Origin of the sequence: Edaphobacter bradus (genome assembly GCF_025685645.1) — a bacterium.
Lineage (GTDB): Bacteria > Acidobacteriota > Terriglobia > Terriglobales > Acidobacteriaceae > Edaphobacter > Edaphobacter bradus.
The window spans coordinates 687,840-744,722 of record NZ_JAGSYF010000001.1 but is presented as its reverse complement, the minus strand read 5'-3'; the positions used below and the strand labels follow the sequence as shown (position 1 = coordinate 744,722).

Here is a 56,883-nt window from a genome sequence, read left to right as displayed (position 1 = left end):
CTGACGCTTGCCCATCCCGAGGTCCCAGCGCTGATTCTCGACTCCCCCTGCGCTGACCTGCTCAAGGTCGCCCGCTACGATCCACGTTCCGTGTTCATCCCCGTGCGGCTCCTCTTTCACGAGCGTTTTCCTCTCGCTGAACCGCTCTCCACGCTCCGCGCGCCGAAGCTTCTCATCACGACCGGCAAGTCATCTGCCGAGGCATTCCGCACCGCCTCAGATCCAAAGATCAGCGTCGAACTTCCTGCCGCGAATGGCGCTCTCTACGGTCAGGCCATCACTCGCTTTCTCGACCAATACCTGCCTCAAGCTCCCGACCAGATCGTGCCTAGCGCGGCACCCTTGCCAACAAACTCCCGCTGAAGCCGCTTCCCTCAGCTAGGCTCTGGATAGTTAAAACAAAACGAGGAGAAGTTCCGTGTCCAAATCGCTCGACAACCTGCAGCCCTGGGGCGCTTTCTTCATGCGCCTTGTTCTCGGACTCGCAATGACCTATCACGGTTTCAGCAAGGTGATCCCGGCTGGTGGCTTCCACGGCGGCAATGCCTTTTCCGCCATCGACCACTTCGGACACCACGTTACATCACTCGGACTTCCCTACTGGCTCGGCTGCATCGCGGCGCTTACTGAGTTCCTGGGAGGAATTCTCATCCTGCTCGGTCTGCTTACACGCTTTGCCGCGTTCATGATCGCCTGCGACATGGCCGTCGCTCTGGTAATGGTCAATCGTCACCACGGGTATTCCGGCTCGGAGTATGGTCTGGCCCTTTTGGTCGTCGCGCTGATGCTTTTCTTTTATGGGGCGGGGACCTGCGCTCTTGACCGCAAGCTCGGCCTCGCCTGAGGGCGGGGAGAGATTGGCGCCAGAAGGAGTGAAGGCCCCCTATACACCGGGGGCCTTACGTATTTGGTGGGGAGTGGTGTTGCAGCTAGGGGAAATCGAGACTGTGGGAACGGCTAGCCTCGACGATTGCTTGTTACATTCAATAAGACGCGGCTCCCGACAAAAAGTTGTCCAGATTTTTCACTTTTTTGGAGAACCGCTCATTCATTCTTCCAAAATACAGATACTTGGTTAATAGGCTGTTACGCCTCACGCTAACGCCGCACTTAGAGGAACTCGAGAAACTGCTTAGGGTTGATCTGGGCCCCTGGAAAGACGATATCCATGTTCTTCGATCCGAGGGTCTTGTAAGCAGCTTCGCCAAAGACCCGTCTAAAGTCAGTTGTTACAGTAAGATCACGGCCTTCATTCAACTGTTCGTTTGCCAGCCCTGGCCACTTGCCGTAGACCTTGCCACCTTTGACCTGTCCGCCAAGGACGAACATGACATTGGCGTGACCGTGGTCCGTTCCGCCCGTGCCGTTCTGACGGGCTGTCCGGCCAAACTCCGACATCGTCACCAGGGTAATGTTTTCGGCGTCCTGTCCCATATCCTTCCAGAAAGCGGAGATAGTTTCGGAGAATTCCTTCAGCCGGTTCGCGAGCTGCCCATTCACGTTTCCCTGGTTCTGGTGCGTATCCCAGCCTCCGATATCTGAGAACGCAGCCTCGACTCCCAGGTTCGCCTTCATCAACTGGGCGACCTGCTTCAGGCTGTTGCCGAATGGCGTATTCGGATAGGCGACTCCATCAGCGGGCTGATACTTCGACGGATCAGCCGCCTTCAACATCCGCACGGCCTCGAAGGTCTCCTGCCCTGTTCCGTGGAGCACCGCGTCCGTACTCTCGTCGTACATCGCCTGAAAGGCGTTGCTGATGGGCGAAGTCTGGGGTCCGCGACCAGCGACAGAAAAGTCCGCCAGGTTGTTGATCGCAATGGCCGGAACCTTCCCCTGCAGCGTCCGGGGCACCTGCGTGCCGAGTGCAACTGCCCTGAAGGCCGATGGCTTCCCTTTGAGGGCCTCTGCCTGGAGCGCGCGGTTCAGCCAGCCGTCTTCGGTGACCTTAACGCCCGGCGTTCCGCTCTCCATGTAGTCTTGTGCATCAAAGTGCGACCGCGTCATGTCCGGCGAGCCGGCAGCATGGATGATCGCCAAATGTCCCGCATCGTAAAGAGGCTTGAACGAGGCCAGCGCAGGGTGCAACCCGAAGAACCCGTCCAGATCCAGGACCTCGTTCTGCTTGATGGCAATGGAAGAGCGCATGGCGTAGTAGTTCTTCTCGCGATAGGGCACAACGATATTCAACCCGTCGGCCGCACCACGCTGGAAGAGCACCACGAGCTTCTTATTGTTCGTCGCTGCCGTCGTCATCTCGGCCAGGACGCTTCGCTTCAAGAAGGCTGGGATCACCGACGTTCCCACCAGCGTCAGGGCACCGCCCTTCATAAATCCGCGCCGGCTAGCCCCTCGCGTCGCGAGGTCGCGTCCGTGCATATCGCAGCCCCAGTCGCTCGAGTCGGTCAAACCATTCCTTGGGTTTCCCATCGTTGTAGCCTCCTGCCGGTCGCCAAGCCCCAAACTCCTTGACCACTCTAACTAACTCCGTCTGCCGAAAGAAGTTTCGCTGCTCTGGGGCACGGCAAACGGGCTATCTCCTCTGGAATTCGGGCGATCCCATAAGCAGTCCGGCAATCGCCGCTGCCTGCGGGTCCATCTGCGCACGCGGCGGCTGCACTGGTGTCCCCGCATTCAATACTGAGCAACTGCATCTTTACCTTGTCATCTTGTAACGTCAAAACGCCGCTAACTCTGCCATCGCATGGTACAGGTCTTCCGGTTGAGGCAGAATCACATCCTCTAGCAAGGGCTGGTATGCGACAAAGACGTCCATCGCCGCCACACGCCGCACAGGCGCGTCGAGGTCATGGAAGAGCTCATCGCCGATTCGTGCAGCAATCTCTGCCCCATATCCCCAACTCTGCATGTCTTCGTGAGCGACGATCACGCGGTTCGTCTTGCGGACGCTCTCCGCGATCGCCTCCCAGTCGTAAGGCGTGAGCGTACGAAGGTCGATCAGCTCGACATCGACACCTTTCTCACGCTGGATCTTCTCTGCCGCCTGCAAGGCACGCGGAACCACGGCTCCGTAAGTGATTACCGTCAAGTCCTTACCCGGCCGCACTACCTTCGCCTTGCCGAACGGAATGCAGTAATCCGGGCCCGGATAGACTGCTCTTCCGTACGTCTCTCGATAGAGCCGCTTGTGCTCCAGAAACAGCACCGGATCGTCGCAGCGGATCGCTGTCCGCAGCAGCCCCAGCGCATCCAGAGCATTCGACGGCATGACAATCCGCACGCCTGGCGTATGCGTGAAGATGCTCTCGCCGCTCTGCGAGTGGTAGATCGACCCGCCGGTCAGGTAGCCGCCGATGGGAACCCGGACCACGAGCGGGCAGCTGAAGCCACCGTTCGACCTCCAGCGGACCAGGGCCAGTTCATTGCGCAGCTGATGCATCGCGGGCCAGATGTAGTCGAAGAACTGAATCTCGACGACCGGCTTCAAACCGCGCACAGCCATACCAATCGCGCGGCCGACGATGTTCGCCTCAGCCAGCGGCGAGTTCCACACGCGGTCGTTGCCAAACTCCATCTGAAGCCCTGAGGTCAGCTTGAAGACTCCGCCCTTGCCCTTAATCACACCTGCCCGCAGCGGCTCATCACGGCTCGCATCGGCTACGTCTTCGCCGAAGACCACGATGCGGTCATCGCGCCGCATCTCGTCTTTCAGACAGCAGTTGATCAGGTCGGCCATCGTACGCTCAGTCTGGTCCGCGGTCACGGCTGGCTGAGTGTTGAAACGCGCATCCGTGGGCTTCAAGTCCTCGGAGTACAGATTCACCAGGATCGACTCAGGAGCCGGAAGCTTCGCCATCACCGCTCTGTCCGCCGCCCTCTGAACCTCTTCATCCACCTGGTGCTCGAGCCTGTTGATTGCATCAGCGTCGAGGATTCCCTCGCGCAGCAGCCACATCTGCATCCGCGAGATAGGATCGCGCAGCGCGTCGGCCTCAAGTTCGCTCACCGGGCGATAGAGTCGCTCGTCATCGCTGAGCGAGTGCGAGTATGGCCGAATCACATGCCCGTGCACCAGCGCGGGACCCTTCCCTGCGCGGCAGTAGGCAACCGCCTCGACCATCGCCTTGTAGCTGGCAATCGGGTCGGTTCCATCAATCTCGGCAAAGTGGAAGTTCGGGAAGTTCGCGATCAGCCGCGAGATGTTTCCTCCCGGGGTATTGGCCTCAACCGGCGTCGAGATGGCGTATCCGTTGTCCTCGACGACATACAGCACCGGCAGCTTGCCATTGCTCGCCGTATTCAATGACTCCCAGAACTCACCCTGGCTCGTCGAGCCCTCTCCGATCGAGACGTAAACCACCTCGTCGCCATGAAACTTCACGTCCTTGAACTCGCGGTAGTCTCCCTCATGCTTCGCCGCAGCCTCAGGATGCCCTGAGATATACCTTCCCGCCTCGGCGCATCCCACCGCGTGCAGGCACTGTGTCGCCGTCGATGACGACGGGCTCACAATGTTCAGCTTTCGGCTCGACCAGTGGGAGGGCATCTGGCGGCCGCCGCTTGCCGTATCATCCGCGGCTCCCACGGCCTGCAGCAACTGCTCTTCGACCGTGTTGCCCAATGCAAGACAGATCGCACGATCGCGGTAGTAGGGGAAGAACCAGTCGTACCCCGGGCGCAACGCCATGCCCGCGGCCACCAGCAACGCCTCGTGTCCGGCGCATGAGATCTGGAAGAATATCTTCTGCTGACGCTTCAGGACGATCTCTCGGTCATCCGTGCGGCGTGAGAGGTACATCAGGCGATAGAACTCCACCATCTGCTCGCGCGTCAGCGGGCCCTCAGCGACGGCCTCGCTCTTTTTCTTGTTCTCAACTACACCTGTTCCAGCCTGACGCGCCATGCACCTATCCTCAACTTCTAGGAAGCGGCAACCCTCATGGGTACGCCCTCTTCCGAACAAGATTGTACCGGGAGCGGGCCAAATTTGGCTCGTCCGAATTCTCCTGTGCATCTGCTTCAAAGATGTCCGACCAATGAGCGTACAGGCATGGCAGCCAACAGCATCGACCGAGTTCCCAGCGATGATCAAGGGAACTCGCAAAGGCATGCCCGATGAGCAAAAAGAGAGAGGCGGTCAGAGAACCGCCTCTCTTTACATTATCGTGTCTTTTTACGACTAAACAAACAACGGAGCCAGCACTAGCGTAATTGTCGCGAGCAGTTTGATTAGCACGTGAAGACTCGGTCCAGCTGTGTCCTTGAAGGGATCGCCGACTGTATCGCCTACAACAGCGGCCTTGTGGGCCTCGCTCTTCTTGCCGCCGTACTGGCCGCTTTCGATGAACTTCTTCGCGTTGTCCCAGGCGCCGCCACCGTTGTTCATCAGCATCGCCAGTAACACGCCGCTAATCGTGCCAACCATCAGAAGGCCAGCCACGGCCTCGGCACCGGCGAGGTTCACCGCTTGTCCGGCTATCGCAGGAACGGGCAGGACGGCCCCCGGAGCGTAGATCGCCGAGCTCGCCAGATAGCTCGAGCTGAAGTGCCGGAAGACCAACCCCACCACAACCGGCAGGCCAACCACGAGCACTCCCGGAACCACCATCTCCTTGAGAGCTGCACCGGTCACGATATGAACACACCGTCCGTAATCGGGCTTTGCCGTGCCCTCCATAATTCCAGGGTTCTCTCGAAACTGGGCGCGAACGTCCTGCACAACCATCTGCGCAGTGCGTCCAACGGCCTTGATTGCCAGCGAGCTGAACAGATAGGTCAGCATCCCGCCCAGCAGCGCGCCCACAAACACGGGCACCTGGGCGAGGTTAATGTTCGTGAAGCTCCAGCCCATCGGCATATATCCACCGGCATGAGCAACCTTGTCGGTGACGATCGTCTTGATCTCTTCAAGATAGGCCGAGAACAGCAGAAACGCCGCCAGTGACGCCGAACCGATTGCGTACCCCTTGGTCAGAGCCTTGGTGGTATTGCCCGCGGAATCGAGCTTGTCGGTCCGCTCACGAATCTCGTGCGGCTGGTGCGACATCTCGATGATGCCGCCGGCGTTGTCTGTAATCGGGCCGAAAGTGTCCATCGCCAAAATGTAAGCAGCGCAGCTCAGCATGCCCATGGTGGCGATTGCCGTCCCATAGATACCCTTCGCGTAGTCGCTCACGCCCGACACGCCAGCTAGTCCCTGCACACCGAAGTAGTAGCTCATCAACAATGCAGCGGAGATAACAACCACCGGCATCGCTGGCGTCTCCATCCCGACGGCGAGGCCGCTGATGATATTCGTCGCCGGCCCGGTGAGAGATGCTTCGGCGATCGATTTCACCGGGCGGTAGATCGACTCTGTGTAGTACTCCGTAATCCACACGAACAGAAACGCCGTCGCAAGACCGATGACGCCGCAGCCCAGCAGCCACAGCGGCTGCACAAGCGGACCGTTCAGCATCCCGTACACGGCGCCCGCAAAGCCCAGCAGTGCGAGTGCGCTCGTCACATAGAAGCCCTTATTCAGCGCGTGCATTGGGTCTTCGTCCTCGCGTGTCTTCACCACAAAGACGCCCACAGTACTAGCAACCAGATTGATCGCGTGCACCACCAGGGGAAACAGGATTCCTCTGACGCCAAACACGGGATAAAGCGCCGCGCCCAGAATCATTGCACCGACGTTCTCCGCCGCAGTCGACTCGAACAGGTCAGCGCCGCGACCGGCGCAGTCGCCCACGTTGTCTCCAACTAGATCGGCAATCACGGCAGGATTTCGCGGATCATCCTCCGGGATTCCAGCTTCGACCTTCCCCACCAGATCCGCGCCGACGTCTGCTGCCTTCGTGTAGATGCCGCCGCCGAGCTGTGCAAACAGCGCCACCAGCGAAGCACCAAAGCCGAACCCGACCAACTGGTACGGCACCGCCTGCGGATTCTCGAGCCCGCCAAAGAACAGGAACAGCACGGCGATACCAAGCAGCGCAAGGGCCACAACGACCAGGCCCGTTACCGCTCCTCCATGCAGGGCCATCCGCAGCGCCTGGTTCAGGCTCGTGCGGGCGGCAGACGCAGTCCGGATGTTTGCCCTGATCGAACAGTACATCCCCGTGTATCCGGCCAGTGCCGAGCACAGCGCTCCCACCAGGAAGCTCACAACCGTTTTCGCCGCATACGGCGAGGTCCGGGCCGAGAGGTGGTAGCCCACGAACAGAAGGATCGCCAGCACCACCGCAATCGAGCCGATCGTTCTGTATTGCCTCCTGAGGAATGCCTCAGCACCCTCGCGGATTGCATCCGAGATTGCCTGCATGTCGGGCGTCCCCGTATCCGCTGCGACGACAGCACGGACCAGCATCATGGCCGCCACCAGTGCCAGCACTCCCACACCCATCGCGATCCACAACCACATCCCATCACTTCCATTCACGGACGCTGGGGTAAAAGGCGGTTCCTGTACGGCCATAGCCAAGAGGCTTACAACGTGCATGCAAACGTCTCCTTTAGAACAACAGACTTCAATTTGTTTCAGAAAGGCGAAATTAGAGCATGTGAAATCCCACAGGGTCAATGCACCCTCTGGTTCACCCTCATACTGAGGGCACGACAACACAGACCAAAGTAATAGCACACCCCTTCAGATTTGCTAATCCAATTCCTGATCAGGCCGATGGAGCCTTCAGCGTGATTTCAAGCGAGGTACAGCCGTGTCCGTGCTCCCCTGTCTACGTGCCCTGATGTTCCGTCTTGCTTTGCCGTCTCTCACGGTTGCGATAATCGCACCGCCTCTCATTGCGCAAACGGAAGCCGAGGCCATCGTGCCCTACCGATATCTGGTCATCTATCGCGATGCTGTGGTTCCAGGCGATGCCGAGGTCCGTGCATCCTCCGCAGGAGTCCGTATTCTGCAGCGCCACGATCGCTTCGGCATCGTTACGGTTCAGGCATCAAGCAGCCTCTCCGCGACGCGCCCTCGAACTCTCGGCCAACTGGACCAGGATGATGCCTCGATGATGCGCCGCTTAGCCGGTCAGCCGAACGTCGAGTACGTTGTCCACGACCTTATCGTCAAGGCGCACCGCATCGTCCTTCGCCCGGTTTCCCTTGACCCGACCTTCAAGGTGGTCACGAGCCCGTCCTCCACTCCAAAGCCACCCTACGACGCCTATTACAACTCACCACAGGGGTGGGCCGTGCGTCAGGTTGGAGGCTATGGAGCCAACACTCCAGGAGGGCCGGCCGTCGGTCCTTGGGACACCACTACGGGTAAGGGTGTTCGCATCGCCATCCTCGACAGCGGGGTTGATCAGAGTCACCCGGATATTGCTCCCAACCTCACGCTCAACCTTAGCGAGATCAACCAGAATGGTCTCCCCAGCTCCTGCGACGACGGCTCCCCTCAGGACCAGACGGGCCACGGCACATGGGCTGCCTCGCTGGCTGCGGCCGCCATGGGGCCGGGTACCGGCCAGGTCATCGGCGTAGCCCCATCGGCAGCGTTGCTCAACATTAAAGTGCTCGAACGGATGCCTATATCCACCAGTGGAGCGGCGGCCACAGCCAGCGAGTGCGCCTCCGGCGAAGCGAGCGGCCTGCTCAGCTGGGTCATCCATGGGATTCAGGATGCCATCACGAACCAGGCCGACGTAATATCGATGTCCCTCGGCACCACCATTGACCTCAGCACAGGCGAAGGAGCAGGTCTCAAGGCTGCCTTCGACCGTGTCGCCGATGCCGCCACCCAGGCCGGAATTGTTCTGGTCGCCGCCGCTGGAAACGAGGGCTATGACCTGTCCAACACCCGCTATATTGAGCTTCCAGCCCAGGCACGCGGCGTCCTCGCACTAGTTGCGTCCACCAATCCCACATGTGCCGAGAACACGGCAGCCGGTGCATCCTGCTCTTCGGGTCCGGTTACCCTCGCCTACTACAGCAACCACGGAGACGCCCTTAACGCTCTCGCCGCCCCGGGCGGCAGCTACCCCCAGGGCAACGGCGACCTCGCCGTCAGCGGATGGATCCGTGGGGCATGCAGTTCCGGCCTACCCAACACCGTCGACGGCATGCCCGCCGATTCGCAGCACAGCTTCGGCTGCTTCCATTTCGGCCACACCCCTTATGTCGAGGCAATCGGAACCAGCGCCTCCGCGCCTCTGGCCGCAGGCGCAGCTGCCCTGCTCCGAGCTGCACATCCGACCTGGGACGCAGTCACCATCGTTGATGCGTTGCGCTCATCGGCCGTCCCGGCTTCCAGCCTGCCGGTTCCCCAACTCTCGGCCGCCACCGCGCTTCAACTTCGCTAAGCCTTGTCGGACTAGCCCTTCATCCTGTCCTTAACACTCTTGGCCAACTTCTCAATCTCCTCCGCCTTCTTTCCGAGATCTGCCGGGCGTGGAGGTTCGCTCTGCTGTTCTACTTGTTCTTTGAGTTGCCTCGTTAGCTCCACCAATTTGTCGGTGTCTGAAACCAGCCTCTTCTGTCGATCGCTGTTCCGAGACCGTATCTGTTGCTCTTCCATCCGGGCAGACAGTGGATCAACTGTATTTGTGTCAGATCTATCCAGGGGCGAAATGCCGGTTCCCATCCGCGATCCGGTTGACGGCGGCGGATTGGGGTTCTGCCGGGTCTGTCCGAGGACGTCCGCACCATACATGAATGCCATCACCACCATCCCAGCTAGCATGGTCCGTAGTGCCGTCATACAGCCCCCTCCTCGCGATGGTTGCATCTTAGTTCCAAGCTAAAGCATGCTGTTCCTAAGCACTCCCGAAAGCGAGACGCAATCATCATGCTCCTTCTCACATCGTCCCCGCAAGATGAGCGTATCTCGCACATTCTTGCGACTGACTGGCACGACGACGTCATTGTGTTCCTCCGTGAGAAGCTCCCCAAACTCGTCGTCGTGTTCATTGTCATCTTTGTCCTGCAGCGAATCGTCCTCTTCTTTGTCCACCGGCTGCGAAAACAGGCCGATCGGCAGGTCGGCAACTTCCACCGCGCAGGGCAGCCCCGGACCATGGCCTCCATTCTGCGCGCGACGACCTATGGAGTTCTCGGTTTCATCGCCTTTCTTCAGGTCCTCAACATCTTCGACATACCCTATCAACCGCTTCTGGCCTCTGCCGGCATCCTCGGCGTCGGCATCGGACTCGGGGCCTAGCCGATCTTCAAGGACATGCTAAACGGTATCTTCATCGTCTTCGAAGACCAGTACAACGTCGGTGAGGTGACCCTGATTGCGGGACTCAAGGGAACGGTGGAGGACCTCTCGCTGCGTCGCACGACCCTTCGCGACAGTGACGGCACCCTCTATGTCGTCCCCAACAGCCAGATCGCGACTGTCTCCAACCTCTCCCGCGACTACTCCATCGCCACTCTTCCAGTCAGTGTCGATGCAAGCGCTAACCCTGACAAGGTTATGGAAGTGCTCAAACATCTAGCCGCCGAGGTCCGTAGCGACCCCGCCTTCAAGCAGGTCGCGGTCGCAGACCCCGATATCCTCGGAATCAACGACATCCGTGGCCGGGAGGTCATCTACCAGGTCAATCTCCGCGTGCGGGCCAATCAACGCGATGGCGTTCTGCGCGAGCTTCGCCGCCGCATTATCCTCGCCTTTGAAAAGGACGGGATTCCCCTCGGCATCTCGTCCAACATGCTCATCATGCAGCGAGACTCCACGGCGCCACCTTCCCCGCCCTCCATCGGAGCCTGACGTCTGTCGTTCTAGAGCGACTGATTCATCGCGGCGATCAGATCGTCCACGGTCCGCACCGGAGGCAGGCACCCTCTTCCGTTGCAAACCACAGCAAAGCTGCCCTTCGCAGCATCCTGTAGATCCGGCAGATGCGGCAGGGTCTCGGCCAACGTCGGTGGCAGCTCTCCAATCTGATCGCGCCGGAACCTGATGACGCACTTGTTAACCGCATAACGCGCCAGCGCCACCGCCTCCAGACGTCGAGCTTCGGCATCCTCGCCGATCACGCACACCTGCACCGCGCGTTGCACCATCCGCTGCAGCGCCAGACCATAACTTGCGGCATAGAGGCCGAAGTGTTCCACGATTCCCGCAAAGGTCTCCAGCGTCTCCATTGCCTTAACGGAGTAGTCCTCGCGCCCATTCAGTCCCTCAAGCCGCAGGAGCAGTGCGGCCGCCATCGGATTTCCGGCAGGCGTGGGCGAATCCTGCAACGGCTTCCGTCTTGTCACCAGAGCTCCAAGCCGCTGCTCTCCGTCGGCCAAAAGTTCCGTATCGAAGAACCCGCTTCCAACTGCGTCGTAAAACCGCTTCAACAACGCCTCCGCGATAGCTTGAGCGGCCGTGTAGTACCTGATCTCGCCGGTCACCTCCCACGCATCCAGCGCGGCGTGCCCCAGGAACACATAGTCGTCAAGTATCCCCCCAACCCTCGTTCCGGCATCTCCAGTCTCGCCGTAAGACACGACGTGAGACATGCTGCCTGTCGTCTCATCCCACGCATCTTTCAGCACGCGATCCAGCGACTTCAGCGCGAATGCCCGCACCTCTGGCATGTCCAGTACACGCCCTGTCTCCAGATACGCCGAGATGCACATCCCGTTCCAACCGACATACACCGTCCTGTCGATATAGGGCGTTGGCCGCTTCAGTCGAGCGGCATAGAGCTTTTGCTTTGCGGAGGCCAGCAACTCCCTGGCAGCTTCTACCGTCAGCCCGTTGTACTTCGCGACACCGTCGATCGAGCCTCGCACGTGAAGCACATTCTTCGCCGGATTGTGGTGCATGTCGCCGATTTCGCCGATGTCGTAGTAGGCGCCTGCGACCCCCAGCTCCTCGGCGGTCAAAACCTCTGCCGCCTCGTCCTGTGTCCAGGTGAAGTAATCGCCGTCATCGTCCAGGGAGAAGTCCGCGTCCTGCGACGCATAGAAGCCGCCACGTTCACGATCGCTCAGGCATTCATCCATCCAGTGGACGATCTCCTTCGCAACTCGCGCGCACTCAGGATCGACGTATGTCTGAAAGCCATGCACATAGTTCTTCAGCAGTTCGCTGTTGTCATAGGCCATCTTTTCAAAGTGCGGAACGACCCACTGCTCATCGACGGAGTAGCGATGAAAGCCTCCCGCCAGATGGTCATAGATGCCACCGCGGGCCATCTTCTGCAGCGTAACCATTGCGGCGTTCTTCGCCTGCTCTCCGAGCGGCATGCCTGCGCCAACCGACACCCGCGAGGCGGCGTCAAGGAGCAAATCAATCGCTCCGGAGTGCGGAAACTTCGGCTGCGATCCAAAGCCTCCCGACCTCGCATCAAACTGCTTCAGCGTCGCGGAGACGAGCTTAGCCACCAGTTCCGGCCCGGGATTCCCCGCCCTGCCCATGAACGACTCGTTGTGCTCAATCGCGGCGATCACGCTCCCAGCCGAATCATTCACCTCATCACGGCGTTCTGCGAAGGCATCTGCCATCGTCATCAGGACGCGCCGAAAGCTGGGCCGCCCATGCCTGTCCTCCGGGGGAAAGTACGTCCCGCCAAAATATGGCTTGCCGTCCGGAGTTAGAAACGCAGTCAGTGGCCAACCACCTTGCCCGCTTATTGCCGAGACCGCCGCCTGATATCGAGCGTCCACATCCGGCCGCTCATCGCGATCAACCTTCACCGGAATGAAGCTTCGGTTGATCACCGCGGCTGTAGCCGGGTCTTCGTACGACTCCCTGTCCATCACATGACACCAGTGACACCACACCGCTCCGATGTCCAGCAGAATGGGCTTGTCCTCCGCCTGGGCGGTCGCAAACGCCTCCTCGCCCCATTCCTTCCACTCCACCGGTTGATGCATCGCAGACCGCAGATATGCAGAAGCCGCTTTTGCCAAAGAATTCAACTGCTTCGTTTCCTGTCCGTGATTCATAGTCACAAGTGTATTGCAGCAGAGGGGCCTTCGTTTGCAAGGTTACTTCTGTCACCTTTACCCCAAGAAAAAGTCCGGGCTCAGAGCCCGGACCCTGGATCAGATTGTGGTTCCTTACTGTGGAGGTAGAGGCGCAGGTGTGGTAGTTAGCGGCTTTGGAGGCTCCGGCGCTTTAGGCGCCGTCAATCCCGGAACAGCCAGCGGCTTCGTGATCGTGCCCGTTGCCGCTTCCTCGATGCGGATCCCGTATTTATCCAGAACGTTCGAGAGCAACTGGCCTAATCCCACGCGGTCCCTGGCGTAAGCCGCAGTCGCCGAGATCAGGTTGTTTTCCGCTGTCGCCAGATTGCGCTCTTGTTGCAGCACGTTCGCCGTTGTGGATGCTCCCAGTTTGTACTTCTTCTGTTCTGCGTCCAGGCTCTGCGCCGCATAGTCCCGAGCTGCCTGGGCCGCCAATACCTGAGCCCGATCGTTGGTCAACGCGTACACGCCGTTAATCACCTGAATTCGAATCTGCGTGTACAGCTGCTGCAGCCGCATCTGCGACTGCCGGAACTCCATCTGCGAACGCGCCTGGTCCGCCTGCGCGATCCGGTTCCGCAGTGGAATATTGATGCTCACGCCCACTCCCTTGTCCGGGAACGAGTCATTGAAGGCGTTCTGAAGCACTGAGCCATATCCTCTCTGCGTCACAAATCCCGGTGGACACGGAACAAATGCCGTACCCGTCGAGTTTGAGCACTGAAGCGCAGGATTCTGGGAGCCTCCAAGGCCCGAGCCCCCGTAGAACCCATAGGCATCGACCGTCGGCAGCAAACCATTGCGGAATGCTTTGATCGTAATCTCGTTGTTCTTCATGTTCAGAACGGCCTGTTCAATCTGAGGGTTATTGATATAGGCCTGCCTCACAAGCTCTTCCGTAGGAGTATCCTCTTCCGGCAGCCGGTCCAGACCCACACGATCCGTGGGGATCACCGGAGCAGCGGAGAGCTGCGGATCATTCAGGTTCCGCGCAATCGCCTGCTTCATTAGAAGCTGCTGATACTCGAGGTTCGTCTGCGAGGCCACCAGTGCCTGCTTGTCGCTCGCTACCGCGCTGTCCGAGTTGACCACATCCAGCGGGGCCAGCGTTCCGATCTCAAGTTGCTTCCGGTTATCCGAAGCCAGCTGTGTTGACTGGGCAAGCGCTCTCTCCTTGGCCTGTTCGTCTTCGTACGCGCTCACCAGCCCAATGTAGATGTCCTCCACCTGAGTAATGCTATACAGAAGCTGCTGTCGGAACGCCGCGTCCGTGATCCGCCGGTCATTCTTCGCCTGCAGGATGAACCGTCCATTCAGCCAGGGTCCAAACCCCTGCAGCAGATGCTGCGTCACCTTCGCCTGGAAGAGTGAGTTCAATTGTGGGCTGTAGCTCGAACGAATGTTGTTCGTCGTCGACCGCGAGTTGTCGAAGGTGAAGTTAAACTGGGTTCCTGTCAGAAATCCCTGTTGATACCCGAAATTATAAGTGCCCGTGTTCTGGGTCAGGGAGTTGGTACCGGTAATAAAGGTGGTGCTCTGCGGCGTATTGGACCACTCGTACTGGATTGTGCCTGTAAGCAACGGATCCAGCTGCTCCGGTACAGGGCCGCCGCCGTTGGTGCTCAACACAATGCCTGTCGCGCCTGTTGCTCCACCTCCCACACCGCTCGAGGTGCCGCCTGGCCCGCCGCCGCCCTGGATCGTCGAGGTCGTCCCGCCCAGCGTATTGGTCACCAACCCGGTCGAAACACCACGCAAAAGCCCGCCGGCTTTCGTCCGCAGAATATCCGTATCGGCGATATCAAGATTGATTCGTGCAATCTCAATGTCGTAATTGTTCTCAAGCGCCAGCGTCACCGCGTCCGACACGCTCAGATAGATCTTTCCATCGCGCAACAACTGGTCCAGCCGCGGAGCATTAATTTGCCGCCTTGCAGGAACGTTCGTCGCCGTATAGGGCGCAAACGGGTTCCAGAAGTGGCTCTTCGGCTTCGTATAGTCTATGCTCGTGTCTTTCAGGTAGAGCGGTTCGGTCTGCTTTGGCTCAGGCGCCTGAGGCAAAGCTGCCTGCGCCGTACTGCTGCTCGCCGCAGCTTGTCCAGTCGATGGTGCCGTGGCGGTAGGACTCGTCTGCTGCGCGGTTAACGGCTGCGTGCTCACGCTCATCAACAGCAAGGCGATGCTTGCTGTTGCCTGCATATCCCTTAATCTCACGATGCGTTCTCCAACTCTTTTCCTGTTTCTCCAACTAAAAATCCATCACCCCTGATGCAGGCACAGGGTTCAACTCTCACTACTTCAACCCCTGCACAACTTCGCAGGCCAAAAGAGCACACAGATACCGCTGACTCCTCTAAGACGCGCGACACATATCCGAGGACTCACAAAGATGTATGACTGCCTGGGAACGTCCCATGCGATCCCGGGAGCTTTACGGCTGGGCACAGATACGCACCCACGAGACACTTCGTTCCCGTCATCCTGTCATTTTTTTGATTTCAACTGGCTCAGTATAGCAACCCCTAGGTGCTTCTTATTCAGGGGCTTCACGCGCCAATACGTACCACCTGAGGTAACCGTCTGCACTCAACAGCGACCCTCGATTCCATAGCGAGACACGAAAGTTCCATCCCGCATCGCGGATTGGATATCAGAGATCACTCACTCAGTTGAACGCATATGCGCGGCAGATCGAAGCGAGCCTCTAATTCAGTGTTGGAGCCACCCATCGCGCGATCAACAGCACGCCAACAACTCAATACGCTGGTTGATATATTTCATGCATCTAATTGTGCGGTATAAGTTTATAGATCAACTAGAACAGTTCGACCGCAGGGCTCATCTGCCCTACACTCATGCTCTTGAGCCGACACAAAACACATAGTCCACCATATCTTCCTCGCTCACTGGAAGGCTCCCTACTCCACTCATCACGCCATTTTCGAGCCACAGCCGCAGCCAATAATATTGATGTAGTCTCACCAGTCTTGCATTCACAGGCTGTCTCTGCTCGACCACGGCAGTGATCCTCGATGCAAGTGCATCGGTGTCCGTCACCGACTCCTGTTTCACGGCAATCCCTTTCGCCGCGAGTAGAGCGTCCTTTGCGGACCGAAGATCCTCTCCGCTGACAAGACCACTCTCCACCTTGAGCCCTGTCATCTGCTCCAGCGCCAGCGCAAGCGATGCATTCAGCCGCTGCTCGAACCCAAGGTATAGAATCCGTGATCCAGCCGTTCGCAACGGCAGTGCGCCAAACTCCTGCACAAGTAGCTTCGGCATAATGAGCGCCATCTCGCGCGCGCGAAATCCGCCGGTCGTCAGCACAGGACAGTTCCACTGGACGCTCAACCCTCGTGTAATCTGCTCAGGCTCCAACCCGCATTCGGAGATCAGCCACTCGCCAATGCGTCCGCCCTTCGAGCGCTGGGCTTCGAGCGCGAGCTGAAGCTGCGGATGCGTAATCCACCCCTGCGCCAACAGCACGAGACCAAGCGGAACTCTGTGCCGGTGCGAAACCTCTCCCACCGACGCCAACCCCTCCCCGTACTCTCGCCGCACGGCCGCCCGCACCATCGCAATAACGCATCGCCCGCTGCAGGCCCATTGCCCTTCGAAGACCGGTCTGCGCCGGCTTCGCCACGGCATAGCGCGAGTTCCTTCGCACTCGGGGCTCCCGCATAGCCTCTTGTCGCTCGTAATTACTGCCTTGGCGCGATCGCTCCCATGCCCTGTGTCCAGTAAGCCCGAGGGCCGATAGACATCGTCCTCCCACAGTTGAGAAACACTCCGGGCGGCCGTTCCATCAAGCGCAAGCTGGGTTGCCCCGACGTTGCTGAACTTTCTTCCTAGAAAAGGCATCGTATGCTCTCCAGCCGCAACTGCGGCGTTGCGACTTCAGTAATTCGCAGCGCAAAATTCCCACTCACCACCACCACCTCGCCCCGAGCCACAATGCGATCCCCTACCACGAGATCCACTGGCTCGGAGATATGCCGGTCGAGTTCTACCACTGCTCCCGGCCCTAGCTCCAGCACCTCGCGCAATGCCATCTCGCGTGAGCCGAACTGGAGAGTTGCGTCCAGCTCGATATCGGACAGCAGGCCTATCCTTGACTCTGTTCCCGTCGTCTGTTGCGAGTCGTTTTCCTTTTCCACCTTCAGCCCCTCTCAGTTCAGACTCATCGATCCATTGCTACGCGCTCCCTCAAGCTGTGCGCCGCGATGTTCGCCCGTTCTTACCGGATAGGCCCGTGCAAAGTGCAGCCCCCCCACACGGAGCTCCGCCGCATTGTGCCTGGGCAGAGGCAATCGAAGGAGTGTCCCTGGCTCCAGCGCCGTCAAGTCACTGGCGCGCATGCGAACTGGAGGAAACTGCAACACCGTACCGAACTTTGCCTCGCTCATCAGCTCGCGGATCCGCATCTCAGCTTCCTTCGAGCGGCGCCTCGGCCGGTCTCCCTCTGCGATCAACCGCCGCAGAATTGCATTCAGCACTACGGCAGGCAGGCAGAGGTTCAGCACTCCCTGAACCTCTGGCATCCGCACCTCGAAGCTGACGCACAATGTCTTCTCGCCCAGCGTTAGCATTCGCGCCGCCTGCGCCTCAGTCTCCCGCTTCTCAAAGACAAACTCCAGCCCAACCGGCTGCCAGGCGAGGTTTAGCTCCTGCACCACGACCTCGACCACCGCCACCAGGATTGCCTCCTCAATATCCGTCAGTTCCCGCGATGTCCCTGCGCTTCCGACACCTCCGAGCAAGATATCGATAATTGGGGCAGCAAGAGCCATATCCACCTCCAGCAGGCCCACGGCGCCCAACGGCTCCAGCCGCACCGAGCAGATAAACGACATCGGCGAAAGCCGCTCGATAAACTCGCTGAACGGCAACTGCTCGCCGGAGACCAGCTTGACCTTGAACGTAGTTCTCAGCCAGCCGCCCAGAGTGTGCATCAGGTTGCGCGCGAACAGATCGTTCACAGTGCTGATGGCCCTCATCTGATCGTTGCTGATCTCTCCGGCCCGGCTGAAGTTGTATCGTTCGGGTTCAAGCACGCTGGACTGTTGCCTGGCGCGTGAGGACGCATTTGCCGCGGCAAATAACGCATCAATATCTTCCTGTCCTAAGTTCTTTTCCATGCAGTTCCTTTCTCATGTGCCGTGTGAGCCTGCCCCGTCAACGTCTGGCCTTCCGCTTCTCCGGTGCCCCGTTGCCCAGATTCGCGCGATCACGATTGCGCATGTCGGCCAGCATAGTACGAAGGCGCAAAACAGCCGAGGAATGAATCTGCGACACACGCGACTCCACCACGCCCAGCGTCAATCCAATCTCCTTCATCGTCAGCTCTTCGTAGTAGTAGAGCGTCAGAACCATGCGCTCCTTCTCCGGAAGCTCATCGATCGCGTCAACCAGCCGCTGCTTCATCTCGCCCCTCAGACAACGGAAGAGCGGGTCCTCTTCCGCCGGCCCGGGGACATACGCAAGTTCCTCATCGCCCGAGTCCTCTGAGCGCTCCAGATGCAGACTGCCAATCTCAAGCCCCTTGAGGTCGCCTAGCAACTGCTGATACTCCCCGAGGCTCAGCCCCATCTCTTCGGCAATCTCCTGCTCTGACGGCGCGCGCCCCACCCGCTGCGTCACCGCGCGAATCGCCTCCTCGACGGCCCTTCCCTTTCTTCGCAGCTCTCGCGGGCTCCAGTCCAGCATCCGCAGCGAATCGAGAATCGCCCCGCGAATCCTGAACTGCGCATAGCTCTTGAACTGCACTTTCTTGGTGTGGTCGAACTTTGAGAAGGCATCGATCAACCCGACCACTCCAGCTGAGACCAGATCATCCAGATCGACATGCTGCGGCAGACGCTCATGGATCCGGCGCGCGATATAGCGCACCGTAGGCAGGTGCTCCATCAGCAGCACGTCACGCTCCGAAGCCACGCTGCTCTCAAAAGCCGTGCTCTCTCCTGTATACGCAGGAAAAGGGCTGTCCAATATGTCGGCTGACCTGGCAGTGCCAGTCAGCGTCATCTCTTCGCCGAAGAACGGGGTCTTCGACACCCCACGCAACATCTGCACTGGAACTGAATTCCCCATCTCTCTCCTCCGTACCCTCGTGTTCCTTAGAACCCTCTTATCTGCCAGCAGCTATCCGACCGTCCCAACGCTGCGTACTCGAATCTCCGGCGGAATCTCTGCCGGTGCAAGGACCGCAACCTTGGGAACGAACGGCTCCAGCCAGCGCCGCACGTGATAGCGCGCTGGACTCGGACATAAGAGCACGGGAAGTGCCGATGTTGGGGCCCCTCCGGTTAGGCGTTTCAAAGATTCCACTAAGCGACGCAGAAAGTCCGCTGGAGCAGCCGCGGCGTAAGCTCCATCGCCCAGCAGACGTGCCGCTCCCTGCGGATCGAAGGTGTTCACCAGGTCTGTCTCCAGCGCCTGTTCCAGCATCAGAACCCGTAGGCCGCCATCATCATCCAGCAATGGACGAATCAACCCGCGCCCCAGAGACTGCCTTACGCTCTCCACAAGGTGAACCAGGTTCTTCGACTGCTGTGCTGACTCGACCAGTACCTCGAGGATGGCCCCCAGGTCACGGATCGAAACCTGCTCGCGCAGAAGCTGCTGCAGTACGCGCTGCACCTCACCCAGCGACATCAGTTTCGGGACCAGCTCTTCCACCAGCTTGGGATGGCTCTCATTCATGCTGTCCAGTAGCCGCTTTACCTCCTGCCGTCCAAGAAGCTCATGCGCGTGCCGCCGTATGAGTTCTCCGAGATGCGTTCCGATCACAGTCGTCTGGTCCACCACCGAATACCCGGCCGCCAGCGCCTGCTCCTCAAGCCCGGGCTGAATCCATCGCGCCATCACGCCGAACGCCGGCTCCCTCGTCTCCACACCTGGGAGCGCCCGCGCTTTAGGATCTGCGTTCACTGCAAGCAGGAAGTTCTGCTCTGTCTGCCAGCGGGCAATCTCCACGCTGCGCAGGCTCACGACGTACTCCCGCGGTTTCAACCGGAGATTGTCCGTGATGTGAACCGGCGGCACGATGAATCCCAGCTCTGTCGCCAGATGCCGCCGCAGTGCACGAACCCGGTTCAGCATCTGGCCACCCTGCTTCTCGTCCACAAGCGAGATCAGCTGGAACCCGATTTCGAGCGTCAGATCGTCAACCTTCAGCAGCGACGCCAGATTCTCACCCTTGGCCGTCTCCGCGGCCACCCCTTTGCCTGTGGAGACTGCAGCGTCCTCCAGCGTTGCCGCAGCCTGACCCTTCGACTCTGGCAGTTGTTTTGCAATCAGCGCGACACCAGCCGCAATCAACACAAACGACAGCTTCGGCAGTCCCGGAATCAATGCCAGTGCAAGCAATACGCCGCAAGCGATCCATAGCGTATTCCTGCCTCGGAAGAGTTGCGCCCCCAGCTCATCTCCGAGAGCCCCCGACGACGACGCCCGCGTCAGAACAATTCCCCCGGCAATCGAGACCAGCAAGCTCGGGATCATCGTCACCAGCCCATCGCCCACAGTCAGGATCGTGTAAGTCTTCACCGCTGTGGCCAGATCGGCTCCCTGCTGCACCACCCCAATCAGCAGCCCGGCAACAATATTGATTACCGTGATCAGGATCGTCGCCATGGAATCACGCTGATTGAACCGCGCCGCGCCATCCATCGCGCCGTAGAACTCCGCCTCACGCGCAATCGCCTGCCGTCTCTTTCTCGCCTCCTGCTCATCGATCAACCCGGCATTCATGTCCGCATCGATCGCCATCTGCTTGCCAGGAAGAGCATCAAGCGTGAACCGCGCCGTCACCTCCGCTGTCCGCACTGCTCCATGACTCACCACGAGAAACTGAATCGCAATCAACGCAAGAAACAGCACAAACCCGACGACATAGTTGCCCCCCACGACAAACTGACCAAACGCATCGATCACAGCGCCGGCTGCCTGTGTACCCTCGTGCCCATGCAGCAGAATCCTTCTGCTCGAGGCCAGATTGAGCGACAACCGGAACAGTGTGAGCAACAAAAGCAGCGTAGGAAATACCGAGAAATCCACTGCGCGCCGAATCTGGACTGCCGTCAAAAAGACGATCACCGAAGCCGTAATCGAAATCGCCAGCAGCAGATCGAGAACGAAGCTCGGGATCGGAATCAGCATGACGAACACCATGCTGATCGCCGTCACCGGCAACAGAACGGTTTGAATCTGTGCCAGCCACCACACCCCCGTCTTTCCTGCCTTGCTCACATCCCACCTCCAAAGTTCCGCATCCCTGCAGTCCCAGCCATCCCCTGATACCCTCGATCCGGCTTCCCCTGCCGCTCCTGCCTCATCCGCTCCTCGACCTTCTGCCGGTAGAGATAAGCCAGAATTCCCGCCACCGCCGAATACAACTCAAACGGAATCGACTGACCAGGCTCGACCAGCCGATACAAGCTCCGCGCCAGTGGCGGATTCTCGATGATCGGCACGCCCGCCCACTGCGCCTCTTTCCGGATCTCTGCTGCCTGCAGATCCCGCCCCTTCGCCAGCACCGTCGGGGCCTGCATCGTCTCGAGGCTGAACTCGAGGGCCACCGCATAGTGCGTCGGGTTTGTAATCACAACGCTGGCTCGCGAGATGTCCGCCTTCACCTTGCGCTTCCGCATCGCCCGCTGGATCTGCCGCACCCTGCCCTTGATCTGCGGATTCCCCATCGAATCCCTCATCTCTTCGCGCAGTTCCTGCTTGCTCATCTTCAGGCGGTCATTCCAGCTCCTCCATTCCATCGCATAGTCCAGCCCCGCCCATGCCAGCATCATCCACGCCGCGTCCAGCACCAGCCCATAAGCCGTTGAAAACGCGGAAGACAGACGTATCAGACTCATCACAGGCATCGGTAGCATCAGTGCCTTCAGGGCGCTCCAGCTAAGCACCAGCAATGCGCTCACCGGCACAAGTGATTTAGCAACTCGCGTCACCGCTCTCAGGCTGAAGATGTTCTTGAGATTCGCCGCCGGATTCAGCCTTGTAAACTTCGGCTCAAGTGCACTGGGATGGAACTGTACGCCGCCGCTCTGAGCGATTCCCGCCATCAGAGCGCATCCAAAGCTTACGGCCATAATCAGACCAACCGGGAATAACGCCGGCGCCAGCATCTGATGCACAAAAGCAATCCAGCCCTGCTCTCCGTCCACCTCGCGCACTGCCGCAGATCGCAGGCTCTCGACATACACTCGCCCCCAGCTCGCACTGAACTGACGCGCCGTCGATCCCAGCATCATGATGCCGCCCAGCATCGCAACCGCTGTTAGAAGCTCGCGGCTCCGTACCCCATCGCCTTTCTCACGCGCCTTCTTCTTGCGCTGTGGAGTTGCCTGTTCTGTCCCCTTCTCACTCACCGCGCACTCCTCACGCTTCCGTCACTAACTTCTGCGCGGCGTCCAGCAATGCGGTAAAGTGCCGTTCAATCCAGCCCGGCCACACAGCAAGGCTGGCGATAAGCACCGTGTAAGAGACCATCGTCTTCAGGGGCACCCCCACGATCATCGCCGGCAGCTGCGGCGACATTCTCGACACCAGCGCGACCGTCACCTCTACCACAGTTGCCGCACCAACCACCGGAGCTGCGAGTTGCAGTCCGGCAAGAAAGATTCCTCCAGCCATTCCCGCGAGAGCCGAGCCCGTCTTTAGCTGCACCATAGCGTGGCCAATGGGGACGGAGCAAAAGCTACGCACCAGCGCGGCCAGAAGACTGCGGTCGAGCCCTGCGCCAATCAGGGCCAGCAGGTTAAGCCACCCAAGCAGCTGTCCCAGCACAGGTGTCTCAATCATGGAATTTGGATCCATCAGATTCACAAGCGAAAAACTGAATTCGATCCCCAGCAGCGCCGCAGCAAACAAAATCGACTCGCTCAACAGCATCAGAGAAAGCCCGAACACAAGCCCCACACCAAGTTCACCAAGAATCGTGCCCGCACTCAGAGTTGCGCTCGCATTTGGAATAGCCGCTACGGCTGGAGTCAACAGCACCGTCATCGCGATCACAAAGCCGGCCTTAATCCGTGGCGCGATCGCTGCCGAAGAGAACAGTGGAGCGAAGACCATCAGGCCGCTCAGACGCAGCATCACCAAAACGGCCGCCTGCAGATAGTTTGACCAGTTATCGATCACAGTTGCCCTTTGCACTACCCGAGATATCTGTGAAAACTGCTGAAGAGCTGCAGCGTAAAGTTGACCAGCCGGTGCACCATCCAGGGGAGCGCCACCATCGTCACTCCAAACACCACAACCAACCGCGGAACCGCGGTCAGCGTCTGCTCCTGCACACCAGTCAGAGTCTGAACAAGGCTTACAACCAGGCTCACCGTGCACGTAACGACAAGCAAAGGCGCGCTCACGATCATCGCCTCGATCAGCACCCTTCGCATCAGCTCAACTGTCTGATCCGGTCCCATCGCCTCTCCTCAAGCACCAACGTCAAAAGCTCTTGATCAAGTGGTCAGCCAGCAGATTCCAGCCATCCACCATGACAAACAACAAAATCTTCAACGGCGTAGAGATCACCACCGGAGGAAGCTGCATCATGCCAATCGAAGTCGTTACGCTGGCGACCGCCAGATCCACCAGCAGAAACGGAAGAAATAACACTGCACCGATCTGAAACCCTGCCTTCAACTCGCTGAGAATGTAGGCCGGCACCACAACCTGAACCGGAAGTTCCTCCCGCGTCTTCGGCCTTGCCGACATTCCCGCCGCGGCAAACACACTTAGATCTTTCTCCCGGGCGTACCGCAGCATGTATTGCTTCACAGGCTGCATGCCACGTTCGATCGCATCCTCGCCCGAGATCGTACCGGCGCGATAGGGTGTCACCGCCTGCTGCTCTACCTGCATGAGCACCGGCTGCATCAGAAACCACGTCATCATCAGTGCGAGCCCCATAAGTACCTGATTGGACGGAGCAGTCTGCGTCCCAAGAGCCTGCCTGAGAAAGTGAAAGACAACTAGCAATCGGACCAGCGGCGTCATCGACAGCAACAAGGCCGGCAACAAGGTCAGCAGAGTAAGCCCCAGAACGATTGACCACGGGGTGCTCCGGGTTGCCTCAATCGCGCTTGTAATCGACTGGCTGGCCTGCTTGTTCTCCAGATCATTGTTGCTTTGTGAAACTCCTCGCAAGCCCGGCTTCGCACCGGTATGGGGGACCTGCCGAGCCGCATTATTTGCGGTCACCAATCTCGCAGCTCCGTGCGGATACACCCAGAATGACTTGTCGGCTCGCTGAGCCTGCAACTCGTGGCAAGTCATCACGACTGCAACAACCGCTCCAACTCGTAGTACCCGGCGCAATCGCGTCATAGAGCGTCATGCTCCCAAGCATCTTTAACTCTTTCTCCTTTGACCTGGACAATCGCCTGTACACCATCCGCGTCCGCCCCGACAAGAAAGCGCTGTCCCGCGCAGGCCACCAGCATCAATTGCCGTCTTCCCCCCAGCGAAATTGTCTCAACAAGCTCCATCTCTCGGTGCCGCTTCGCAACTGAAAGACGGCTACTCAAGTGGCGCTGAAGCCATCCTGCGACTCCGTGCAACCCGACATCCTTGCTCGCCGCACTCGTCTCAGATCGTCTTTGTAGATCTCGCATCCCTATCTCTCTCCTATGCCTGTCCGCACGCCTACGCCAGTCGTGTCAATCGAACGACGAGTTGATGATCTGCGACCTCAAACTCGCTCCACGCCAGTTGCACTTTGCCCGCCATCAAAGGAACATCCTCCGACTCCGGCCACGCCGTCTCAAACACCTGGCCCTGCTGCAAGCCCAGCAGGTCGCACACACGAAATTGCTTCAACGCGATCTCGGCTGAAATCCTCACTGCCTGTTTGGCCAGCACAGGCCACGCAGGATGCTCCTCAATTCGTGTTATCCATGGTGCTTTCCGAGGAAACGTTATCGAAGCGAGCGCTGCTTCTTCCATTCGCTGTCCTTTGTCCGTTGTCACTAACTCGGTGTTTGCCATAGAGTCCACTTGATTTCCCTCCTGATCCTCTGGTTAGCGCTGGACAAGAAAATCCGTGAAATAGAGATTCACCACTTTGATCTCCGGGTTATGAGCGTCGAAGGCCTGCTTCAACTCACTCTTCAGGCGCTCCTTGCCATCCGGAGCCAACAGTTCGGCGGACGTTTGACTTCCAAGAACGGCCAGCGCTGTATCCCGCAGAGACGCCTCAGGTCCCTTGTCCTGCTTTCCACTGTCGCCTTTGCCTTCTTTTGCCTTTGCCGACTGTCCCGCCACATCTGCCACGCTCAGGCTGATCCCGATCCGAAGGTAAGCAGCCCCACCTTCATCAGCCAGATTGACCAGGAGAGGCTCAAGCACCGTCGCATGTGTCTCCACCGGCGCGTTCGGCTCAACTCTCGCCGCAGCACCTCCTGGCAATGGGAGCCGGCCAGAGCGAACAAAATAGTAAAGCGCCCCCACGACCGCGACCGCCGAGAGTGTTGTTCCCAGAACAACAGCGATCAGCACCGCGACGAGCGGCACTTTTCCCGATTCGGACTTCGGTTGAGTAATTTGAGCAGTAGCCATGACTCTGAGGAATTAGCACGAACATGGCCACTCTTATTTACCAGGGGATTAGCGACTTCTTATTCAGAGCACCAAAGCGTTCAGGCGCCGGAAAGCCGAAGAACAAGAGCCCCACGCTGCTGCTCTTCGGCCCATCAAAGAGAGCGGAATCGATTACCGGATCATGCCGATCGTCGCCTGCGTTACCGAGTCGAAGGCTGTAATCGTCTTCGAGTTCGCCTCAAACGCTCGTTGTGCCACAATCAGGTTCGAAAACTCCGTCGAGATATCCACATTAGATTGTTCCAATGCAGAGTCCTCAATCGTAGCGCGTCCTCCTGCGCCTGCGACACCTATACTCGCAGCCCCGGAAGCCGCTGTCGTCACATAGTTGTTATTCCCGGTCATTGCCAGTCCCTGGGTGTTGGCAACTCTTGCCACGGCGACTTGTCCGATCGTCATGGTGTGGTCGTTGCTGAAAGTCGCCGTTATCACTCCATTTGAGTCCACCGAAAAGCTCTGATACGTACCGCTGGCAAACCCATCCTGATTGCTGGCCGTGTTTGTTGAAGCTGAGGTCGATTGCGAAATCGTCGGACTGCCTCCGCTATAAAGATTCCAGTTGAGGCTCATGTTGCTTGCGCCATCTGTCAGGCCGGTAAACTGAATCCCGGCCACGTTCCCTGCAGGCGAGATGAGCTGGCCATTCGCGTCAAAGGTCAACGTGCCCCCATTGTTTACTGCACCGGCCGCATCGCCGGCAGGCATCGTAACTGAGTAGCCCCAGGTATTTGCTCCTGTCTTGGTGTAGGTCACTGTCACATCATGGCTGGCGCCGAGTGAGTCATACATGGTCAGTGGCGTCGTGAACTGCGTGCCTACACTGGATGCAGCGTTCAGGTTCGCAGTAACGGAGAAGTTCTGTGTCCCCTGCGCGGCCTCGGTTGTTCCCACCGGAATCACGAGCGGCACTAAACCACCATTCAGATTCACAGCTCCATTGCTGGTGCCGTAACCCATCACCTGTTGCCCATCCACCGTCTGTAGGCTCCCGCTCTGGCTCAACTGGAAGTTGCCTGCCCGCGTCAGCGACTCTACCCCTCCCCGCTGAACGACAAAGAATCCATCTCCGCTCAAGGCCATATCCTTCGAACTCCCAGTCGGCAGAAGGGTTCCTTGCAAAAAGCTTGTCGGAGTCCCCGAGACCCTCGTTCCCACTCCAACCTGCAGTGGATTGTTCGAGCCCGAGGTTCCGATCTGCTGATGAAACAGATCCTCAAAGGTAGTCCCCTGCTCCTTGAAGGCTGTCGTGTTGAGGTTTGCAAGATTGTTGCCGATCGTATTCAGTGCGACCGTATCGGCCTGCAACCCGCTTAGTGCAATTGAAAATGATCCCATCTCTGTCTCCTTGCTTTAAGTTCGTGCTTCCCGTTCGTTCAGTTTCCGCAGCAAGACTCGCTCCGCCTCGGCTCGCACGAGTCTACTGATTGGTAGGAGTCGTGCTCGTCGCAATCCCGCTCGTCAGCGTACTGATTCCCTGATTGATCGAAATCAACTGCTGCAGGCTATTCACTCCCACCAGCTGCTGAATATACGAGGCTGGATCTGTCGGCTGGGTCGGGTCCTGGTTCTTCAGTTCGCTCACAAGCAGAGTCAGAAAATCGTTTGAGGTAATAGTCGAGTTACCCGAGGACGAACTCGTGCTGCTGGTTCCACTGCTCTGCGCGGCATCCTTTGCACGTGCCGGCCCGAGTGAGGATGCCACTCTTGCCGCTGCGGCCGAGTTCCCGCTCGTTATTGAATTCACATCCATATTTTCCTCCTGAATTAGCTGCAGTTCTCTTTCGCTCTTTACGCCATGACACTCAGCCAGCCGCCGCTATTGCTGTGCGCAGCCGACAGAATCCATTCATCGCCCGGGGCCGCGTTCCATTCCTCTCCGCGGGATGCCTGCGGCCCCTTTACCGTGCCCATAGGACTTGAAGGCTGCCTATCATCTCCCTGCGCGCTGCCCTTGTGCTGCCCCAGGTCGCCACTGTTCTCCGACCCTCGTGAAGCCACACTTTGGTCTGTCAAAGGTGTTCCTAGATGAACACTCAGAGAGCCGACCTTCACACTCTCGCTCTGCAAAAACGCTGTAAGAGATGGCAGCTCTCTGTGAAGCATCTGCTGTCCCGACTGCGAACCCGATGCTAACGACGCGCTGATCGTTCCATCTCCGCTTATCTCAGCCCGGACTTTCAGCCAGCCGTGAGCGCCGCCGGGGATCCCAATCTCCAGCGTCGTCGGCGTCGCCTTGAATGGCATCGTCTCCGCGGAGACAGGCTCAATCTCTTGAGGCGGCGCCGAGGTTCTCTGTCCGGAAACCTGATGAACGCCCGAAGTTTGATGTCCGCCCATGCGTGCCACAGTCGGTGTCACTTGCATTTGCATCTGACCTGCGGGAACGTCCTCGAACCCAGCGCGTGTTGCGACCGCACTAAAGGCATGAGTGCTCTTTGATGCCTCGGTCGGCTGTGGCGCAACGTTCGCGTGTTCGTTGCCTTGCACCTCACTCCGTGTTGAGCGCACTTCCTTGTGTGTCGATGCTCCAGCCGCAGAACTTCCTCCAGATACGCTAGCGCGCAAGAACGCTTCGCTCCCGGTTTCAACGTTTCGTGTGGCGACTCTTGTACTCGCTACGGCTGGTCTATTGGAGATCGCTGGAAGCGCGTCCGTCCGATCGGCGTTCGCAGCCAACTCCGGCCGCCCGACGGCAGCAACGCTATCACTCTGTTTAGCCTGGGAATTTTCCGGTTGAACCGAGACAGCTGGCTTCGCCACTTCGCCTTTAGAAGAGATTCCCGTCTCACGCGTCTTCTTATGAGTACGGGTCTTCTCCGTGGTATCCCCTGTGCGAGTTCCGCCGACAGCTGCGCCGTCACCTCTCTCCGAGCCGCCAGGTGCGGTCGGCTCCTTGACACGCTCATCGACAGGCTCATCGGAACGAAGCTGCAACTCCGACAAGCCACTGGACGAAGCGCTCACCTTCACTCCAGCCTGGGCAACCGGCTGGTCTTCCAGACCCGTTGCAGGAGGCTCTGCCTGCTTCTGTAAGGACCGGAGCGGCTGACGGACAACAGTTCCTCCGTGTTCAATCTGCTTCTCACTCTCAGCCTCTTCAATCCCGGCCGGGATCTCCTTGCCTACAGTCTGTGGCAACGAATTCTTCGAAGCGCTCAATGGAGCCTTCGCTTTCGCCGAATCGCCCACGCCCGCAGTCAGCCCCGAAGACATCCTGCTGGGGTTCAACTCCGCAGCTCGCTCGCCGAAACTCGCAGCAAATGATGGAAGCCCGCCCTTCATTCCTGATTGCCGCATCACAGGCGTCGTCTCAGGCCTCGCCAGCAATGAAGTCTTCACGATCATGCTGCATCTCCCATCACACCTTCTGGAGATGCACTCGACGTACCAAAGCCTGCAAGTCGACAATTAGGATTCGTTCATCGATCAGCTTCCGAACGTTTGCGCTTCTGCTTCTCAGACCATTGCCTGCGCGACAGGAAGCGGTCGTCCGTTGCCTTTTGCTGTCTCCGCTCCTCTTCATTCCTCAGTTGCAGACGCATTGCCTCAAGCAGCCGTTGCATCTGGTCGTTTCTGAGACGGCTACTCGCATGACGCTCCTTTGCCTCGTTGCACCGTTCATCGAGTTCAACCTGGATTCGTTTCAGGCCTTCGATCTTCCCACCTGCGATCTCCTTCTGCGCCGTAGCCTGTAACCAGTCCAGAGGATCACCACTCATCATCGCCTGCCTTCCGTCAAATATTGCAGAGCGGATAAGAGCGCTTTGGCGATTAACTGCCTGCGCAATCTCCGTTACCGCGGCCATGGTTTTTTGTAATTCGACGGCATCGCGGTGTTCAACGAGTTGATAAACGCTTGCCAGGCGTTGCAGCGGCTTCATTCCAGTGCGCATCTACAACTCCATCGCCGCAAGTTGGGCCACGGTTTCGGCCATCGTCACACGCTCAGTACTTCCTTGCTCAAGAAAGCGCCGTAACCCAGGCATCGCAGACAGTGCGCGGTCCAGTTCCTCATCTGTGCCCGCTTTATATGCGCCAATGCGAATCAGGTCCTCAGACCGTGCATGTGCAGCAAGCAACCTCCGCGCCTTCATCGCCTTCGTACGATGCTCGTTCGTCGTGACAGCAGGCATCAGCCTGCTCAGCGAGTCAAGCACGTCCACCGGCGGATACCATCCCGCGCTGGCCATGCGCCGCGACAGCACGACATGCCCATCGAGAAACGATCGAACTGCATCCACAATTGGATCCTGTTGATCATCACCCTCCATCAGCACGGTATAAAAAGCCGTCACGCTTCCTTTTTCAAAGTTGCCCGCGCGCTCTACGAGCTTTGCAAGCCGCGTGAAGACGCTCGGAGTGTACCCTTTGCTCGCCGGGGGCTCTCCTGCCGCCAGCCCTATCTCGCGAGCCGCCATCGCATACCGTGTCAGCGAATCCAGAACCAGCAGCACATGTTTCCCCTGCGCCGCGTAGAACTCTGCCACTGAAGTCGCCGCCATCGCTGCGCGCATTCGCAGCAACGGGCTCTGGTCCGACGTCGACACTACGACCACCGAACGCCTCCGCCCATCCTCACCAAGCGAATCCTCAATGAAGTCGCGGACTTCACGTCCACGTTCCCCCACCAGCCCAACGACAGTAAGGTCCGCCTCCGTGTTCCGAGTCATCATTCCAATCAGCGTGCTCTTGCCGACTCCAGAACCACCAAAGATGCCTATCCTCTGCCCGCGTCCTACAGTCAGCATGCCGTCGAGTACCTTTACACCGGTCTGCAACGGCTCGGTAATTGTGACTCGTTTCATCGGATGCGGCACCGCTCCATCCAAACGCCACATTCTTTCGGCTGCGATCGAGCCAATCTCATCCAAAGGGCTCCCTATCGCATCCAACACTCTTCCTGCCATTCGCTCGCTTACTGCGATACCCGGCGTTTGGCTTGTAGCCAGAATCGCGTCACCGTACCGGATTCCCTGTGTCGCTCTAAGGGGCATAGCGAGCACCCGCTTGCCGCGAAAGCCAATCACCTCGGCCTGATGCCGCACACCCTCGCGGTCGACGATCTCGCAGCACTCTCCGACCGAGCACACCGGCCCGTCCGATTCGATCGTCTGTCCGTTTGCCTCCACCACGCGGCCGCACCATCGCCACGCCGGCCTATCACACAGCCGCGCAAAATACGGAGCCAGGCTGGCTCGCCCGATCCGCTCGATGTCCTCGGCTCCAACGGTCACGCCGGCCTCTTCTCCAGCAAGTCAAAGAAGCCTCTCTCAATCTCATCCAGTTGTGCGCCTACTCCCAGTTCCACATTGCCGACCTCTGACTCCAGCACACACTCTCCGTTGCGTAACCGATCATCACCCGCGACCTGCACCGCGACATCCTTCCTTGCGGCAAACGCCTCTCGCCACGTCTCCTGCTCTGCAGCAGGAACACGCAACACTGCCGTACTCGAGTCACTGATGTTCTCAAGGGCCACTCTCACGACTCCCGCCAGCAACAGAGGATCGAGCCTGACCTCACGATGCAGTACTCGTGCCGCAATCGCCAACGCCAGCCTCACCACCTCTGCTTCCACGCCGGCAAAGTACCGCGCACGCTCTCGTTCAAACTGGGCGCAGAACTTAGCGACTCTTTCCCGCTCCACTGCAACGCTCTGCTCCAATTCCGCCTGCCATTCTGTACGAGCGTTCATGTTCTCCGTGCGCGCAGCCTCGATGCGCTCTCGGAGCTGCTCTGCCTCTGACTCGAGCCGCTGATTCAACGCTGTCAGTCTTGCTACCGTCCGCACCGCATCGTCCTCAGCAGGTGTGATCTGAGCAGCCTCCATGCCCGCCTGTTCCGTCTCAGCATCGGCCGACCGAAACTCAAGCCGCATAACTTCACATGCATGATGCGGCTCTCCAGCCAGCAGCCTCGTTGGCACAATATCTTCCAGCATCCTGTCAGACTGCGATGTCATCATCCATCTCCATCTTCAGCATCATCCTGCCCTCGCTCTCTAGTTGCCGTGCCATGGCAAGAAGCTCCTGCTGAGCCAGGCTTACATCCTTCATCCGTACCGGCCCCATCGCCTCCATGTCTTCTTTCAGCATCTCTACCGCGCGCGAACTCATCGCTTTGAAGAGATGGGCTCTCAGGTTCTCGCGTCCGCCTTTCAGAGCGGTCGCGAGCACCCTCTTATCCGCCGCCGCAACAAACTCGCGAATGCTCTCCGCGGGAACCGTCAGCAGATCTTCAAACGTAAACATCAGGTTCCGGATTCCGATCGCAAGCTGGGGCTGCTGCTGCTCGATCTCCTCGAGAATTCCCTTACTTGACGCCTCATCTACCCGGTTCAGCAGCTCCGCCACAGCCTTGCACCCCGAGTACGATTTCCGCGCTCCATTTCCCATCCCCTCCATGCGACGATGCAGCACCAGCGCGACCTTCTGTGCCATCTCTGGGGAGAACTGCCTCATCTCCGCCAGCCGCCGCACTACATCGACTCGCATCGGTACCGGTAGCTCCATCAGCACCGTCGATCCACGCTTCGCGTCCAGATGCGCAAGCACCAGAGCGATGGTCTGCGGATGCTCCGTCTCAAGAAACTTGCTCAACTGCTGCGGTTCCATCTTTTGCAGCATTGCCATATCGCCGGTCGTGCGCTCGCGAATCTTCTTTACCTGCGACAGCAACGCCTCAGCCCGGATCGCCCCGAAGGCTTCCGTCAGGACCTTGATCGCAAACTCCGGGCCGCCGCGCACCATATACTGCTGCGTCTCCAGCAACCCGTAATACTCGGTCAACACCTGCGTCAAAAGATTCGCGGGAATCTCTCCCAGCCGCGTAATCTCCTCTGTCACGCGATGAATGTCCGTCTCTGTAAGGCTCTGAAACAGAGTCTTCGCCAATTCGTCTCCCAGAGCCACCATCAGGATCGCCGCCTTGCGCAGCCCCGGCAGCTCTGCCGGCTCAAACCCTGATTCCTCCGGCAGCAGCAGTGAATTGCGCTGCATACCTGCCGCCATCTGCATAGCCGTTCCCATTAATCCGTCTCCTCATTCGACCCAATCCACGCCTCCAGCAGTCGCGTACTTTGCACAGGTTCACGCCGAATGTGTTCTGCAACCTGTTCATAGACTCCCTGCCGATGCAGCGAAGCCTGCGCCTGCATGGTCGACTGCAATGGCCGGAACGCCTCAGCTTTTTCCAGAACCTTCTGCTCAATCTGCGGATCAGACATCGGTCTGGGCTCCTCGGCCTCTGACCCCGCGCCCAACAGGACCGGCTCGCGGAGCGTCGCTGTCATCTGGCGTGCCACAGGACGCAGCACAAAGAGAACCAGCAACACACCGCAAAGCCCCGCAACTGCCGTGCGAGCCAACCCAGGCTGCGTGTGGAGCAGGCCACGCGTCTCATCCATCATCTTCTCCATCACTGGTGGCTTCACTTCAGGTGCGTTGGAGCTGAAGCTCACATTCTCCACAACAACCTGATCGCCGCGCCTGGCATCGAACCCCACGGCCGCCTGCGCCAACTCCTCCAGCCTCCGCATCTCATCCGCATTCCTCGGCCTCCAGACCACATGCGCCGCCTTACCTGTGCCTTCAGCCGCGCTGCGATCATTCACAACCACAGCAGCCGTCACTCGCCGCACTCGGCCGGGCCCTTCTTCCAGGTGGACAAGGTGCTTCGTCACACCATACGTTCCGCTCTCTTGATGGAGACTCTGCCCGGCACCCGCTCCCTGCTGCGGATACACCGGCAGCGCCTCCTTCTGCAACAGCGGCGGAGTCCCAGGAGCAGCCGCTGCCTGCGATCCCTGCACCGCGCCAACCGGCGCCCCCGCTGGCGAGTTGCTCGCCGTTCCCGGCACCCCCGATGCCCGCCCCGGCTGCACCGAGGTCTGCTCGCTCTTCTGCATCGTCAGCGTCGCCGTCTGGTTCGGGTCGTAGACTTCGTCGGTTCGCTCTTCATTGCCCTCGTCGTAGCTCACATTCACCGTGGCACGCACATTGTCGCGGCCCGCCAGCGGCTCCAGCATCGCCACCAGCTTCGACTCCATCTGCTGCTCCACATCTGCCTCTGCACCGTCCTTCGATCTCGGCTTCATGTTCGCGCGGCCATCCGCATCGACCAGAGTCACATTGTCGACGCTCAGGTTGTCCACCGCTCCCGCTACCAGGCTGCGGATCGAATCCGCCTGCTCCCGCTCCAGCGACGCTCGCTTCAGCTTCAAAACGACAGAGGCCTTCGCCGCTCTCTCTTCGGAAGCAAATAGCGACTGCTGCGGCAACACAAGGTGCACCCGCGCTGATCGTACGACTCCTAGCGTCTCGATCGTGTGCTCCAGTTCGCCTTCCAGTGCTCTCTGGTAGTTCACCTTCTCATCAAACTCGCTGCCTACCCAGTTCGGTTTGTCGAATATCTCGAACCCCAGCCTCCCCGTCTGCGGCATCCCCTTCGCCGCGACCTCCATCCGCGCCTTGTCCAGCATCTCAGCGGGAACCTGTACGCCCGCATTGTCCGCCGTCGTCTGATACGGGACTCCTGCCGCAGACAGCTCCTGCGCCACCTGCTGCACGTCCTTGCCGTCGAGGCCGCTGAACAGCACCCTCCAATCCGTGCGTCCCGCATACCACATCATCACGCCGCACATCGCGGCAAGAAACGCCGCCGACGCCAGCAGCCACGCTCTCTTCCCCGGCGGCAGCGCAATCACCCTCTGGCGCAGCGCCGATACCATCTCAAGCGCCTTTGCTGCGGGCGGCACAACTCCCTTCGCCGCCCCTCCAGCGCTCTGCCCCACCCGCTGCAACCCCGATGTCGTCTGATCTGTCTCTGCCATCTCGCTTAGAGCCTTCTAAAACTGCATCCCCATCATCTGCTGGTACGCGGCCACAGCCTTATTCCTCACCTGCAGCGCCAGTTCAAACGCCATGTCTGCCTTTTGCGTCGCAATCATTGCGTCGTGAATCTCCACTCCCTGCCCACTTAGCAACCCCGTCACAGCCTGCGACGCCTGCTGATCGAGGGCGCTCGTCTGCTCCACCATCGAACGAAAGAAGCCCGCAAACGGAACTCCCCCCGAAGCCTCCCGACTAGTTCCGGCCGATGCCACACTATGACCAGCGCTCGCCGGACTGCTGCTCAAATTTCCTGTGATCCCTGCGCTCATAGCACCTCGCGGACCTCTCTCTCTACTTCAAAATGTCCAGCGACGACGAAACCATATTCTTCTCCGCCTGGACCGCCGAAGTGTTCATCCCATACGACCGCGTCGCTCCCATCAGGTCCACCATCTCCGTCAGCGGATTGATGTCCGGATACGCCACATACCCATCCGGCCCAGCGTCCGGATGCTGCGGGTCATACCTGCGCAGCGGTGCGCTCGCATCGCTGATTACGCCCGTCACCGCAACGCCGCCCGAGACTGCATTCGCAGCAGTCACGCTCCCGCCCAGCCCATTCAATCCCAAATTCGTCCCCAGATGACTCACGAACGAGCTCTGAAAGCTGCTGTCACCCTCCGCCTCAAAGACCACATGCCGCCGCTGATAAGGCCCGCCCTCGGCAGTTCGAGTCGTCTCAGCGTTTGCCATATTGGAAGCAACCACCTCAGCCCGCACTCTCTCTGCCTTCAATGCCGAGGCGCTCACATCCATCACGCCGAAGAGATTCATCGCTATTTGGCCTCCGCGTGGATCGCGCTCATCACGCCCGAATACTCATGCTTTAAAAGCTCCACCCCAAGCCGAAACTGCAACTGCGTCTTCGCCAGTTGCATCGACTCCCGGTCCATCGAGACGTTGTTTCCATCCGGGCGCGACACCAGGCCATCGACATCCTGCACCTGCGCAACGTTTGCATCGCCCGAAAGCACCGTGCTCTGCATCTGCCGCGCAAACTCCGCTTCAAAATCGAAACCCTGAGTCTTGTATCCAGGCGTATCGACGTTGGCCATATTGCTGGCCGTGACCTTCATCTGCTCGCTCGTCAGATCGAGGTACCGTTCCAGCGCATCGCTCAACGAAGTCGAAACCTGCATCGAAGCCTCCACCCTGCTTCAATGCACTTAAGTGCCCAAACAAATGCGCCCTCATCTAAGAGGGCGCTAAGAAAATCAGGGAATGGAAACCTCAACTCATACCGTCACAATTCGCCGGGAAAGACTCGAGCAACACAAGACCGATCAGCTCCGAACTCGACGCCATCGGATCTCCTCCGCTCCAATCTCCATCCGCTCCTCAGCCAGAATTGCACCGCGCTCCAGCACATGCATCAGCTCACGCACATTACCGGGCCACCGGTGTTCACACAGCTTTGCCAGAGCCTCGGCGTTGAGCCGTTTCCGCGGCATCTCTCGTCCCATTCGTTCCAGAAAGTACTCCGCAAGCAGCCCGAGATCCTCCATCCGATCACGCAGCGCGGGAACCTCAATCGGAAACACGGCGAGCCGATGATAGAGATCGAGCCGGAAGCTTCCCTCTTCCGACCTCTGTTCCAGTGGCTGATGCGTCGCCGCGATCACCCTCACATCCACCCGCACCGTCTCGTTGTCTCCTACGCGTTGCAACTCCCCGCACTCCAGAAAGCGGAGCATCTTCGCCTGCAGCGCCAGCGGCATCTCTCCAATCTCATCCAGAAACAGCGTCCCTCCATGCGCCGCTTCAATTCGCCCGGTCCTCGACTGCACAGCCCCCGTAAAGGCTCCCCGAGTATGTCCAAATAACTCAGCCTCTAGTAACGTCTCAGGAATCGCTGCGCAATTCAACACAACAAACGGCTTATTGGCACGCTGGCTCAGCCGATGCAGCGCCTTCGCCACAACTTCCTTTCCCGTTCCCGTCTCGCCCTCAATCAGCACAGTCGTCGACCGCGGGGCCACCAGCCGAATCAACCTCGCCAGCCCGCACATAGGCTCGCTCGAGCCAACCAGTTCCGGCAACGCCTCCCGCACGTACGCCTCGTCCCCACGTTCAGCCCCCTCCCCCGCAATCCGCACAGCCATCGCCTGCGGCACAGCCACAGGAGCTGTTATCCAAGCTGCCGTATCGGTCGCCGGCGCACTCTGCGCCTCGCGCAGCGCATGCAGCAGCTCATGCCGCCGAGGATTCCGCGAAGCCTGTCCTTCCACTGCGCCATCCATCCGCATCAGTTCCACCGCCGGATACATCACCCGCAGTTGCCCGGCGAACTCGCTCACCTCCAGGTCCGGCAGCCAACTATCTACTAACAATGTTTCCGGGCGCGAGTCCTCAATCTGCGCAATCGCCTCGGCTCCTCCCCCAGCTTCCAGAACACGCCACCGCAGCCCAGTCAACGAAGCGCGCAGCCGCTGCCGCAGCCCCGCATCTGCGCTCGCAACCACGACCGTCCGTGCCGCGACTGCGTGAAGCGCACTGCCATCCGTCCACTCGTCTCTCCCTGCAACTGCTCCGTTCAGCATCTCTAGCTCTCCTCAATCCTGATCGTCTGCAGCAACAAGTCGCGCATCGACTGCACGGCAGCATTCAGCCGCGCACACTCCGCAAGCGCTGCTCCAATCGCATCCCGCATCGCCAGGGGTTCGCTGCTCATCTCCCCCAGCGCCAGCCTGCACTGCAACACCGTCAATGGTTGGCACAACCCATGTAGGCCGCGGTCGATCCGCTCCACCAGATTCTCTTCAGCATTGCTCGCTGCCACCGCTATGCCCCCGCCAAAACTGCGCCAACACCATAGCTGCTCTCGGCAATCGGCAGCTTCTTTATGCCACCCATGCGATACCCTTCACCGCGAACGGTCTCGATCACAGCGAAGACGGCGTCACTCTCCGCTCCCACCGCTCCCAGTTTCTTCCGCAAGTAGTTGATATACACATCCACCACATTCGTTCCTGCGTCCGGGGACATCTGCCACACCTCGCGCAGCAACTCCGCCCGGCTGCAGCAGCGTCCGCTCCGCTGCATCAGATACTCCAGCAGGCTGAACTCCTTCACGGTCAACTCCACCGCGTGGCCCATCCTGGTCACACGCCGTTCCATTCGGTTCAGCGCCACATCACCATGCCGCAGCATCGGATCGGCAAACCGCTCCTTCCGGCGCAGCAGAGCTCTGCATCGTGCCGTCAGCTCATGAAAGCTGAACGGCTTCAGCAGGCAGTCATCTGCGCCCAGGTTGAGGCACTTTACCCGCTCCTCGACCATGCTCCTGCCGGTCAGAACCAGGACAGCCATGCCGTCGTACCGCCCGCGCAGATCTTCTAAGACTTCCGTACCGTCCTTGCGCGGAAGGCTCAGATCCAGCACCATCAGGTCCGGTCGAAAGCTTTCGACCCGCTCCAGCGCAGCCTCTCCATCTCCCACCCACGCAACCTCATGTCCTTCCAGCTTCAAACCTTTCTGCAGAAACAACCCCAAGGCAGCATCATCTTCCACAATCAAGACCCGCATTCCTTCTCACCTCGTCGACAGCAAACCCGCAGTACCCGAACACTCGTTACAAACGTCTGCGGTGTTTTATTACCTTGGTGTATCGGCTCGGTTCTTTCAATCCCTTTGCCAGATTTTCTGCCTGACTGAATTTCAAAACGGGAATAATGTCCTCCAACCTTGCCTCGGCCCACTCCACAGGAGGCATCAAAAGAATCCTCGCCGCAAAAGCAGTTACGATAAAAGCAATGTCTTCTTCGATAGCCACGACCCAGATTGTTCGTCCTGCGCGCACACTGCAGGGTTCCGTTACGATTCCCGGCGACAAGTCGATCTCGCACCGCTATGCGATACTTGCCGGGTTTGCCGAGGGGACGACGCGCCTCACTAACTTTTCGACCGGAGCCGACCCGCACTCCACGCTTGCCTGCATGGAGGCGTTGGGGGCGACGGTAGTGAAGAAGGACGCGACGACGATCGCGGTGACTGGCGCGGCAGGGTCGTTCCGACAGCCGGCAGGGCCGCTTGATTGCGGCAACTCGGGTAGCACAATGCGGATGCTGGCAGGATTGATCGCGGCGCAGCCCCATGTGTTCACGATGATCGGCGACCACTCGCTGACACTGCGGCCGATGGAACGGATTCGCAAGCCGCTGTCGCAGATGGGCGCGCGGATCGATCTGGTCGACGGACACGCTCCTATGACAATTTATGGCGGGCCGCTGAAGGCCATCAACTTCGAGACGCCCATCCCCTCGGCGCAGGTAAAGTCCGCAGTGCTGTTTGCTGGATTGCAGGCCGAAGGAACCACGAGTCTTTCGGAGGCGGTGAGGACTCGCGACCACTCCGAGCACGCGCTGCGCGCGTTTGGAGCGACGCTTGATCGCGCGGGAGACCGGTTGAGCATCGCAGGAGGGCAGCAGCTGAAGGCCATTGAGGCTACGGTGCCTGGAGATCTTTCGTCGGCGGCGTTCTTTCTGTGCGCGGCGCTTCTCTTCCCCGATTCAAACCTGGTGCTCGATTCGCTGGGGATGAATCCGACGCGCGCGGCGCTGCTGGACGTGATTACGGTACTCGGCGGAAAGATCAAGGTGCTGACCGTCGAGGAGCATCATGGCGAGTTGATCGGCACGATTCAGGTGAACCGCTCGCCGGAGGGACTGAAGGGTGTGGAGATCTCCGGAGCACTCTCGGCGCAGCTGATCGACGAGCTGCCGGTGCTGGCGGCGATCGCTCCCTACACGCGGGATGGCATTACGTTTCGCGATGCGAAAGAGCTGCGCGTGAAGGAGTCCGACCGGATCGCCCTGGTCGCGAAGAACCTGAAGTCCATGGGGGCCGAGTTCACCGAGTACGAGGATGGGCTCGCGATTCCGGGTGGCCAGACGCTGCACGGCGCGACGATCGACTCGGGAACAGACCACCGGATCGCGATGGCGTTTTCAATCGCGGCACTGCGAGCCACGGGCGACACTGAGATTCGGGGCGCGGAGGCGGCGGCAATCTCCTTTCCGGAGTTCTTCAGCTATCTCGATTTGCTCTGCAAGCGCTGATTCACTGCCAGCGAGCGTGGATATCGCGCGAGAAGTTCCGCAAGAGCTGACGTGACATCATCGACGCTTACCTCGTCGATGGTGTAGTCCTGGGGCGCTGATGGCATATCGGCATTCTTCAGAATGCGAAACTTGTCATTACCCAGAGGCAGCCACTCGATGGGTGGAGACCAAGCCGGAGCAATGATGACCATTGGAAGGCCCGCGGCGCGGCCGACATGCATCGGGCCAGTGTCGAGTGCGACGCCTACGTTGCAGAGGCTCATCAATGCAGCCAGTTGCGGCAGGGTGGTCTTGCCGGCAACGCTGGTGGTGCGAAACGGCAGACCGAGTCGCAGTTGATCAATGGTCTGCGACTCGGAGGCGGTTCCGACAAAGAGGATGTGCGCGCCGTGGCGCTCCTTGAGAAAGGTTGCAGCCTCATGGAACCGCTCCGGCCGCCAGCTCTTTCGCTGGGTGACGCTTGTCTGCGTGATGAAGACGGCTACCGGTTGCTCGTTCTCCAAGCCGGTTGAGGCAAGTACCTCCTGTGCGACTGCCATGTCGTGCTCGCTGAAGAATATCTGCGGCTCGAAGTGCGTTGGAGTGTGGCCAAGGGCATCGACGAGTCGGAGATTATTGGCGATCTGGCTCTTCGTATTGTCGAAGACCATGGGCATACGGTAAAGCTCAGACTGAACCGTAAAGCCGATCCGGTTGGAGGCTCCGCTGAGCAACGCTTGCAGCGCAATCCGCGTTCGCTCGTTGCCCATAGGCGTGACCGTGGCGAACGTTGCTCTATGGAATGGAAACTGGCTGCGCAGGGATTGCACGGCGCCCTTCAGGTCCTTCAGTGGACTGGGGGTTGCAATCAGCGTGTCGATATTGGGGTTGTGTCTGAGAACATCGAGAGAGAATCCGCTGGCGACTACTGCGATGCGAGATTCGGGTACGGCCCGGCGCAGCGCAGAGAAAAGAGGCGTTGCGTGAATCGCCGTTCCAAGCGCGCTGGCGTGCTGGAGGACGAGGAAGTTTTTGATTTCGTGCAATGGGCCGCTGTAGGCCGCGCCCCCACGGTTTGTCAGACGCTCAAAAGCAGTGATGCCGGTGAAGACGCCGCCCTTCAGATTTCGGACAAGACTCAAGATCAATCCTTGCGGGTTGGTTTAGCAGAGCTGGAACCGGGCTACATCTTGTAGCGGCCCATCTCGTCGTCGTTGAGGTTTTCCAGCCAGCGGCGCATCTCGTCAGCGTTCGCACTCTGGGTTCCCATCGCTGCTTGGCGGGAGTTTTCCAGCACCTCGCGGTTGACATAGATGGGGCAGTCCCAACGCAGGGCCAGCGCGATCGCGTCGGAGGGGCGCGCGTCGAGGGTGACGGTCTCGCCGGCCTGGTCCATCCAGATGACGGCGTAGAAGGTGTCATCGCGCAGCTCGGAGACAACGACCTTGCGGACCTCGGCGTTGAGGCCGCGGGCCATGTTCTGCATGAGGTCGTGGGTCATGGGGCGCGGTGTCGTGGTCTTCTCAAGCTCGAGGGCGATGGCGTTGGCCTCGAAGATCCCGACCCAGATGGGAAGCACCATGTCGCTGGCAATGTCCTTGAGAACGATGATGGGCATGTTGGTGACGGGGTCCATCATGAGGCCGCGAATCTGCATCTCGACTTCGTCGGGGGCGATGGTGGCGGGATTGGTAGTCGAGATGGCCATGATTAGTTGAGGACGACAAAGGGTTGCGGGCGCTGGACAGGGACGAAGGAGACTTCACCCTCGGCCGGCGGCAGCGCTTCGCCGACGAGGCAGTTGGGCAGCGTCTGAGTGACGCGGACGTTCAGATAGCTGCCGACGGGCGGGTTAGCCGACACAAGCTGCGCCGTGGTGAAGTTCACCGTCTTGTTCTGCGAACTGCGACCAACGACTTGGTTGCGGGCAGGATTGTAACTCTCAACCATGACCTCCTGCACCTGGCCGAGGTGGCGGGCGTAGTGCTCGCGCTGAATCTCGCGCTGACGATCGTTGAGGATGCGGAGCCGCTCGTTCTTCACCGCCTCGGGAATGCTGTCGGCCATGTGGACCGCAGGAGTGTTGGGCCGGGGCGAGAACTTGAAGGCGAAGACGGCGTCGTAGCGCACGGCTCCGAGCAGCGTGATGGTCTCTTCGAAGTCCGCGTCAGTCTCACCAGGGAACCCGACAATCATGTCGCTGGTAATGCTGATGTCGCGGGTGGCCGCGTGGATCCAGCTCATGCGCTCGAGGTACCACTCGCGGGTGTACTCGCGCGACATGGCCTTGAGGACGGACGATGAGCCGGACTGCACCGGGAGATGGATGTGGTCGCAGAGGGTCGGCGTGGCGTCGATGGCTTCGACGATGTCGCGGGTAAAGTCGCGCGGGTGCGAGGTGGTGAAGCGCACGCGGCGGATGCCGGGAATGTTGCCGACGGCGGTTAGGAGTTCGGCGAAGGAGAGGCGGCCCGAGGGGTCGCGCCAGGAGTTGACGTTCTGGCCGAGGAGCTGGATGTCGGTATAGCCGAGGTCGGCCATACGGCGGGCTTCGACGAGTACGGAGGCCGAGGTGCGCGAGCGCTCCTTGCCGCGCGTGTAAGGAACGACGCAGTAGGCGCAGAACTTGTCGCAGCCCTCGATGATGGTGATGTAGCCGCGGTGGGGGTTGGAGCGGACGGTGAACTCGGTGTCGAAGGTCTGGTCGGTCTGGCGGTCGTCGAGTCCGGTGATGCGGGTCTCGCCGGCTTCGAGGCGGGCGAGCATGCTGGGCAGGTTGCGGTAGGAGGCAGAGCCAGCGACCAGCGAAACGTAGGGGGCGCGGTCGAAGATGCGCTCGCCCTCCTGCTGGGCGACGCAGCCGAGGACGGCGAACTTCTTGCCCTCGCCCTGCATGCGCTTGTACTCGTTGAGGCGGTGGAAGACCTTCTGCTCGGCCTTGTCGCGGATGGAGCAGGTGTTGTACAGGATGAGGCCGGCTTCGGCTTCGTCGGCTACCTGGGAGTAGCCCTCGTGCTCGAGCGTGCCGATGACTTTTTCCGAGTCATGGGCGTTCATCTGGCAGCCGAAGGTTTCGATGTAAAACGTCTTGCTCACAGGGACAGTATATCGCTGTGAACCGGGCAGCCGTTGAGTTGGCGCGGCTTCAGATTTCGTGTTCACCACCGACTCTCCCCTCCCGTCAAAAAGTGTGCAAAGTCTTCGAAAGATTGGACATAGGTCCGGACTTTGACTTTGCTGCTAAATGCGAAAGCCCGGCGCTTTGCCGGGCTCCTCCTGATTTAAGGTTATCAGGGGTGTCAAGCGTTGGGCTGTTGAAAAAGCGATGGATATGAATGGGAGAGAAGACAAAAGCGGAGTCGAATTCGGTCGCTTCGGCTGCCCCTCCGCTCTGGCCCCTCGACGCTGCTCGGGGCAGAGCGGAAGCCGCTTCGCATCCCACCCACGTCTCAAAAGCGAGACGTGGGGCACCCGGCTCTGTGGAGAAAGACTCCGGCGAATCGCAATGGACGCTTATTTGGACGGCTTCTTGTTTCCGTCCATCTTAGACTGAGGCGTGGTTGTCCGCGGCGTCTTGATGTGCGATGCACCCGTCTTAGAAATTGCGCCTGTTTTCTTCGCTTTTTTCGCCGCCACGAACGGTCCTTTCGTTCATTTACCTTTGTTCGGTGGATTCACCTTCGTTGCTGCATTCCCAGCGGGCTTCGGCGGCGTCTTGATATGAGCAGCATCCTGCGCGATCCCCGGTACTCCCTTGCGTGGCGGCTTGCTATTACTCATCAATTGTCTCCTCACTTGCTCTTGTTCGGTTGATTGTTCGGGCTCGGATTTGGACTTGGCTGCGTAGCTGGTGGCCTTGCAGGAATCTTGATGTGAGAACCACGATCCTCATTACTTCCAGGAGTCGGAGCCTTCATATGCGCCGCTTCGTTCGCTAAGGCATGTTCAGTTGTCACGTTCGACCTCATGTAATGAATGTTCAGGATGACAAAGAGTGCCAGTGTTGACACCCCAACAAAGAAGACAAGACCAGTGATGATATTTAGCCAGCGAATACGAGTGGCATATTTGAATGGAAAATCCTCCAAAGATTTTTCCGGACACTTCTTCTTCTCTTCCCAAAAATCCTTCGCCTTGTACTGCCCCTTGATGCCGTATTGATACGACGCCAAAACAAGCATAATGCACACGACCAACAGACTATATGCTGCATATAGAAGTGCAATACAAACCGCATCTTTGAGCGGTACAAGATCCTTGATGAAAGCTAAGGATACCGCAAGAAATCCCGATGAAAGCGTCAGGAGTTGCTTATCGTATTCAGCTTGATCCTTGTTGATCGTTTCATGGATAAGACTGATTTCGCCGTCATACCCGTCGATGTGCTTCTGTTCGTCGTCCATTAGGCTTGCTTCGCTCTCGACTTCCAATTTGATACGGGATTGATCCCTTTTGCTAAATCATCCGAAAATGCCTCATCGCGCTTTCGATGGGTGAGCGCTTATCAGGCGGACAGGGGTGATGCCGCCTTGATGGATCAAAACGGTTTGGTGCAAGCCGCGTGGTGAGTCCATGCTCTGCCTTGATATGGGCAATCCAGCATGTTTTCACGGTGAAGCCATCTTTGCTACGAACGTAGTCTTGAATCTCCGAATAGGTCGCCATAGGTCATCCTCCGCACAGTTTTCACGATAGCAATTCCGTTGCTCGAATCAAGTGCGAAATACGGGCATGACCGACTTTCATATATGGACCGAGACGGACAAGGGCGCTCCCCGCGCCTGACCACTGCATCGATTCTGGGGGGTGGGGGTCTATGGCTCGCGTCCGCAGTGCTTGGGCATCTACCGCCAAAAGATCAACCGCCGATAATGGCGTTGCCGCATAATTGCCGCACGACTTCGCAAAGCAATCCAAGCTCAGAATCGCATACTCGCATAAACCATTTATTTGTATTGTCTTAGTTTGGTAGCGCCAACGGGGATCGAACCCGTACTCTCAGCCTTGAAAGGGCCGCGTGTTAACCAGTTACACCATGGCGCCGCGCTGGAAGGAAAAGCTGGAGCAGGAAGGATTGGTAGCGTTACCGGGGCTCGAACCCGGACTCTTCGCCTTGAGAGGGCGACGTGTTAACCAGTTACACCATAACGCCACTTAGAGCGCGAACCGCTCACTGCTGCAATGAGTTGATTATAACAGCAATTTGGGGGATGAGGGTTCGTGTGGGGCTTAGTTTTTGTGACTGTTGAAGCAAAAGCAGATTCCTCGGCTTCGCTCGGAATGACAACCAAAAGACAATAGCAGATTCCTTCGCTACGCTACGGAATGACAACCAGAAAGGGCCACGGGATGACAACCAGAAAGGCAAGAGCAAAGGCTGAGTTCGACTAGAGGCCGAGCTTTTTTACTTCGTCGTTGTAATACTTGCGATAGAGGATGTCCCACTCCTGCGAGCCTTCGAGGATGATCTTGCGCTGGGAGGATATCTTCTGGCGCGCGGCGGCGTCGATCTTCGTCTCTTCGAGCAGCAGCTTCTCGAGATGCTTGCGGGCTTCCTGCCGGATGGTGTTGCGGTCCTCGAGAAAGTCGCACTCGGGGATCTCGGCGAGGGTGTCGGCCACGGTGTGGGCGAGTTTGTTGAGTTTGTCGCGGGAGATTCTCACAGCACCGCCTTGTACTTGCGGGCCAGTTCGTTCTTGACCTTCTTGAACATCTCCGGATAGCTGGCGCCGGTCTTGCGCATGTCGTCCTGAAATGCCTCAAGAATGACGCGAACCTCATCGTTGATGCGGTCTTCGAGAGAGAGCTCATCGACCATGGCGGCAGCAACTCGCTCGTCGAGAAGCGCCTGCTTTTCGGTCTTGATCATCTTTGCGGCGATGAGGTGCTTTACGGTCTGGCGAGCCAGATACCCTACATAATCTTTAGAGAAGATCATTGGCTTTTAATCGAATATATCACGCCAATTCGTAAGCCCATGGCTGCACGCTACTTGTGCATTCGCAGACGGCTCGCGCGGGCCGCGGCTGGGATTCGGCGGGGATTCGAGGTGCGGTGCCCGGGCCTTTTTGAGACAATAGCTGATTGATGCAATACGACAATCTTATTTCGCTCAAAGACGATATGGTGGCGTTCATCGCCGGGCATGGCATGCGCCGGCTGAACGGCTACGTCACCGAAGACGTGCCCACGGTGCTGTTTGAAGACGAGAGTCCGGACGGCTGGAAGGACTTCGTAGAACATGCCAAGGCTGCAGGCGCGCCATTTGTCACGATGAGCGAGGTGGTGCTCGAGAAGTCGGATATCGTTCTGCTTCTGGACCAGATCCGCGACCAGACATTTCCGGACGATGAAGCCCCGGAGATTGACGATGCCGAACGGCTCGTGAGGCACGTCGGCAAGATCGGATATCTGCAACTAGGCTTCGCGCATCAGGGTGTGATGTTCCTTTTCGAGGTGGCGACGGATTGGTATGACACCTTCCAGAACCTGCTGGAGACGGTCTCGGAGCTCGGTGGAATCGTCGTGGACGACCACGACATCGACGAGTAGGCGGGATGATGTCCTCGGCCCTGGAAGAACCCCGGCAGGATTGGAAGATCGGCAAACCTGACGGCGCTGCGGTCGAGCGCGTTATGGTGCGCGCCGGCTGTCCGAGGGCTATCGCGGAGCTGCTGGTGCTGCGCGGCATCGTTGACGACGCTGCAGTTGATGCATTCTTCCATCCAACGCTCGATTCCCTGCTCGACCCGATGCAGATGCTCGGGATGCCCGAGGCGGTGGCGCGGGTGCAGCAGGCTGCGCGCGACGGCGAGCCAATCCTCATCTACGGTGACTACGACGTGGACGGCACAGTGGCCACGGTGCTGCTGAAGACGGCCATCGAGCGCATTGCTCCAAAGGACAAGCCAGCAAAGGTGAGCTATCACGTTCCCCATCGGATACGCGAGGGCTACGGGATGCAGACGGGAGTCCTGGGGCAGGCAGCAGCGGCGGGAGTTCGGCTGGTGATCAGCGTGGATACAGGGATTCGCGCCTTTGCCGCGGCTATGGAGGCGAAGGCGCTGGGACTTGATCTGATCGTGACGGACCACCATCTGCCCGATGAGGCGGTGGGTGTTCCGGAGGCTGTCGCCGTGGTGAATCCCGCGCAGCCCGGATGCGAGTACGGCTTCAAGTGGCTGTGCGGGGCGGGAGTTGCCTTCAAGCTTGCACAGGCCATTCTGACGGCTGCCTGTCAGACCGAGGAGGAACGTGTACGGCTGCAGAAGGCTCTGCTTCCGTCGTTTCTGAAGTTGGTGGCGATTGCAACGATTGCCGACTCGGTGCCGCTCGATGGGGAAAACCGCGTGATCGCGGCGCTGGGACTGAAGGAGCTCCGGAACCCCGTACAGCCGGGGCTGCGAGCGCTGATGGAGGTGGCGCAGATTCCGGCGGACAGGTCCCCGACTGCTACGGAGGTGGGGTTCAGGATCGCTCCACGCATCAACGCGGCGGGCAGGATGGACATTGCGAGCGACGTGGTGGAGATGTTTCTGACCCGCGACGTTGAGCGTGCCGTTGAGCTGGCCCAGAAGCTGAACCGGCTGAATGAAGAGCGCCGGGCGACCGAGGCCGAGGCGCTGAAGGCGATCGAGGACAGACTGGCTGCGCTGCGCGGCGAGTCGGGCGAGTTCCCTGCCGAGTGCATCGTGCTGGACGATCCGGACTGGCATCGCGGCGTGCTGGGGATTCTGGCGTCGAGAGTGGTGGACCGCACAGGCAGGCCGGCGCTCGTTCTGTCGCACGAGGATGGTCATGCGCACGGCTCGGGGCGCTCGGTGGCGGGCTTTCATCTATTGGACGCTTTGACGGCCGTTCACGGTGGAATGCAAACCGAAGGCGGGATATTTACGCGGTTCGGAGGACACGCCCATGCGGTGGGGTTTTCGATGCCGTCGGAGCGCGTAGAGACGTTGCGCGAGCAGATGCGGCTGTATGGAGCCTCGCAGTTGACGGAGCAGATCTTGTTTCCGCCGATGGAATGTGATGTCGAGGTACCCTTTGCAGAACTGACGCTGGAGTTTGCCGCGTGGCTGGCACGGTGCGGGCCGTTTGGAGCGGGCAACCGCGAGCCAGTGCTGGTGTCATGCGGGGTGGCGCTCGCCACTTCGCCGCGACCGATCAAAGAAAGGCATATCTGCCTTGAGCTCCAAGCAGATGGCGTTCGGTTGAGCGCGCTGGGCTGGAGCCGTGGCTCGGAATGGCTGGAGAGGTGCTCAAGGCTAGGTCTTGAGCCCGGGACGCGCGTGGATGTGGCCTACCGGTTGCGCACAAAGACGAAGCCCAGGTTCGCTGGATTAGAGCTGGAACTGCTTGATTTGCGGGTAACGGAATAGGCAGGGGCCACTCAAGCCCCGTATGCGGTATGGTTCACCCGCTGGAACTAAAACATACGCTTCGTTTTCGAGTGTTTCGCGTCTTATATACTGACGTTTCGTAGACATGCCAACGACTGAAACAAGACGGCTCAATCCAATTGTGCTGGCGGGTATTGTGCTAGCGGCCGCCATTGTTGGCGTCGTTGCGATCCGCTCGTTTACGCGGGACCGCGTCGAGGTTCGAGTATCACCGGTAACGCACCAGAACCTGACGACCACGATCCCGACCAACGGTCGCGTGGAGCCGATTGAGGAGTTTCAGGCGCATGCACCAGGGCCAGGCACGATCGCGAAGATTTATGTCGAGGTCGGCCAGAAGGTCAGGAAGGGCGATCTGTTGGTGAGGATGCAGGACTCGGATACGGTCTCGCGACTTGCCACGGCCCGCACAACGCTTCGGACGGCGGAGTCTAACCTGCACGACCTCGATCAGGGGGGAACGCAGGATGAACGAATTGCCCTGGCCGGGGACCTGGCCCGGGCGCAGTTGCAGCAGCAGCAGGCGGCCAGAAGCCTTGCCACCCTGAAGGAGCTCCAACGGACGGGAGCGGCGTCGGCGGGTGAGGTCGCGGCAGCACAACAGCGCCTGGACGTGGCTAACTCCGCACTCCAGAACGCTCAGGCGAGAAGCACCCAGCGGTACAGCGACTCAGACCGCGCCCGGGCCGCGGCACAGGTCTCGGATGCCAAGGCAGGGGTAGTCGCAGCGCAGTCCGGCTATGACGCGGCGAATGTCCGCTCTCCCCTTTCTGGTACCGTCTATTCGATCCCGGTATCGACGTACGACTTTGTGCCAGCTGGCGAGGACCTGATGGATGTGGCTGACCTGAATCGTATTCAGGTCAGGGCATACTTCGACGAGCCGGAGATCGGCAAACTGGCGGTGGGGCAGGCGGTCAAGATTGTCTGGGACGCCAAGCCGAATCAGGCATGGCACGGCCACATCAGCCGGGCTCCTTCGACGGTGATCACCTACGGTACGCGGAATGTCGGCGAGTGCATTATTGCCGTCGATGACGCCCACGGCGATCTGCTTCCGAACACGAATGTGACGGTTACGGTAACGACGCAGCAGCGCTTCAACGTGCTGAGCGTGCCTCGCGAGGCCCTCCATACGGAGGGCTCAAACGACTTTGTCTTCCGCGTGATCGACGACAATCTCGTGCGGACGCCGGTTCAGGTGGGCGCGCTCAATTTGACGCGTGTCGAGATTGTGGAAGGCCTGACGGAGAAGGATACTGTGGCGCTGGGGGCGACGAGCAACCGCGATCTGTCCAACGGTCTCGCCGTTAAAGTCGTCGAATGAACATGTCTGTCACGAGGCGCTTGCACCCGATTCGCTCTGCACTGGTTGCCTTCGCTTTCTTCACAGGCGTCTGTCGGTTGTTCGCCGCGGACCCACCTGCAGAAGAACTGCTGAAACAGGGCCGGATTGACGAAGCCCAAACCACGTTGCGGCAGGTCCTTGCGGCACAGCCGGACGACGCAAATGCTCATCTGCTGCTGTGCCGGGCATACTACGCGCAGGATATGGGAGACGACGCCGTACACGAGTGCGAGTTGGCGGCATCGAATGCCCCATCGAGCAGCGAGTATCAGTTTTGGCTCGGGCGCGCCTATGGCCTCAAGGCCTCGCAGGTGAATATGCTAAGCGCCTTCTCAATCGCGAAAAAAGTCCGCGTTGCTTTCGAATGGGCGGTGCAACTGGATCCGGCAAACGTCGAGGCGATGAGCGCGCTCGGCGAGTTTTATGTCCGGGCGCCGTCGATTGTGGGTGGCGGCCTGGATAAGGCGCAGGCGCTTGTGGCACAACTGCAGCCTCAGTCGGTAGAAAAAACGCACCGGTTGCTGGCCCTGATTGCCGAGAAGAAGAATGACAACGCAACGGCAGAGACAGAGTTCATGAGAGCAGTCGCGGCGGGCAGAACGCCGGAGGCGTACATCGATCTGAGCCAGTTTTACGAGGAGCAGAAGCAGGCAGACAAAGCAGCCGCCACGGTCCAGGCAAGCATTCAGGCGAACCGTGCAAAGAATGCGTCGCTGGTAGATGCGGCCGGCATCCTGACTACGCTGCACCGCTCGCCCGACATTGCCGAGCGCGCGCTGAGAGCGTATCTTGCTTCCCCGGCGAAGTCTGAAGATGCGCCAGCCTTCAAGGTACACGTACAGCTTGGCGACCTTCTGCGGCAGCGCGGCGATGCGGCAGGCGCGCAGCGTGAGTATGCGGCTGCAGTTGCGCTGGCACCAAACTATGCTCCAGCGCGCAAGGCAATGCAGGGGACATGAGAAAAAGGGATACCATGGTCTCAAGCCGATCTCGCAGGAGCCTCTCAGCACGTATGCCTCGCCGTCTCCGTCTACTGGTTGCAGGATGCGCTCTTGTCCTGGCGGGCGTGCCTGCTGTGGCACAGATCTCGTTCACTACAGCCGTGGATCTCGCTCTGCGAAGCAGCCTGAAGGTCAAACTGGCGCAGGTAGAGGTCGACAAGGCGCGAGCGGTTCTGGAAGAGTCCCAGGACGCCTACATTCCGACTCTGGTGGGCGGATCGGGCCTGGGATACTCCTATGGGTTTCCGGTCGGACAGCCCTCGGTCTTCAACGTCAACTCGCAGTCGCTGCTCTTCAACTTTTCCCAGCATGATTACATCCGCGCGGCGCGTGCTTCGTTGAACGCGGCCAACCTTGCGCTGCGGGACGCACGGCTGGCGGTTGCGGAGGATGCCGCTGTAACCTACCTCGCGGTCGATCGCGACCAGCAGCGGCAGAGCGCGTTGCAGGATGAATCGGGTTACGCGGCGAAGTTGGTCACCATCGTCCAGCAGCGGCTAGACGCTGGACAGGATACCCCCATCGATCTGACGACGGCTCGCCTGACAGCAGCGCAGATTCATCTGGCGCAACTGCGCGCTGAAGATGAGTTGGTCGCAGACCAGGAACATCTCGGGCGGCTCACGGGGCTGCCCGCGCAGGGTCTCACTGTGGTTCCCAGCAGCGTTCCGGCGTTCCCGGAGCCAGCGGCGGATCCCAGGGGAGATGCTCCACCGCCGTACAGCCCCGCCGTCGAGTCGGCCTACGCGGTTGCACATGCCAAGCAGGAGATCGCGTTCGGAGATTCCCGATATCTGTGGCGCCCACAGATCTACTTTGCCGCACAGTACAACCGGTTTTCCAAGATCAATAACTACGACCTCTATTACCGGAACTTCCAGCACAACAATGCCGGCATCGGTATCCAGATCACGCTTCCTGTGTTCGACATGGTGCACAAGGCCAAGGCGCGTGAATCGGCGGCGGATGCCGTCCGGGCAAAGCTTGATGCGGACTTGGTGCGCGACCAGTTTCTCGACGGTCAGAAGAGAGTGCGGCGCTCCACCGAGGAGCTGCGGGCGCGGGCGGAGGTCGCAAATCTTGATCAACAACTCGCACAGCAGCAGCTCGATATGATGCGGGTGCGGTTGCAGGCCGGCAGTGGTAATTTCTCGGAGCCGCAGATGACACCGAAGGACGAGCAGAACACGCGAATTGCAGAGCGGGAGAAGTTTCTGACGGTTCTCAACACGAACTTCGAGATGCGACAGGTGGAGATCAATCTGCTGCGCCAGACCGGAGACCTTGAGCCCTGGCTCAAGATGACCGCCCAACTGCAGCAGGTCACGTCTCCGCATCCCTAAACAAAACAGGCATTTGCCGCCGCACGCGCAGTTCGCGCACCTTTGGCGGAACCCTGGAAAAAGCCCCCGGCAATCGCGACTAAAATGGTAAACTTGAGCTATAAATCATGCCCCTCAAAACACTTTTCCTGAATCCACCTTCCTTTGAAAATTTTGATGGCGGCGCCAGCTCTCGATGGCCCGCGACGCGCGAGATCGAGTCCTACTGGTACCCTGTGTGGCTGGCCTACCCCGCCGGCATGCTGGAGGGGTCGCGGCTGCTCGACGCGCCTCCGCACCACGTCTCGGCCGAAGAGACCATAGAGATAGCCAAGGGCTACGAGTTTCTCGTGCTGTTCACCTCCACGGTGGGCTGGAGCGGCGACCACGCGCTGGCGCAGGCCATCAAGCGCGCCAACCCGACGATCAAGATCGCCTTTGTCGGGCCTCCGGTGACGACCGACCCGGATCGCGCCTTGAACGAGTGCTCCGTCATCGACTTCGTCTGCCGCCGCGAGTTCGACTTCTCCGTGGTGGAGTACGCAAACGGCAAGCCGTTGAACGAGATCCTGGGCATCAGCTACAAGGACGCGAGCGGGGTCATCCAACACAACCCCGACCGCCCGCAGGTCGAGGACCTGGACGCGATGCCGTGGGTGACCGACATCTACGCGCGCGACATGGACGTCACGAAGTACAACGTGCCGTTCCTACTGCACCCCTACGTCTCGCTCTACTCGACGCGCGGCTGCCCGGCACAGTGCACGTTCTGCCTCTGGCCGCAGACGCTCTCGGGCCACGCGTGGCGCAAGCGGTCTACAGATGACGTGGCAGCCGAGATGGCGCACGCGAAGAAGCTCTTCCCTCACGTGAAGGAGTTCTTCTTCGACGACGACACCTTCAACATCCAGAAGGCCCGCACCATCGAGCTCTGCGCCAAGCTGAAGCCCCTCGGCCTGACCTGGTCCTGCACCTCGCGCGTCACTACTGACCGCGAGACCCTGAAGGCGATGAAGGAGGCCGGCTGCCGGCTGCTGATCGTGGGCTTCGAGTCGGGCGACCCCCAGATCCTCAAGAACATCAAGAAGGGTGCGACGATCGAGCGTGCGCGCGACTTCGTGAAGGACTGCCACGACCTCGGCCTCATCATCCATGCCGACTTCATCCTCGGCCTGCCGGGTGAGACGAAGGAATCGATCCGCAACACCATCAACTTCGCCAAGACGCTGGACTGCGAGACTATCCAGGTCTCGGTCGCCCATGCCTACCCTGGCACGGAGTTCTACGACTTCGCCAAGAGGAACAACTTCATCACCAACGAGAAGATGGAGGACGGCGGAGGACACCAGATGGCACACATCGAGTACCCCGGCTTGCCCACCGAGTACGTGATGGAGATGGTGCACAAGTTTTACGACGAGTACTACTTCCGTCCCAAGGCTGCGTTCCGCGTGGTCTGGAAGGCCATTGTCAACCGCGACATTCCGCGGCTGTACGTCGAGGCAAAGTCCTTCATGAAGCTCCGCGCCCAGCGCAACAAGGCGGCCCGCGCCAAGCGCGAAGAGAACGCGTTGAAGCAGCAGGAATCCGTAAGTATGAACGCCTGATATCAGGCGAAAATCCCGAGCGGTCAGCATAGCAATGCTGACCGCTTTTTGCTGAGCGGCAATCAGTGCGATTACCGCGTGAGTTGATTGAAGAGATGAAGCACACCCTTACCCCGCAGCGTTACCTTATCCTACTGGCTGTCATGCTCACCGCGTCGGTCGGCGATACCCTGCTGTCACATGGCATGGCGCAGGTGGGCTCTGTCTCGCTGCACCATCTTGGGATGCTGCTCCTCGCTCTAAGAAATCCGTGGGTCATCAGCGGGATCCTGTTGCTGCTCGGTTTTTTCGCGAGCTATCTGACGGCGCTGAGCTGGGCCGATCTGACGTTTGTGCTGCCCTCCACGGCGTTCGGGTATGTCGTGGTGGCGCTGCTCTCGCGGTTCTGGCTGCATGAGCACATCTCTGTGTACCGCTGGGTGGGAATTCTTATGATCGTCTGCGGCGTCGGCTTCGTCGCCAACGGGCCATCGCTCACCGAGCATCCTCAACCTGTAAGGGAGGCAAAATGACCCACGCAGGAACCTTCGAGACGTGGGCCACCATTGTGGCAGTAGCAGTTACGGCGATTGCGGGAGACGTCCTCACCGCAGGAGCAATGCGACGCATCGGCGACCTCGACGTCATCCGTGAGCAGTCGGGACTGGCAGGAGCCATCAAGGCCGTAACCGGCAATGGGATGTTTCTGCTGGGAGTCTTCGCGATGGCCTTGAGCTTCTTTTCGCTGCTGTTCACCCTTAGCAAAGTGGATGTTTCACTTGCCGCCCCCGCGAGCGCCTCGCTGACCTTCATCGGCAACGCGGCGGCTGCGAAGATCTTTCTTCATGAGAACGTTGACAAAAGGCGCTGGCTGGCGGCGCTGTTTGTCGGCGTCGGGGTGGCGCTGCTCTCGCGCTAGCTTGGCTATTTCACTGAGCTCAGCCACCGCATCAGGCCGCCTGCGGGAACTTCAGGAGCCATGAAGCGCTGCTTATCTCCCACAACAGCTCCTGCTGCAAGCCGGCCGCTGCGCACAGCGCCCTCCATCGTTGATGGCCATTCCGTTGCGGTCCAGTCTCCTGCGAGATAGAGCCCGGGCCACTCTGTAGCCTGCTGAGGACGGTAGCGGTCGAGCCCAGGAACCACCGAGAAAGTTGCCCGAGCCTCTTTGAGCACGCTGCTCTTGAGCAGCTTTGCCTGCTTCGCCGCAGGAAAGAATCCTTCGAACTCGCGAATCGCCGATGCGAGGATATCTTCCCTGCCCATCTCAAGCTCAGGCCACGAGGCGCTGATGACCAGCTCAAGGTAGCTTCCGCGCTCTACGGGCCAGCGGCGAATCCGCGACTTGGCGAAGAGCCACTGGATGCGCGTGTCGAGCAAGACGGCGTGATCGAGCTGGGTGACGTCGCGGTCGTACCAGAGGTGGATGGTCGTGATCGGCGCGGCCACGAGATGATCAAAGACTTCGAGCAATCGCGCGCGACCGTCGTCAGATCCGGGCAGATTTGTGAGGAGTTGCTTCGTCTGCTTGAAGTCCGTCGCGAGGACTACGGAGTCCGCGGTGTACTCTGTTCCGCCGGAATGAACGCTCCAGCCGCCATCTCCGTTGGGAGCGATGCCTTCAACACCGGACCTGAGCTTCACGTCGACGCCTTGCTGCTGCGCATACTGGGCGACGGGAGCGAAGAACTCGCTCAGGGGTGCGGCGGGGATGCCGAGGCGACCGCCCTCGGCCGAGCGCAGGAACGACTCGTGAAAGACCTTGCCAGCGTACTTCACCGAACACCGCTCGAAGCTGTCGTTGAGGGCTCCGACGACGACTGGCTCCCAGAAGTGGCGGATCGCGCGCTCGGTCTGCCCAGTGCGCTTGAGCCACGCGGCGAAGCTCTCGCTATCGTCGGCGGGATAACCGCGAAGGAAGCGCGCGAGGCCCGAGGCAATTGCGGCCTTGTCGCGCAGGCTGAGCATGGGAGCGCGCAGAAAGCTGAGCGTCTGATGAGACGGCGCTGGAAGGGCACCCGAGCGCATCAAGCTGCGGCGGCCGCTGGGCTCAAGGAAGACGAGCTCGTCGTACCACCGGATGCTGTCGGACATGCCAGCCTTGCGGGCCAGGTCGAGGATGTTGACGCAGCAGCCAAGGACGACGTGCTGCGAGTCTACGGTCTCCGCAAGGGCAGGGTGCTCGTAGGAGTAGGCGCGGCCTCCGATGTAGGGGCGGCGCTCGAGCAGCGTGACCTTCGCGCCCGCTTCGGCGAGGGCGGCGGCAGCGGAGAGCCCGGCAACACCACCGCCGGCGACGATGACGTCGGAGTGGTTCTGCACGCTCAAGCCGTCACCCGGTTTCGCAGCGCCATCGCTGCTCCCTGCAGCAGAATCCACATCTTCTTGAGCGTCGGCACGCTGATGCGATGGCTGAAGACGTCACTGTCCGCCTTAGCGATTCGATGCAGCAACTCGTGATAGATACGAACGAGAACCCATAGCGCGGCGCGGCTGTCTCGGTCGATCAAGGGCAACAGCCGCTGAGCAGAACCGTAATATTGTTCCGCCTGCGAGCCAAGCGTAAAGAGCATCGCCCGCTCGCGCGGATAGATAGCGGCGCCGCTCGAGAGTTCCTTGAGCCGGTCAATGCTGACGCCGAACTCTCCTAGCAGATCGAGCGGAAGATAGGCCCTTCCCCGCTCGACATCCTCCTTGACGTCGCGGAGGATGTTCGTCAACTGAAAGGCCACGCCTGTCTTCTCGGCAAGCTTCTCAGCCTGAGGATCGGTGTAGCCGAAGATGCGAATGCACACCAGGCCGACGACGGAAGCGACAAGGTAGCAGTAGCGGTAAAGCTCATCGAAGGTGGCGTAAGTCTGCAACCCGCTTGCCGAGACAGGCTGCGGCTCAAGATCCATCGACGTCCCCTGCACCAGCTCTTCGAGCAGCGAGTCAGGGATTGCAAATCTCTTCTGCGTGTCGTTGAGCGCGACGAAGATTGGATCGTCCGTCACTCCGCTGCTGCGGGCCGCGCGCCAGTCCTCAAGCCACCGCTGCATGGCGACCCGGCGGTCGGGGAGAGACATGGACTCGTCGTCAGAGATATCGTCGGCGCGGCGCATGAAGGCGTACACGGCGCACATGGCGTCGCTCTTGTGCTGCGGAAGAACGCGAAAGGCGTAATAGAAGTTTTTTGCTTCCCGCTGCGCGATGGACCGGCAGGCGGCGTAGGCTCCGGCAATCGTCACCGTCTCCACTCCATCCTGGCCTTGTCGATGAGGGCCCCAGCCAGCAGGCTCAGCTTCTTCGCTTTCGAGACCACAGGGCGGCCACGGAGAACGTCGTAGTTCTCTGCCGTAATGCCGTCGAGGATGGCGTCGCCGCCCTTGCGGAAGAGGTCGAGCGTAACCGCCAGCTCGCCGTCGACGTGCTGGCTGATCACTCCACCCTCATGCAGCATCTGCCGCGTGCGCACGACGAGGTCCTCGATCATCGAACGAAACTCAGGAGTAAAGATGCGCCCTTCGATCTGCGCTTCTTCGACGCCGAAGCGATGCATGGATTCCGCAGGAATGTAGCGGCGGCCGCGTTCCTTGTCCTCAACGATGTCCTGCCAGAAGTTGGCGAGCTGGAGCGCCGTGCAGACCTTGTCCGAGAGCAGCGCGCGGCTCTCGTCTCTGTATCCGCAGACCCAGAGAACCAGTCTGCCGACCGGGTTCGCCGAGTAACGGGAGTAGTCGAGCAGCTCTTCCCAGGTCTCATACTCCGTCTTCGTCTGGTCCATCTTGAAGGCGTGGATGAGATCGTGAAAGAGCTGGCGCGGCAGGTCGCACTCACGC

58 protein-coding genes and 2 tRNA genes (2 of these 60 running past the window's edge) are annotated in these 56,883 nt (G+C 59.6%); 15 read left to right on the top strand and 45 right to left on the bottom strand.

Annotated features, from left to right (window positions below; all coding sequences use genetic code 11):
- Both OHL16_RS03110 and OHL16_RS03105 read left to right on the top strand, forming a co-directional pair.
- Positions 1-363, top strand: the 3' end of a protein-coding gene (locus OHL16_RS03110; protein ID WP_263365599.1) for an alpha/beta hydrolase. 555 nt of this gene lie to the left of the window's left edge; only the last 363 of its 918 coding nucleotides appear in the window; the start codon falls outside the window, past its left edge; it ends in the stop codon at positions 361-363.
- Positions 364-418: 55 nt separating this feature from the next.
- Positions 419-844 carry a DoxX family protein gene (locus tag OHL16_RS03105; RefSeq protein ID WP_263365598.1) on the top strand — a complete coding sequence of 142 codons (426 nt, stop codon included), beginning with the start codon at positions 419-421 and terminating at the stop codon, positions 842-844.
- Between the two features lie 266 nt (positions 845-1,110).
- Here OHL16_RS03105 and OHL16_RS03100 read toward each other — a convergent pair whose 3' ends face one another.
- The 3 genes from OHL16_RS03100 to OHL16_RS03090 form a co-directional block, all read right to left on the bottom strand.
- The gene (locus OHL16_RS03100; RefSeq protein ID WP_263365597.1) at positions 1,111-2,430 is read right to left on the bottom strand and encodes a DUF1501 domain-containing protein; all 1,320 of its coding nucleotides are present in this window, start codon (positions 2,428-2,430) and stop codon (positions 1,111-1,113) included.
- A 247-nt stretch (positions 2,431-2,677) separates the two neighbouring features.
- Positions 2,678-4,864 carry an alpha-ketoacid dehydrogenase subunit alpha/beta gene (locus OHL16_RS03095; protein WP_263365596.1) on the bottom strand — a complete coding sequence of 729 codons (2,187 nt, stop codon included), beginning with the start codon at positions 4,862-4,864 and terminating at the stop codon, positions 2,678-2,680.
- 276 nt (positions 4,865-5,140) lie between these two features.
- Positions 5,141-7,366, bottom strand: a complete 2,226-nt coding sequence (locus tag OHL16_RS03090; RefSeq protein WP_263365595.1) for a sodium-translocating pyrophosphatase — start codon at positions 7,364-7,366, stop codon at positions 5,141-5,143.
- A 406-nt stretch (positions 7,367-7,772) separates the two neighbouring features.
- Between OHL16_RS03090 and OHL16_RS03085 the strand changes: the two genes are divergently transcribed.
- The gene (locus OHL16_RS03085; RefSeq protein WP_263365594.1) at positions 7,773-9,257 is read left to right on the top strand and encodes a S8 family peptidase; all 1,485 of its coding nucleotides are present in this window, start codon (positions 7,773-7,775) and stop codon (positions 9,255-9,257) included.
- Between the two features lie 11 nt (positions 9,258-9,268).
- Here the strand turns inward: OHL16_RS03085 and OHL16_RS03080 are convergent, their stop codons facing one another.
- Positions 9,269-9,655 (bottom strand): hypothetical protein, encoded by a 387-nt coding sequence (locus tag OHL16_RS03080; protein WP_263365593.1) that lies wholly within the window; start codon positions 9,653-9,655, stop codon positions 9,269-9,271.
- Between the two features lie 87 nt (positions 9,656-9,742).
- Between OHL16_RS03080 and OHL16_RS03075 the strand changes: the two genes are divergently transcribed.
- Together OHL16_RS03075 and OHL16_RS03070 are read left to right on the top strand one after the other, a co-directional pair.
- Positions 9,743-10,114 (top strand): hypothetical protein, encoded by a 372-nt coding sequence (locus OHL16_RS03075; RefSeq protein ID WP_263365592.1) that lies wholly within the window; start codon positions 9,743-9,745, stop codon positions 10,112-10,114.
- A gap of 15 nt (positions 10,115-10,129) precedes the next feature.
- Positions 10,130-10,666, top strand: coding sequence for a mechanosensitive ion channel family protein (locus tag OHL16_RS03070; RefSeq protein WP_263365591.1), 537 nt, complete (start codon positions 10,130-10,132; stop codon positions 10,664-10,666).
- Between the two features lie 11 nt (positions 10,667-10,677).
- Here the strand turns inward: OHL16_RS03070 and OHL16_RS03065 are convergent, their stop codons facing one another.
- The 17 genes from OHL16_RS03065 to OHL16_RS02990 form a co-directional block, all read right to left on the bottom strand.
- Positions 10,678-12,840, bottom strand: a complete 2,163-nt coding sequence (locus OHL16_RS03065; RefSeq protein ID WP_263365590.1) for a thioredoxin domain-containing protein — start codon at positions 12,838-12,840, stop codon at positions 10,678-10,680.
- Between the two features lie 114 nt (positions 12,841-12,954).
- Entirely contained in the window at positions 12,955-15,060 is a 2,106-nt protein-coding gene (locus OHL16_RS03060) for a TolC family protein (protein WP_263365589.1), read from the bottom strand.
- Positions 15,061-15,714: 654 nt separating this feature from the next.
- Complete coding sequence (locus OHL16_RS03055) at positions 15,715-16,722, bottom strand: hypothetical protein (RefSeq protein WP_263365588.1); 1,008 nt, start codon at positions 16,720-16,722, stop codon at positions 15,715-15,717.
- On the bottom strand, positions 16,710-17,018 hold the full coding sequence (gene fliN, locus OHL16_RS03050) for a flagellar motor switch protein FliN (protein ID WP_263365587.1): 309 nt from the start codon (positions 17,016-17,018) through the stop codon (positions 16,710-16,712). Before fliN ends, OHL16_RS03055 begins: the two co-directional genes overlap by 13 nt.
- A gap of 12 nt (positions 17,019-17,030) precedes the next feature.
- Positions 17,031-17,999, bottom strand: a complete 969-nt coding sequence (locus OHL16_RS03045) for a flagellar motor switch protein FliM (RefSeq protein ID WP_263365586.1) — start codon at positions 17,997-17,999, stop codon at positions 17,031-17,033.
- A 37-nt stretch (positions 18,000-18,036) separates the two neighbouring features.
- Positions 18,037-18,951 (bottom strand): FliA/WhiG family RNA polymerase sigma factor, encoded by a 915-nt coding sequence (locus tag OHL16_RS03040; protein ID WP_263365585.1) that lies wholly within the window; start codon positions 18,949-18,951, stop codon positions 18,037-18,039.
- A 51-nt stretch (positions 18,952-19,002) separates the two neighbouring features.
- Positions 19,003-21,111, bottom strand: a complete 2,109-nt coding sequence (flhA, locus tag OHL16_RS03035; RefSeq protein WP_263365584.1) for a flagellar biosynthesis protein FlhA — start codon at positions 21,109-21,111, stop codon at positions 19,003-19,005.
- Positions 21,108-22,244 (bottom strand): EscU/YscU/HrcU family type III secretion system export apparatus switch protein, encoded by a 1,137-nt coding sequence (locus OHL16_RS03030; RefSeq protein ID WP_263365583.1) that lies wholly within the window; start codon positions 22,242-22,244, stop codon positions 21,108-21,110. The genes flhA and OHL16_RS03030 overlap by 4 nt, the downstream gene beginning before the upstream one ends.
- A gap of 10 nt (positions 22,245-22,254) precedes the next feature.
- The gene (locus tag OHL16_RS03025) at positions 22,255-23,031 is read right to left on the bottom strand and encodes a flagellar biosynthetic protein FliR (protein WP_263365582.1); all 777 of its coding nucleotides are present in this window, start codon (positions 23,029-23,031) and stop codon (positions 22,255-22,257) included.
- Complete coding sequence (locus OHL16_RS03020; protein WP_263365581.1) at positions 23,031-23,300, bottom strand: flagellar biosynthetic protein FliQ; 270 nt, start codon at positions 23,298-23,300, stop codon at positions 23,031-23,033. The genes OHL16_RS03025 and OHL16_RS03020 overlap by 1 nt, the downstream gene beginning before the upstream one ends.
- 22 nt (positions 23,301-23,322) lie before the next feature.
- Positions 23,323-24,204, bottom strand: a complete 882-nt coding sequence (fliP, locus tag OHL16_RS03015) for a flagellar type III secretion system pore protein FliP (RefSeq protein WP_263365580.1) — start codon at positions 24,202-24,204, stop codon at positions 23,323-23,325.
- Positions 24,201-24,491 (bottom strand): flagellar biosynthetic protein FliO, encoded by a 291-nt coding sequence (locus tag OHL16_RS20185; protein ID WP_396127128.1) that lies wholly within the window; start codon positions 24,489-24,491, stop codon positions 24,201-24,203. Before OHL16_RS20185 ends, fliP begins: the two co-directional genes overlap by 4 nt.
- A 31-nt stretch (positions 24,492-24,522) precedes the next feature.
- A complete protein-coding gene (locus OHL16_RS03010; protein ID WP_263365579.1) occupies positions 24,523-24,738 on the bottom strand; it encodes a FliM/FliN family flagellar motor C-terminal domain-containing protein in 216 nt (71 codons plus the stop codon).
- Positions 24,739-24,897: 159 nt separating this feature from the next.
- Entirely contained in the window at positions 24,898-25,434 is a 537-nt protein-coding gene (locus OHL16_RS03005) for a flagellar basal body-associated FliL family protein (protein ID WP_263365578.1), read from the bottom strand.
- Positions 25,435-25,587: 153 nt separating this feature from the next.
- Entirely contained in the window at positions 25,588-26,811 is a 1,224-nt protein-coding gene (locus tag OHL16_RS03000; RefSeq protein WP_263365577.1) for a flagellar hook protein FlgE, read from the bottom strand.
- An 82-nt stretch (positions 26,812-26,893) separates the two neighbouring features.
- Positions 26,894-27,226 carry a flagellar hook capping FlgD N-terminal domain-containing protein gene (locus tag OHL16_RS02995; RefSeq protein WP_263365576.1) on the bottom strand — a complete coding sequence of 111 codons (333 nt, stop codon included), beginning with the start codon at positions 27,224-27,226 and terminating at the stop codon, positions 26,894-26,896.
- A gap of 38 nt (positions 27,227-27,264) precedes the next feature.
- Entirely contained in the window at positions 27,265-27,840 is a 576-nt protein-coding gene (locus OHL16_RS02990; RefSeq protein ID WP_263365575.1) for a hypothetical protein, read from the bottom strand.
- A 754-nt stretch (positions 27,841-28,594) separates the two neighbouring features.
- Between OHL16_RS02990 and OHL16_RS02985 the strand changes: the two genes are divergently transcribed.
- Positions 28,595-28,888, top strand: a complete 294-nt coding sequence (locus tag OHL16_RS02985) for a hypothetical protein (RefSeq protein ID WP_263365574.1) — start codon at positions 28,595-28,597, stop codon at positions 28,886-28,888.
- A gap of 7 nt (positions 28,889-28,895) precedes the next feature.
- On the opposite strand, the gene OHL16_RS02980 is transcribed toward OHL16_RS02985, so the two are convergent.
- From OHL16_RS02980 to OHL16_RS02930, 11 genes are all read right to left on the bottom strand, one after another.
- Positions 28,896-29,369: a hypothetical protein gene (locus tag OHL16_RS02980; RefSeq protein ID WP_263365573.1), complete on the bottom strand. Its 474-nt coding sequence runs from the start codon at positions 29,367-29,369 to the stop codon at positions 28,896-28,898.
- Positions 29,370-30,710: a FliI/YscN family ATPase gene (locus tag OHL16_RS02975; protein ID WP_263365572.1), complete on the bottom strand. Its 1,341-nt coding sequence runs from the start codon at positions 30,708-30,710 to the stop codon at positions 29,370-29,372. It lies immediately after the preceding gene.
- Entirely contained in the window at positions 30,707-31,441 is a 735-nt protein-coding gene (locus OHL16_RS02970) for a FliH/SctL family protein (protein WP_263365571.1), read from the bottom strand. Before OHL16_RS02970 ends, OHL16_RS02975 begins: the two co-directional genes overlap by 4 nt.
- Positions 31,422-32,504: a flagellar motor switch protein FliG gene (fliG, locus tag OHL16_RS02965; RefSeq protein ID WP_263365570.1), complete on the bottom strand. Its 1,083-nt coding sequence runs from the start codon at positions 32,502-32,504 to the stop codon at positions 31,422-31,424. Before fliG ends, OHL16_RS02970 begins: the two co-directional genes overlap by 20 nt.
- Positions 32,504-34,306: a flagellar basal-body MS-ring/collar protein FliF gene (gene fliF, locus OHL16_RS02960; protein WP_263365569.1), complete on the bottom strand. Its 1,803-nt coding sequence runs from the start codon at positions 34,304-34,306 to the stop codon at positions 32,504-32,506. The genes fliG and fliF overlap by 1 nt, the downstream gene beginning before the upstream one ends.
- Positions 34,307-34,321: 15 nt before the next feature.
- On the bottom strand, positions 34,322-34,636 hold the full coding sequence (gene fliE, locus OHL16_RS02955) for a flagellar hook-basal body complex protein FliE (RefSeq protein ID WP_263365568.1): 315 nt from the start codon (positions 34,634-34,636) through the stop codon (positions 34,322-34,324).
- 22 nt (positions 34,637-34,658) lie between these two features.
- On the bottom strand, positions 34,659-35,141 hold the full coding sequence (flgC, locus tag OHL16_RS02950; RefSeq protein ID WP_263365567.1) for a flagellar basal body rod protein FlgC: 483 nt from the start codon (positions 35,139-35,141) through the stop codon (positions 34,659-34,661).
- A 2-nt stretch (positions 35,142-35,143) separates the two neighbouring features.
- Complete coding sequence (gene flgB, locus OHL16_RS02945) at positions 35,144-35,506, bottom strand: flagellar basal body rod protein FlgB (protein WP_263365566.1); 363 nt, start codon at positions 35,504-35,506, stop codon at positions 35,144-35,146.
- 144 nt (positions 35,507-35,650) lie between these two features.
- Complete coding sequence (locus OHL16_RS02940; RefSeq protein ID WP_263365565.1) at positions 35,651-36,907, bottom strand: sigma-54 dependent transcriptional regulator; 1,257 nt, start codon at positions 36,905-36,907, stop codon at positions 35,651-35,653.
- Positions 36,908-36,909: 2 nt separating this feature from the next.
- Entirely contained in the window at positions 36,910-37,146 is a 237-nt protein-coding gene (locus OHL16_RS02935) for a hypothetical protein (protein WP_263365564.1), read from the bottom strand.
- Between the two features lie 2 nt (positions 37,147-37,148).
- Positions 37,149-37,892: a response regulator transcription factor gene (locus tag OHL16_RS02930; RefSeq protein ID WP_263365563.1), complete on the bottom strand. Its 744-nt coding sequence runs from the start codon at positions 37,890-37,892 to the stop codon at positions 37,149-37,151.
- Between the two features lie 227 nt (positions 37,893-38,119).
- Between OHL16_RS02930 and aroA the strand changes: the two genes are divergently transcribed.
- Positions 38,120-39,424: a 3-phosphoshikimate 1-carboxyvinyltransferase gene (gene aroA / locus OHL16_RS02925; protein ID WP_263365562.1), complete on the top strand. Its 1,305-nt coding sequence runs from the start codon at positions 38,120-38,122 to the stop codon at positions 39,422-39,424.
- Here the strand turns inward: aroA and OHL16_RS02920 are convergent.
- From OHL16_RS02920 to OHL16_RS02875, 10 genes are all read right to left on the bottom strand, one after another.
- Positions 39,397-40,548: a glycosyltransferase family 9 protein gene (locus OHL16_RS02920; protein WP_263365561.1), complete on the bottom strand. Its 1,152-nt coding sequence runs from the start codon at positions 40,546-40,548 to the stop codon at positions 39,397-39,399. The genes aroA and OHL16_RS02920 overlap by 28 nt on opposite strands.
- Positions 40,549-40,589: 41 nt before the next feature.
- A complete protein-coding gene (locus OHL16_RS02915; protein WP_263365560.1) occupies positions 40,590-41,114 on the bottom strand; it encodes a bifunctional nuclease family protein in 525 nt (174 codons plus the stop codon).
- Between the two features lie 2 nt (positions 41,115-41,116).
- A complete protein-coding gene (gene miaB, locus OHL16_RS02910; RefSeq protein WP_263366225.1) occupies positions 41,117-42,502 on the bottom strand; it encodes a tRNA (N6-isopentenyl adenosine(37)-C2)-methylthiotransferase MiaB in 1,386 nt (461 codons plus the stop codon).
- A gap of 555 nt (positions 42,503-43,057) precedes the next feature.
- Complete coding sequence (locus OHL16_RS02905) at positions 43,058-43,186, bottom strand: hypothetical protein (protein WP_263365559.1); 129 nt, start codon at positions 43,184-43,186, stop codon at positions 43,058-43,060.
- 11 nt (positions 43,187-43,197) lie between these two features.
- Positions 43,198-43,809 carry a hypothetical protein gene (locus OHL16_RS02900; protein ID WP_263365558.1) on the bottom strand — a complete coding sequence of 204 codons (612 nt, stop codon included), beginning with the start codon at positions 43,807-43,809 and terminating at the stop codon, positions 43,198-43,200.
- Between the two features lie 52 nt (positions 43,810-43,861).
- Complete coding sequence (locus OHL16_RS02895; RefSeq protein ID WP_263365557.1) at positions 43,862-44,071, bottom strand: RNA methyltransferase; 210 nt, start codon at positions 44,069-44,071, stop codon at positions 43,862-43,864.
- Positions 44,072-44,372: 301 nt separating this feature from the next.
- Positions 44,373-44,449 (bottom strand) — tRNA-Glu (locus OHL16_RS02890).
- A gap of 32 nt (positions 44,450-44,481) precedes the next feature.
- Positions 44,482-44,558: transfer RNA gene (locus tag OHL16_RS02885), tRNA-Glu, on the bottom strand.
- A 235-nt stretch (positions 44,559-44,793) separates the two neighbouring features.
- Positions 44,794-45,069: a DUF507 family protein gene (locus OHL16_RS02880; protein ID WP_263365556.1), complete on the bottom strand. Its 276-nt coding sequence runs from the start codon at positions 45,067-45,069 to the stop codon at positions 44,794-44,796.
- Positions 45,066-45,344 (bottom strand): DUF507 family protein, encoded by a 279-nt coding sequence (locus tag OHL16_RS02875; RefSeq protein WP_263365555.1) that lies wholly within the window; start codon positions 45,342-45,344, stop codon positions 45,066-45,068. Before OHL16_RS02875 ends, OHL16_RS02880 begins: the two co-directional genes overlap by 4 nt.
- Positions 45,345-45,493: 149 nt before the next feature.
- Between OHL16_RS02875 and OHL16_RS02870 the strand changes: the two genes are divergently transcribed.
- The 8 genes from OHL16_RS02870 (at position 45,494) to OHL16_RS02835 (ending at position 53,981) form a co-directional block, all read left to right on the top strand.
- Entirely contained in the window at positions 45,494-45,958 is a 465-nt protein-coding gene (locus tag OHL16_RS02870; protein ID WP_263365554.1) for a hypothetical protein, read from the top strand.
- Positions 45,959-45,963: 5 nt separating this feature from the next.
- Entirely contained in the window at positions 45,964-47,784 is a 1,821-nt protein-coding gene (recJ, locus tag OHL16_RS02865) for a single-stranded-DNA-specific exonuclease RecJ (RefSeq protein ID WP_263365553.1), read from the top strand.
- A gap of 106 nt (positions 47,785-47,890) precedes the next feature.
- Complete coding sequence (locus tag OHL16_RS02860; protein ID WP_263365552.1) at positions 47,891-49,132, top strand: efflux RND transporter periplasmic adaptor subunit; 1,242 nt, start codon at positions 47,891-47,893, stop codon at positions 49,130-49,132.
- A gap of 20 nt (positions 49,133-49,152) precedes the next feature.
- The gene (locus tag OHL16_RS02855; RefSeq protein WP_263365551.1) at positions 49,153-50,112 is read left to right on the top strand and encodes a tetratricopeptide repeat protein; all 960 of its coding nucleotides are present in this window, start codon (positions 49,153-49,155) and stop codon (positions 50,110-50,112) included.
- A gap of 53 nt (positions 50,113-50,165) precedes the next feature.
- Positions 50,166-51,497, top strand: coding sequence for a TolC family protein (locus OHL16_RS02850; RefSeq protein ID WP_263365550.1), 1,332 nt, complete (start codon positions 50,166-50,168; stop codon positions 51,495-51,497).
- 107 nt (positions 51,498-51,604) lie between these two features.
- Positions 51,605-53,083 carry a hopanoid biosynthesis associated radical SAM protein HpnJ gene (gene hpnJ, locus OHL16_RS02845; protein ID WP_263365549.1) on the top strand — a complete coding sequence of 493 codons (1,479 nt, stop codon included), beginning with the start codon at positions 51,605-51,607 and terminating at the stop codon, positions 53,081-53,083.
- A gap of 95 nt (positions 53,084-53,178) precedes the next feature.
- The gene (locus tag OHL16_RS02840; protein ID WP_263365548.1) at positions 53,179-53,595 is read left to right on the top strand and encodes a DMT family transporter; all 417 of its coding nucleotides are present in this window, start codon (positions 53,179-53,181) and stop codon (positions 53,593-53,595) included.
- The gene (locus OHL16_RS02835; protein WP_263365547.1) at positions 53,592-53,981 is read left to right on the top strand and encodes an EamA family transporter; all 390 of its coding nucleotides are present in this window, start codon (positions 53,592-53,594) and stop codon (positions 53,979-53,981) included. Before OHL16_RS02840 ends, OHL16_RS02835 begins: the two co-directional genes overlap by 4 nt.
- A gap of 5 nt (positions 53,982-53,986) precedes the next feature.
- On the opposite strand, the gene hpnE is transcribed toward OHL16_RS02835, so the two are convergent.
- The 3 genes in view from hpnE to hpnC are tightly spaced (each overlapping or abutting the next) and all read right to left on the bottom strand, a layout consistent with a single transcriptional unit that may run on beyond the window.
- On the bottom strand, positions 53,987-55,441 hold the full coding sequence (gene hpnE / locus OHL16_RS02830; protein ID WP_317891024.1) for a hydroxysqualene dehydroxylase HpnE: 1,455 nt from the start codon (positions 55,439-55,441) through the stop codon (positions 53,987-53,989).
- Positions 55,387-56,292 (bottom strand): phytoene/squalene synthase family protein, encoded by a 906-nt coding sequence (locus OHL16_RS02825; protein WP_263365546.1) that lies wholly within the window; start codon positions 56,290-56,292, stop codon positions 55,387-55,389. Before OHL16_RS02825 ends, hpnE begins: the two co-directional genes overlap by 55 nt.
- A protein-coding gene (gene hpnC / locus OHL16_RS02820) for a squalene synthase HpnC (RefSeq protein ID WP_263365545.1) crosses the window boundary here: on the bottom strand, positions 56,289-56,883 show its 3' portion. It continues 347 nt past the right edge of the window; 595 of the gene's 942 nt are visible here — the last part of the coding sequence; its start codon lies beyond the right edge, outside the window; its stop codon occupies positions 56,289-56,291. The genes OHL16_RS02825 and hpnC overlap by 4 nt, the downstream gene beginning before the upstream one ends.

Coding starts and splice junctions, on each gene's coding strand:
- OHL16_RS02930 (WP_263365563.1), bottom strand. CDS start 37,892: ATGCGGGTCTTGATTGTGGAAGATGATGCTGCCTTGGGGTTGTTTCTG.
- fliF (WP_263365569.1), bottom strand. CDS start 34,306: ATGGCAGAGACAGATCAGACGACATCGGGGTTGCAGCGGGTGGGGCAG.
- OHL16_RS03040 (WP_263365585.1), bottom strand. CDS start 18,951: ATGGGGAATTCAGTTCCAGTGCAGATGTTGCGTGGGGTGTCGAAGACC.
- OHL16_RS03080 (WP_263365593.1), bottom strand. CDS start 9,655: ATGACGGCACTACGGACCATGCTAGCTGGGATGGTGGTGATGGCATTC.
- OHL16_RS03055 (WP_263365588.1), bottom strand. CDS start 16,722: ATGCCTTTTCTAGGAAGAAAGTTCAGCAACGTCGGGGCAACCCAGCTT.
- OHL16_RS03075 (WP_263365592.1), top strand. CDS start 9,743: ATGCTCCTTCTCACATCGTCCCCGCAAGATGAGCGTATCTCGCACATT.
- OHL16_RS02850 (WP_263365550.1), top strand. CDS start 50,166: ATGCCTCGCCGTCTCCGTCTACTGGTTGCAGGATGCGCTCTTGTCCTG.
- OHL16_RS02835 (WP_263365547.1), top strand. CDS start 53,592: ATGACCCACGCAGGAACCTTCGAGACGTGGGCCACCATTGTGGCAGTA.
- fliG (WP_263365570.1), bottom strand. CDS start 32,504: ATGGGAACGGCTATGCAGATGGCGGCAGGTATGCAGCGCAATTCACTG.
- OHL16_RS03005 (WP_263365578.1), bottom strand. CDS start 25,434: ATGGCTACTGCTCAAATTACTCAACCGAAGTCCGAATCGGGAAAAGTG.
- OHL16_RS02870 (WP_263365554.1), top strand. CDS start 45,494: ATGCAATACGACAATCTTATTTCGCTCAAAGACGATATGGTGGCGTTC.
- OHL16_RS02840 (WP_263365548.1), top strand. CDS start 53,179: ATGAAGCACACCCTTACCCCGCAGCGTTACCTTATCCTACTGGCTGTC.
- flgB (WP_263365566.1), bottom strand. CDS start 35,506: ATGCAGGTTTCGACTTCGTTGAGCGATGCGCTGGAACGGTACCTCGAT.
- OHL16_RS02995 (WP_263365576.1), bottom strand. CDS start 27,226: ATGGATGTGAATTCAATAACGAGCGGGAACTCGGCCGCAGCGGCAAGA.
- OHL16_RS03065 (WP_263365590.1), bottom strand. CDS start 12,840: ATGAATCACGGACAGGAAACGAAGCAGTTGAATTCTTTGGCAAAAGCG.
- OHL16_RS02915 (WP_263365560.1), bottom strand. CDS start 41,114: ATGGCCATCTCGACTACCAATCCCGCCACCATCGCCCCCGACGAAGTC.
- OHL16_RS02900 (WP_263365558.1), bottom strand. CDS start 43,809: ATGGACGACGAACAGAAGCACATCGACGGGTATGACGGCGAAATCAGT.
- OHL16_RS02970 (WP_263365571.1), bottom strand. CDS start 31,441: ATGATGACATCGCAGTCTGACAGGATGCTGGAAGATATTGTGCCAACG.
- OHL16_RS03045 (WP_263365586.1), bottom strand. CDS start 17,999: ATGGAAAAGAACTTAGGACAGGAAGATATTGATGCGTTATTTGCCGCG.
- OHL16_RS03090 (WP_263365595.1), bottom strand. CDS start 7,366: ATGTGGTTGTGGATCGCGATGGGTGTGGGAGTGCTGGCACTGGTGGCG.
- OHL16_RS03100 (WP_263365597.1), bottom strand. CDS start 2,430: ATGGGAAACCCAAGGAATGGTTTGACCGACTCGAGCGACTGGGGCTGC.
- aroA (WP_263365562.1), top strand. CDS start 38,120: ATGTCTTCTTCGATAGCCACGACCCAGATTGTTCGTCCTGCGCGCACA.
- OHL16_RS02905 (WP_263365559.1), bottom strand. CDS start 43,186: ATGAGTAATAGCAAGCCGCCACGCAAGGGAGTACCGGGGATCGCGCAG.
- OHL16_RS03020 (WP_263365581.1), bottom strand. CDS start 23,300: ATGGGACCGGATCAGACAGTTGAGCTGATGCGAAGGGTGCTGATCGAG.
- recJ (WP_263365553.1), top strand. CDS start 45,964: ATGATGTCCTCGGCCCTGGAAGAACCCCGGCAGGATTGGAAGATCGGC.
- fliP (WP_263365580.1), bottom strand. CDS start 24,204: ATGACGCGATTGCGCCGGGTACTACGAGTTGGAGCGGTTGTTGCAGTC.
- OHL16_RS02990 (WP_263365575.1), bottom strand. CDS start 27,840: ATGCAAGTGACACCGACTGTGGCACGCATGGGCGGACATCAAACTTCG.
- OHL16_RS02940 (WP_263365565.1), bottom strand. CDS start 36,907: ATGCTGAACGGAGCAGTTGCAGGGAGAGACGAGTGGACGGATGGCAGT.
- fliE (WP_263365568.1), bottom strand. CDS start 34,636: ATGAGCGCAGGGATCACAGGAAATTTGAGCAGCAGTCCGGCGAGCGCT.
- OHL16_RS02895 (WP_263365557.1), bottom strand. CDS start 44,071: ATGGCGACCTATTCGGAGATTCAAGACTACGTTCGTAGCAAAGATGGC.
- OHL16_RS20185 (WP_396127128.1), bottom strand. CDS start 24,491: ATGCGAGATCTACAAAGACGATCTGAGACGAGTGCGGCGAGCAAGGAT.
- OHL16_RS02980 (WP_263365573.1), bottom strand. CDS start 29,369: ATGCGCACTGGAATGAAGCCGCTGCAACGCCTGGCAAGCGTTTATCAA.
- hpnJ (WP_263365549.1), top strand. CDS start 51,605: ATGCCCCTCAAAACACTTTTCCTGAATCCACCTTCCTTTGAAAATTTT.
- OHL16_RS03070 (WP_263365591.1), top strand. CDS start 10,130: ATGCTAAACGGTATCTTCATCGTCTTCGAAGACCAGTACAACGTCGGT.
- OHL16_RS02860 (WP_263365552.1), top strand. CDS start 47,891: ATGCCAACGACTGAAACAAGACGGCTCAATCCAATTGTGCTGGCGGGT.
- OHL16_RS02875 (WP_263365555.1), bottom strand. CDS start 45,344: ATGATCTTCTCTAAAGATTATGTAGGGTATCTGGCTCGCCAGACCGTA.
- OHL16_RS03095 (WP_263365596.1), bottom strand. CDS start 4,864: ATGGCGCGTCAGGCTGGAACAGGTGTAGTTGAGAACAAGAAAAAGAGC.
- flgC (WP_263365567.1), bottom strand. CDS start 35,141: ATGAATCTCTTCGGCGTGATGGATGTGAGCGCCTCGGCATTGAAGGCA.
- OHL16_RS03000 (WP_263365577.1), bottom strand. CDS start 26,811: ATGGGATCATTTTCAATTGCACTAAGCGGGTTGCAGGCCGATACGGTC.
- OHL16_RS03060 (WP_263365589.1), bottom strand. CDS start 15,060: ATGCAGGCAACAGCAAGCATCGCCTTGCTGTTGATGAGCGTGAGCACG.